Here is a 55,766-nt window from a genome sequence, read left to right on the forward strand (position 1 = left end):
CGGGCGTCCTGGCGATCTATTCCCGCGATGCCGGCCCCATGCTTGATTCGGCTGCGGAATCCGGCTTGATCCCGAAACGTGCGCTGCTGCTGGCCAATACGATGATGCGCAGCATTTCGGCCATGCCCATGCCGGGGGAAACCACGCATGACCCTGCCGAAGATCCCGCGGCCGGCACAGTCGTCGCCCCCGCGATCACCTATCCCAAACCGCAAGAGGGCGAGTTGCGCCTGCCCCTGATCTTTGCGGATGGCCGCATGAGCCTTGGCCCGATTCCCTTGGGTTCCGCGCCGCGCCTGTTGCCCTAAGACTTGGTGCCGCCGCGCCCGAAATCGGGGGCGGCGGTGTCCTGCCCCGCTTCGATGATGCCGCGACGAATGGCGCGGGTGCGGGTGAAATAATCATGCAGATGCGCCCCGTCGCCCATGCGGATGGCGCGTTGCAGCACGAACAACTCTTCGGTGAAGCGGCCAAGAATATCCAGCACGGCGTCCTTGTTTTGCAGGAAGACGTCGCGCCACATCGTCGGATCCGAGGCCGCGATACGGGTGAAATCCCGAAAACCAGCGGCGGAATATTGCACCACCTCGGATTCCGTCACGCGCTTCAGGTGATCGGCCACACCGACCATGGTATAGGCGATCAGGTGCGGCGTGTGGCTGGTGACGGCCAGCACCAGATCGTGGTGTTGCGGATCCATCCGCTCGGTCTTGGCGCCCATCGACTGCACCAGCGTTTCAAGCCGCGCGATGGCAGCCTCGTCGCAGCCCTCTGCGGGGGTGAACAGCCACCAGCGGTTCTGGTAAAGGCTGGCGAAACCCGCGCGCGGCCCGGAATGTTCGGTCCCGGCCAGCGGATGGCCCGGCACGAAATGCACGCCTGCGGGGATATGCGGCGCCACCGCCTGCACCACCGCCTGCTTGACCGAGCCGACATCCGTGACCGTCGCGCCCGGTTTCAGATGCGGCGCAATCTCGGCGGCAACGGCATCCATCGCACCCACGGGCACGGCCAGCACGATCAGATCCGCTCCGGCAGCCGCCTCGGCCGCACTGGCGAAGACCTGATCGACCAGCCCGATCTGCAATGCCGTCTCGCGCGTCTCAAGGCTGCGGGCATGACCCACGATCTCACGTGCCAGCCCTTGCTCGCGCATGGCCAGCGCCATGGATCCGGCGATCAACCCCAGCCCGATCAGCGCCACCCGTTCATAGATCACGCTCATGCAGTCGCCCCGGCCCGTTCGGCCATGAATTGCCCGATGACATGGGCGACCCGACGGCACGACGCCTCATCGCCCACGGTAATGCGCAGGCAATGCGGCAGGCCGTAACCCGCCACCAGCCGCACGATCAGCCCTTGCGCCTTCAGCGCCTCGTCGCAGGCCTTGGCGGTCCGCTCATCGGCAAAGCGCGCCAGAATGAAATTGGCGCAGGACGTGTCCGAGGGCACGCCCTTCTCGGCCAGCGCTTCGGCCAGCCAGGCGCGCATCCGGGCGTTTTCCGACTGGCAGCGGGCGATGTGGTCGCGGTCGCGCATTGCGGCTTCGGCCGCGTCCAGCGCCGGTTGCGACAGATTGAAGGGGCCGCGAATGCGGTTCAGCACATCGATGATTTCGCGCGGGCCGTAACCCCAGCCGACGCGCAACCCGCCAAGACCGTAGATCTTGGAAAATGTCCGCGTCATCACGACATTCGGCAACCGCGTCGCCAATTCGGCACCGCCGTCATAGCCTTCGACATATTCGGCATATGCCGCGTCAACGACCAAAATCGCCTGCGGCACGGCGCGGGCCAGCCGCTCCAACTCCGGCAGGCCGATCATCGTGCCGGTCGGATTGTTGGGGTTGGCGACAAAGATCAGCCGCGTGCGTTCCGTTGCCCCAGCAATCAGCGCATCTGTATCGGTCACGCGGTCGCGCTCGGCCACCTGAACCGGGGTCGCACCGGCAGCATGGGCACTGATGCGATACATCAGAAAGCCGTGTTCGGTAAACAGCACCTCGGTCCCCGGCCCGGCATAGGCCTGACAAAGGAAATGGATGATTTCATCAGACCCGACGCCGCAAATGATGCGCTCGGGGTCAAGCCCATGCACCTCGCCTATGGCGGTGCGCAGACTGGCATGGTCGGTATTGGGATAACGATGCAGCGAATGCGAGGCGCGTACGACAGCATCGCGCGCCTTGTCCGAAGGGCCGAACGGGTTTTCGTTCGACGACAGCTTGACGACGTTCTCGATGCCCGCGACCTTGGCGGCGCCACCCTGATACAGGGCGATCTCCATAATACCGGGTTGCGGGAGGATGGTCGGTTGGTTCTGCGACATTTCGGGCCTCTCTCAAGCCCGCATCTCTTAGCCGCCGCAACGAGGCTTGGAAAGATCATTCCAACCCATGCGCGAATGCCTGCGATTTCTCAGTTCTTCAAATACCCATGCGACGCTGCAACCGACACTGTGCGCGGGATCACTCGGCTGCCCGTGCCTTTTGCAGTTCGGGCATGAAGATATTGTCCAGATTGCCTTCGATCAGCGGGCCCGCAAAGCGGTAAAGCACCTTGCCGTCGCCGTCGATGATAAAGGTCTCGGGGGGCGCGGTCACACCCCAGTCGATCGCCGTGCGCCCTCGCGGATCTGTGGCTATCGCGCGGAACGGATCGCCATGCTCGGACAGGAAACGCACCGCACCCGCTTCGGGGTCTTTCAGGTCGATGCCATAGACCGGCATCTCCTTGGCGAATTCGGTCAGCGCCGGATGCTCGGCCCGACAGGGTGGGCACCAGCTTGCCCAGAAATTCACCAGCTTCACGCCCGGCTGGCGCAGCATCTCATCGGTCAGTTGCACCTTGCCGGGCAGCGTCGTCTGTCCCACGGGCGGCGCCTCGCGCCCCGTCATGGCCGATGGAATCGAAGACGGATCGTCGCGCATCAGCGCCCAGCCCGCCATGGCGGCGAAACCCGCGAAGATCGCCACGGGCAGCAGCATCAGGGGGGACAGCTTAGCCACGGTTCTCATGCTCCTGCAACGCGGCCCGTGCACGGGCATTGGCGCGGATGGTCTGCACCACGATGCCCAGCAGCAGCACCAGACTGACGCCATAAGCCTGCAGCACAGTGCCGGCATATTTGCCAAGTTCGATCATGCCCGGTTCTCCCGTGCCAACAGCGCGCTCAGTCGGCGGAGGCGGATCTCGGTCCGGGTGCGCACCAGAACCAGCGCCAGAAACAGCAGGAAAAAGCCCAGCATCGAGACGTAAAGCGGATATTTATAGACAGAGGACATCCGCTCACCCGGCGCGACCGAAAGCGATGCGCCCTGATGCAGCCCCTGATTCCAGAAATTCACCGCATAGCGCGACAACAGCGCAAAGACCGAACCCACAAGGCATAGCACGCTGGTCAGATCGGCGGCGCTATCGGCATCCTCGACCGAGGCCCAAAGCGCGATATAGCCCAGATAAAACAGGAACAGGATCAGGAACGAGGTCAGGCGCGGATCCCATTCCCACCACGTTCCCCACATCGGTTGCCCCCAGATGGCTCCGGTCACCAACGCGATCAGCGTCATCACCGCACCCACAGGCGCCGCAGCCTTGGCGACCAGCGCGCTGACATGGTGCCGCCGGATCAGCCAGATCAACGAGGCGACGAGCATCATCAGCCAGCCATTGATGGCCATCAGCGCCGAGGGCACATGCAGGAAGATGATCTTGACGGTCGCACCCTGCCGGTAATCCAGCGGCGTCAGAAAGCCCCAGACCACGCCGCCGATGCAGCAGACAGCCGCCCCCGCCGCGACCCAGGGCAGGATCGCGCCAGATATGCGCATGAACTTGACGGGGTTGGCATATTCCCAAATCGACATGATCGTTCCTTAGCTTGCCCCGGCGGCTTGCTCAACAAGACTTATGCCCTAATCACCGCAGGTTGACGCGCAGCGCGGCAGCGGCGGCAAAGGGCACCAGCGCCAGCACGGCCAGCGTGATCGCCGCAAGAAAGACAAGCGGCGGCGCCGGATCAGCGGCAATGGCACCGCGCCGTACCGCCTCGGCCCCGAAAATCAGCGTGGGGATGTAAAGCGGCAGCACCAGCAACGACAAAAGCAGCCCGCCCCGCCGCAGCCCGACCGTCATCGCCGCACCGAAAGCGCCCAGCATCGACAGCGCGGGCGTGCCCAAGATCAATGAGACGACCAGCCACGGAAAGGCCGGTCCCGGCAGATGCAGCATCAGCCCCAGCACCGGGGCAAAGATCACCAACGGCAACCCCGTCGTCAGCCAATGGGCCAAAGCTTTGATCGCGACCGCCCCCTCAAGCGGCAGGGGCGCGGTGGCCAGCAGATCAAGGCTGCCGTCTTCGTGATCCAGCGCAAAAATGCGGTCCAGCGACAAAAGACATGCCAGCAGCGCGCCGACCCACAGGATCCCCGGCGCGATGCGCGACAACTGCCCGCCCTCGGGACCGACGCCAAAGGGAACCAGTGTGCAAAGGATCAGAAAGAACGCCAGCGCCAGACCAAAGCCGCCACCCGCGCGAACAGCCAGCCGAAGATCCCGGATCAGCAGGGCCTTCACGCGAAAGCCTCGTTGAAGCCTGCCGGGCGCGAGGTCGGGGGGCGGATCGTCGCGCGGTATGGCGTCAGGTCCAGCACCTGCGCGTCCAGCCCAAGCTCGATATGCGTGGCAATCAGCGCCGCGCCGCCCTGCCCCAGATGGCCCCGCAGCATATCCGCAAAAAGCGCGACAGATGCGGCATCCAGCGACACGGTCGGTTCGTCCAGCAGCCAGACCTTGCGGCCGGTCACGATCAGTCGCGCAAGGCCAAGCCGCCGCTTTTGCCCTGCCGACAGCGCATGGGCGGGGCGGCGTGCCAGTTCGGTCAGGTTCATGGCAGAAAGCGCCGCATCAATCGGCGGCCCGCCAAAGATCGCGGACCAGAAATGAAGGTTCTCGGCCACGGTCAGCGCGGGTTTCAGCCCGTCGGCATGACCGGCATAGGCGATGTCATCGCCCGCGACCTCTCCGGCAACGGGGGCTTGCAGGCCCGCCAGCGTGCGCAGAAGCGTGGTCTTGCCGATGCCATTGGGGCCGCGCAGGATCAACGCCTGCCCGGCGTCCAGCGTGAAAGAAACCCCCTCGACCGCGCGCAATCCGCCACGGGCGACCGCAAGATCGCGGGCGGCAAGCAGGCTCATAGAGGCAAAAGCGCGCAGGCGACGCGCCTGCCTTCGGACAGCGTGACGTTATAGCTGCGGGCGGCTGAGGGCGAGTTCATCGGTTCGGCCATGATGCCCGCTGCCTCCAGCGCGTCGGTCAGATCGCGCGGCGGAAAAGCCACGTCCGCACCCATGCCGATGAACAGCACATCGACCACGCCCGACAGCGCCAGCAACGGCGCGGTGTCATCAAGCCCCTGCCACGGGGTCACGCCCGTTTCGGTCACGATGACCGCGCCGTGATGCACCTTGCCACCGACACGGAAGAAGCCGGGGCCGTAGCCGTCCACCGGCACGGCCCCGCCCAGGAATTCGGTGGGTGTCATCACCGACATCAGGGCGCATCCCTGAAGGCGGCGGGAATATCCTCACCGGGGGCCTTTTCCTTCTTCTCGCCCGGTTTGGTCCAGTCGCGTTTCACGCCCAGCCACAAGACGATGTTCTTGGCGACATAGATGGTCGAATAGCAGCCGACCAGCACGCCCCACAGCATTGCGACAACGAATTCGCGGATCACGTCGCCGCCGAAAATCAGCATGGCGGTCAGCGCGATGCCGGTGGTCACCGCGGTCATGATGGTGCGCGAAAGCGTTTCGTTGACGGTCAGGTTCATCACGTCGATCAGCGGCATGGTCTTGAACTTGATCAGGTTCTCGCGCAATCGGTCAAAGACCACGACCGTGTCGTTGACCGAAAAGCCCAGCGTGGTCAGCAGCGCCGCGATGGTGGTCAGGTCGAATTTCAGCTGGAACAGCGAGAATAGCCCGACCGTCAGCAACACGTCATGGACAATCGCGACCACACCACCCAAGGCGAATTGCCATTCGAAGCGCAGCCAGATGTAGAACATGATGCCCAGCGTCGCCGCGCCCACCGCATAGAATGCGGTCTGGATCAGCTCGCCCGAGACTTTGGGACCGACCGATTCCACGGCGGCGAAAGTGACGCCGGGATCGACTGTCTTCAGCGCGGCTTCAACCTGATTAAGCTGCTCGGGCGTGACCGAGCCGGTTTCCTCGGTCGTGCCGATGCGGATCATCGCGACATGGCGCGTTTCGCCGAAGCTGGGATCGAACACCTCGGTGATGGAGACGTCACCAAGGTTCAGCCCGTCCAGCGCCTGCCGATAGTCGCCAACCTCGAATGCGGTCGGGCTTTCGGTGCGGATGGTCGTGCCGCCCTTGAAGTCGATGCCGAAATTCAGGCCCATCATCAGCGTGATGATGACGGATGCCACCATCGCAAAAGCCGAGACGCCGAAGGTCAGCCATTGCCAGCGGAAGAAATTGAAATGCGTGACGTCGGGAACGAGTTTCAGACGATATGCCATGGTCCTGCTCCCTTACAGAATCAGTTCTTTGGGTTTGCGCAGATCCAGCCAGAATACGATCATCAACCGCGTAAAGAAGATGGCGGTGAAAACCGAAGTGACCAGACCGATGGTCAGCGTGACCGCGAAGCCCTTGACCGGGCCCGAGCCCAGGAAGAACATCACCATGGCCGCGATGAACGAGGTAACGTTGGCGTCGATGATCGCCGACATGGCTTCGTTGAAGCCGTCTTCGATCGCCCTGACCACACGCTTGCCCCGCCGCAATTCCTCGCGGATGCGTTCATAGATGATCACGTTGGCATCGACCGCCGTGCCCACCGTCAGCACGATCCCCGCGATGCCCGGCAAGGTCAACGTGGCGCCCATCATCGACATGACCGACAGGATCAGGATGACGTTGGTGACGACCGCGATGGATGCAAACACACCGAACAGGCCATAGCTTGCGATCATATAGGCCACGACCGCAGCGGTCGCGATGATCGAGGACAGGCGGCCTGCGTCGATTGAATCCTGCCCCAGTTCCGGGCCGATGGTCCGTTCCTCAAGGAAGGTCATTTCGGCGGGCAGCGCACCCGCACGCAGCAGAACTGCCAGACGGGTCGAGGCATCGACATCCATCGAGCCGGAAATCTGCCCCGAGCCGGTGGTGATAGCCTGCCGGATCACCGGGGCCGAGATCACCTGATTGTCCAGCACGATGGCGAAGGGTTGGCCGATATTGGCCGAGGTATAGGCGCCAAAGCGTTTCGCGCCCGTCGGACCGAAGCGGAAATCGACCGCCGCCTGTCCGTTCTGGTCAAAGCTGGGGCGCGCGTCGGTCAGATCCTCGCCGGTGACGACGGGGTTCTGTTCCAGCGTATAATACACCCCCGGCTCATCCATCGAGGGCAGAAGCACCTGCCCCTGACCCGGACGGGCATTGGCATCGGTCGTGCGACCCACCACGGGGTTGAAGGTCAGCTTGGCGGTGGTGCCGATCAGCTGCTTCAGCTCTTCGGCCGAGCCGATGCCGGGCACCTGAATCAGGATGCGGTCGGCGCCTTGACGCATGATCGTGGGTTCGCGGGTGCCCACCTCGTCGATACGGCGGCGGATGATCTCAAGCGATTGCTGGACGGTGCGGTCATCGGTCGCCGATTTCTCGGCATCCGACAATTGCACGGTCAGGCGGTTGCCACTGCCCACGATCGCCAGATCGCTTTGGCCTGCCCCAGTGATCGAGGTGACGGGCACGGCCAGGCCGCGGGCGATTTCCACTGCGCGGGCCATCTGGTCGGCATTGCCGATCTCGACGATCAGCTGGCCTTCCGGCGCGGTGACCCGACGGACCGAGCCGATGGTATCGCGCTGTGCGACAAGCTGGTCGCGCAATTCGGGCCAAAGCGCATCCATCCGCGCTTTGTAGACATCCGCGACATGGACCTCGCCCAGAAGATGCGCGCCGCCGCGCAGGTCAAGACCAAGGTTGACCAGCCCCGAAGGCAGCCAGTCCGGCCAGCCCGCGCGGGCGGCCACGTCCTCGGGCGTCTCGACGCCGCTGCGCTCCATCTGGGCGATGGCATCGTTATGCTGCTCGACCTTGTTGTAGAACAGGTTCGGCATTGCATAAAGCAGTCCCAGGGCGATCAGCCCCAGGATCAGCAAGCGTTTCCATGTCGGGATGTGAAGCATTGTCGGGCCGGCCCTTAGCTGTTGGCGGCGGCGGGCGCGGTGCGGTTCACGACACCGGTGATCGACGAACGGACGACGCGGGTTTTGACGCCGGGTGCGATCTCGACTTCCAGCTCGCCTTCACGGACGGCGGTGACCTTGCCGATCAGACCGCCCTGCGTGATGACCTCATCGCCTTTTTTCAGCGCCTCGACCATCGAGCGATGTTCTTTCATGCGCTTTTGCTGCGGGCGGATCATCAGGAAATACATGATGACAAAGATCAGGATCAGCGGAACGAACGAGGCGATGCTCGACATTCCAGAGGGCGCGGCGGCGGCCTGAGCATAGGCGGGGGTCACGAACATGGATTGATCCCTTGTGGGTATAGCTCCGGGCATCCCCCGGCGGAATTGGCGCGCACCCTAGCGGCGCGTCCCAAGGTTGGCAAGAAAGCGCGGGATGACGAATGCGCCAGCTTGGGCATGGCGTGGACATGGCCCCCCGGCTGTGGCAGTCGGGAACCGTGAACAGGAAAGGGGCCGCTTCATGGCACAGGACGCAATCCACCCCGCGCTGGCAGACCGCATCCCCGCATCGGATGAGACGGGCATTCCCCGCCTGCTGGCGATCATGGCCGCGCTGCGTGACAAGCATACGGGCTGCCCCTGGGACATCGAACAGACCTTCGCCACCATCGCCCCCTATACGATCGAGGAGGCGCATGAAGTCGCGGATGCCATTACCCGCGAAGCATGGGACGAACTGCCGGGCGAATTGGGCGATCTGCTGCTGCAAGTCGTCTTTCACGCCCAAATGGCCGATGAGGCGGGGCTTTTCGATTTCTCGGATGTGGTGGCCTCGGTCTCGGACAAGATGGTGACGCGCCATCCCCATATCTTTGGCGACGAATCGCGCGACAAATCCGCCGAACAGCAGGTCCGCGACTGGGAAGCGATCAAGGCCAAGGAACGCGCGGCCAAAGCCGAAAAAGGCGTGCTGGAAGGTGTGGCGCTTGGCCTGCCCGCGCTGATGCGGGCGGTCAAGCTGCAAAACCGCGCGGCCCGCGTGGGCTTCGACTGGCCCGGCCCCGAGCAGGTGCTGGAAAAAATTCAGGAAGAATGCACCGAACTGGTCGAGGCACGCGCCAGCACAGACCACGCCCATCTGACCGAGGAATTCGGCGACCTGCTATTCGTCATGGCCAATCTGGCACGGCATCTGGACATCGATCCCGAAGCGGCGCTGCGTGACGCCAATGCCAAATTCACCCGCCGCTTCCAGTCGATCGAGGCGGCCTTGGCCGCACAGGGCCGCCGCCCCGAAGACAGCGATCTGGCCGAAATGGACGCGCTTTGGGACGAGGCCAAAGCGGCCGAGCGGTCAGCCCCCTGACACCTCGGCCAGCGCGGCGTCATAGACCGCCAGCGCCTCGGCCCGGTCGTTGGCGCGCGACGCGCCCTCGGACAGCAGCCTGCGCCAGCCCCGCGCGCCGGGGCGACCATGAAACAGGCCCAGCATGTGACGGGTGAACTGATGCAGCCGCCCGCCCGACGCCAGATGCGCGTCGATCAGCGGGCGCATCGCCTGCGCCGCCTGCACGGGCGTCGCGAAATCGGGCGCGGCGTCCCAAAGCGTGTCCGCAGTTCCCAGAATATCCCAAGGCTGGTGATAGGCCGCGCGTCCGACCATCACGCCGTCCATGTGGTTCAGATGTGCGCGCACATCATCGAAAGTGGCGATGCCGCCGTTGATCGACAGGTGCAGATCGGGGAACTCGGTCTTCATCCGGTGGACCAGCGGATAATCCAGCGGAGGGATTTCGCGGTTTTCCTTGGGTGACAGGCCCTGCAGCCAGGCCTTGCGGGCGTGGATCGCGATTCGACGGATGCCGCTGTCGCGCATCAGGGCGACAAAGGCGGGCAGCACCTCCTCGGGGGTCTGGTCATCGACACCGATGCGGCATTTCACCGTCACCTCGACCGGGCTGACGGCCATCATTGCCTGAACGCTTTCGGCCACGACATGCGGCATCGTCATCAGGACGGCACCGAAACACCCCGATTGCACGCGGTCGCTGGGACAGCCCACGTTCAGGTTTATCTCATCATAGCCCCAATCCGAGGCGATTCGCGTGGCCTCGGCCAACAGCGTGGGGTCAGAGCCGCCAAGCTGCAAGGCAAGCGGGTGCTCGGTCGCGTCATAGTCCAGCAGACGGCCACGTTCGCCATGGATGACGGCTTGCGCCGTCACCATCTCGGTATAAAGCAGCGCGTGGCGCGACAGCAGCCGGTGAAACACCCGGCAGTTGCGGTCTGTCCAATCCATCATCGGCGCCACGGACAGCCGTGCCGCGCTGCGAATATCGGGCGAATGCGCCTTTCCGGCCTGTTCCAGCACGGGCTGTATATCCTTGTCCTGCGTGATCTGCGCCGGGGCGGGACAGGCCGTCATAAGAACGAAAACCTGCGGCACGCGAACGGCAGCGCGGCCCATATAGCCATTCCCGCCGCCGATTGCGAGCCTGCGGCTTGACGGACGATTTCGGGGCAAAATTTTTCCCGCCATGCGTGTGGCAAAATGAACAAATCTGCCAAATTTAAATTTAGTTGACCCGCATCGCGTAAACTTGCTCAAACTCAGTTTGCCACTGTGTGATTTTTCGCTATGGCAAGCGTCGGTGCGGGGTATGCTGCATACTCAAGCGCCTGTGGTTAAAGGATTTCTCAGGGAGAGGAAAAGCAGCAAATGACCCAGGAAGAACCACCGTCGCTAGGTGGCGACAACATACAGCTCGAAGAACTGAAAAATCGTGTCGCCGGGCTTGAGGATCTGGTTTTCACCCTCTCGATCTGGATGAAATCTTACGCGCTGTCCGTCGCATCCGAGGAGCCGGAAGACCCCAGACTGGTGGTGCTGCCATTCAGCCTGACGGCCAAACAGCGCGCGATCCTGAAATCGGTGATACCTGCGGAATCCATCGCGCGACGTTGATTTCGCAATGGAAATGGTGGGCGGTGAGGGACTCGAACCCCCGACATCTTCGGTGTAAACGAAGCGCTCTACCAACTGAGCTAACCGCCCGACCTTCGCGGCTCATAGCGCGAAGGCCGAGGGGTTTGCAAGACACCCTTAGCGGCGCAGGCGCGCAATCAGCGACGACGTATCCCAACGTCCGCCGCCCATCTGCTGAACTTCCTTGTAAAACTGATCAACCAGCGCGGTGACGGGCAGGCTTGCGCCGTTTTCTTCGGCTGTGGACAGGCAGATGTTCAGATCCTTGCGCATCCAGTCCACCGCAAAGCCGAAATCGAAGCGGTTTTCGGCCATGGTCTGGTGGCGGGCTTGCATCTGCCAGCTGCCTGCGGCGCCCTGACTGATCACCTCGACCACCTCTGGGATGGAAAGCCCGGCCTTCTCGGCAAAGTTGAGCGATTCGGAAAGCCCCTGCACCAGCCCGGCAATCGCGATCTGATTGCACATCTTGGTCAGCTGTCCCGCGCCGGACGGCCCCATCAGGCGGCAGATTTTGGCATAAGCCGCAATCACCGGCTCGGCCTTGGCGTATTGCGCCACATCGCCGCCGCACATTACGGAAAGCTGGCCGTTTTCGGCCCCAGCCTGCCCGCCCGAAACCGGCGCATCGACAAATCCCAGACCGAAATCGCTTGCCGCCTGTGCCAGTTCGCGCGTGACTGCGGCAGAGACAGTGGTGTGATCGACAAAGATCGCGCCTTTGGTCATGCCTGAAAACGCCCCCTGCGGCCCGGTGCAGACCTGCCGCAGATCGTCGTCATTGCCGACGCAGGCCATCACGAACTCTGCGCCATCGGCGGCTTCGGCGGCGGTGGTGGCCGCCCGGCCCTGATGCTTTTCGGCCCATGCGGTGGCTTTGGCGGCGGTCCGGTTCCAGACCGTCACCTCATGCCCGTTGGCAGCCAGATGACCCGCCATGGGGAAACCCATCACCCCAAGTCCCAGAAATGCAACGCGCGCCATCAAATTCTCCTTGAGCTTGTGAAAGGCGCGTTGATCCGGACCGCGCCCTGCCCTATTCAGCGGGCCTGATACCACCACGCGCCGCAGGGGCCGACAAGCCCCCGCGCCAAAAGCTCGGGACATCGCCCAATTCATGGTGACACTTTTCCGCTGGCTTGTGCGCCTGACAGTCGGACTTATCATTGCAAGCGTCGCGCTGCTGGTGCTGGCGTGGTATTTCGCCGTGCGATCTCTGCCCGATTACGGCGCGACCTATGACGTGGCGGGGATTTCCGCCCCGGTTGAGATCATCCGCTCGACCGAGGATGTGCCCCATATCTTCGGCAAATCCGATCGCGACGTGTTCTTTGCCCTTGGCATGGCCCATGCGCAGGACCGGCTGTTCCAGATGAACGTGCTGCGCCGCGCGGCGCAGGGGCGGCTGTCGGAAATCTATGGTCCTGCCGCCCTGCCCGCCGATGATCTGGCCCGCCGCCTTGGGCTTTACCGCAATGCCCGCGCGTCGCTGGATGCACAGGACGGGCCCACGCGAGATGCGCTGGCGGCTTATGCCGACGGGGTGAATGCGTGGATCCAGCAGATCAATCTGGGCGCGCGTGGACGCGGCGCGCCGGAATTCTTTCTGTTCCCCGATGAGATCGCCTATTGGGAGCCTGCGGATTCGCTGGCGATCCTGAAGCTTCTGGCCGCAAGCTCGACCGTTCAATTGCGGCGTGAAGTGCTGCGCGCCCGCCTGTCGCTGGCTGCCCCCGAACGCGGTCAGGAACTGGTCGCCACACCGGGCGAACCGCCTTTGCCCGCCTACGCCTCGCTTTTTCCGGGTGACCGCTTTGCCGGGGCGGAACGGCGCACCGCACAGCAGGACTGGACGCTGGGTCTGGCGGGCTATCTTGCGCCCTCGCTTGGGGCATCGGCGAATGGCTGGGCGGCAGCGGCGGGGCGCACGGCTGCGGGCGGCGCGCTTTTGGCCAACGATCCGCAATTCGCGCTGACAGCGCCGGGCCTGTGGTATCTGGCCCGGATCGAGCTTTCATCGGGCGGGGTCATCGGCGGCACCATCCCCGGCATCCCCGCCATCCTGTCGGGCCGCAACCCGCATCTGGCGTGGGGCATAACCCCGGCGCAGATCGACGATCAGGACCTGTTCATCGAAGAAGTGCAGCCCGGTGATGCCAACCGCTATCGCGGCGCGCAGGGCTGGACGGAATTCGCCACGCGCAAGGAAACGATCGCCATCGCCGGAGAGGAGCCGCGCACCATCACGCTGCGCGACACCGAAAACGGGCCAGTCCTGCCCGGCGGTCATCTGGATATAGAAACCATCCTGCCAGCGGGGCATGTGGCCGCGCTGGCATGGACCGGCGGACGCGGCGCCGACCCGTCGATGACCGCGCTGATGGGTCTGATGCGCGCGCAGGACCGCGCAGGCGCCGCTCAGGCGCTTGGCGGTATGGTCGCCCCCGCCTTGAACGTGACGCTGGCCGACGATCAGGGCGTGGGTCAGGTGCTGGCCGGGGCGCTGCCGGTTCGTGCACCCGGAAACCCGGCGCAGGGCCGCCTGCCCCTGCCCGGCTGGAATGCCGAAAACCGTTGGCAGGGTATCGCGCCCGCGCCCGCCGCCCTGACCGACCTGAACCCCGAAGGGGGCACCGTCGCGACCTCGGGCGCTGCGGGGGCCGAAGGCGCGGTGCTAGGCTATGACCGCGGCAACCAATACCGCCAGACCCGCCTGCGCTATCTGCTGGACCAGCGCGAGGTGCATTCGCGCGACAGCTTTATCGCCGCGCAGAACGATATCGTCAGCCCGGTCGCCCGCGCATTGCTGCCGCTGGTCGGCGCGGACCTGTGGTTCACCGACGAACCCGCCGCGCAGGGCACGCCCGAACGTCAGCGTCAGGACGCGCTGGCGCTGCTGGCCAACTGGGACGGCGCAATGAACGAACACCTGCCCGAGCCGCTGATCTATTCCGTATGGATGCGCGCCCTGCAAGAACGCATCGTGCGCGATGAGTTGGGCCCGCTGGCGGATGAGCTGACCGAGATATATCCCGATTTCATCGACCGGGTGTTTCGCAACACGAACGGCGCGGGCATCTGGTGCGACATTCGCCAGTCCGCCCCGGTCGAGACCTGCACCCAAATCGCGCGTCAGGCGCTGGACGCAGCCATCCTTGAACTGACGACCCGCTTTGGCCCCGATCTGGCAAGCTGGCGCTGGGGTGACCTGCACCGCGCCCGCCATGTTCATCCGGCCTTGGGCGAACTGCGCGGCTTGTCCTATATCGTCAACCTGATCCAGCCGACCTCGGGTGACGATTCCACGGTCGCGCGGGCGGGCGTGCTGGGATACGGCGCATATCCATGGCTGAATGTCGGGGGCGCGGCTTATCGCGCGGTCTATGACCTTGCCGATCCCGACAGTTCGGTCTTCATCATCTCGACCGGGCAATCGGGGCATCCGCTATCGCGCCATTACGACGATCTGGCCGAGTTGTGGCGGCGCGGCGAATATATCCGCATGTCGCTGGACCCGGCATTGGCGCGGGCGGCAGCGACGGGGATCACGCATCTGGAACCGGCATCGCAATAACAAAGGCTTGCATCCTCATGCCAGCCCGGCTTTCCTGCGCCAAAAATGGGGGACAGCAATGCCACGCAAGATCATCATCGACACCGATCCCGGTCAGGACGACGCCGTGGCCATCCTGCTGGCGCTGGCAAGCCCCGAACTTGAGGTGCTGGCCCTGACGGCGGTCGCGGGCAACGTGCCGCTGGACCTGACACAACGCAATGCGCGCATCATCAGCCAGATTGCGGGGCGCACCGATCTGCCGGTCTACGCAGGCTGCGACCGTCCGCTGGCACGTCCGCTGGTGACGGCGGAACATGTCCACGGCAAATCCGGTCTGGACGGGATCGAGCTTTTCGAACCCGAGATGCCGCTGGCCTCTGGCCATGCGGTCGATTTCATCATCGACACGCTGCGCCGCGAACCCGCCGGCACGGTAACACTGGTGCCGATCGGGCCGCTGACAAATATCGCCACCGCCTTCCAGCGCGCGCCGGACATCGTGCCGCGTGTGCAGGAAATCGTGCTGATGGGCGGCGCCTATTTCGAAGTGGGCAACATCACCCCCGCCGCCGAGTTCAACATCTATGTCGATCCCGAGGCGGCAAAGCTGGTTTTTGCCAGCGGTGCGCCTCTGACCGTCGTGCCGCTTGACGTGACCCACAAGGCGTTGACCAACCGCGACTGGATCGAGACGATGCGCGCAAGCGGTCCCATTGGCCGCGCGGTTGCAAGCTGGACCGATTTCTTCGAACGCTACGACCGCGAGAAATACGGCAGCCAGGGCGCGCCGCTGCATGACCCCTGCACCATCGGCTGGCTGCTGCGACCCGAGCTGTTCTCGGGCCGGCACATCAATGTCGAGATCGAGACGCAGGGTGAATTCACGCTTGGCATGACCGTCGCCGACTGGTGGCGCGTGACCGGACGCGAGGCGAATGCCATGTTCCTGCGCGACATCGACCGGGACGGACTTTTCGCGCTGCTGACCGAACGCATCACGGCACTGGACGCGCGGCTGCGCTAGGCGACCCGGATCAGGGCGCTGCGGGTGCGGGGGTTTCCCCCGTCGGTGCGGGTTCGGCCTTTTCCGGGCCTGCGCCGATTTCCGTATTCAGCCGCTCGATCATGATCTGCGTCACATCCGCCGACTGGGCCGAGACGAATATCGCCCGCTGATCCAGCACGACGACCGCCCCACGTTCTTGCATCAACTGCGCCAGAACGGGCAAGGCCGCGCGGAAAAACGCCGCGCGCTCGGCATCCGCGCCGCTTTGCAGATCGCGGGTGACGGCATCGCGTTCGCGCCGCACCTCGACCACGCGCTTGTCGAATTCATCGGCGCGCTGGCGAAACTCCTCGGGGGACAAGGCGCCGCGCAGATTGGTCAGCTCCTGCTCCTCGGCGGCGAACTGGCTGGCAAGACGGTCGTTCTCGGCGGCGACCTGACGGCCGCGCTGTTCCAAATCGGCCTGAACACGCTGCCCCCACGCCGAGCCCATGAACAGGCCTTCCTGATCAATCGTCATAATCTGGGGATAGGCTTGGCCCGACTGACCCGGTGTTTCGACCACCAAAGGCTGGTTCGCCCCACCGTTGCCCGAAGGCTGGCCCGTTTGCGGGGCGGGCTGCACCTGAATGCGGTCCGGCGACGGGGCGGCGGGCTGCTGTTCCTGCGCCGCCAGCGGCAAGGCTCCGGTCAGAAGCCCCGCCACCGCCCCGGCGATCCTGGCCCGACGCATCAGAACTGCGTCGAGATGGTCAGGTCAAAGGGTTGCTCTTCGTCGTAATCCTCTTTCTGGAGAGCTTTCGCGAAGTTGAAGCGCAGCGGCCCGATGGGCGTGGTCCAGAACAGCGACGCCCCGATCGAGGCGCGGACATGCATTCCCTGATCGACCTCGACACCATTGGCGCCCGCCGTATCGTCCAGCCCCCAGACCGAGCCGATATCGGCAAACAGACCGCCCTTGATGCCGTATTCCTCGGGCAGGCCCAGCGGGAATTGTGCTTCGGTGCGCAGCGCCCAGAAATAGTTGCCGCCAAGCGCATCTTCGTTCGGGGCTTCAAGATCGCGCGGGCCATAGCCGTTCGGTTCAAACCCGCGGATCTTGCCGTTGCCGGAATAGCGGTTCAGGAACCGGCTGTTCTGATCGTTCAGCATATGCACCGCGCCCGCCTCGAATTCGGCCAGCAAGGTGACGCTTTCGCGCCATGCACGGCTTTCAACGCCCGCATATAGGTTGCTGGTGACGGATTCGACATCACCGCCGACGCCCGCGAAATCCTGACCAAAGCGGAAACGATAGCTGGTCAGCGGATCAAGCCCGGCAACGCGGCTGTCATAGCTATAGGTATAGCCGATGGCCGAGGTGAAATAGCCACCCTGTTCGCGGTAAAGGATGGGCGACGAGCCGACGAGTTCGCTGCTTTCTTCATCCAGATGAATTTCTTCCACATCGAACAGCGTATCCTTGCTGAGCTTGTAGCGCAGCTCCAGACGGCCATTGTCCGAAATCGGGAATTCCATCGCGGTCAGCAGTCCGACCGAACGGGTGTTGTAATCCGAATTCAGCCGGTCGGTCGTGTTATACCAGACCTGCGCCCGTGCCTTCAGATCGCGGCCAAGGAAATAAGGTTCGATAAAGGTCAGGCCCGAGGATTGCGAACCCGAACCCGTGGCAAAGGACAGGTTCACTTCCTGCCCGCGACCAAGGAAGTTCTTTTCGTTCAGCGACAGGTTGAAACCCACGCCAGACGACACGCCGTAGCTGGCACCAAAGCTAAGGCTGCCGGTCGGCTGTTCTTCGACGTTCACGTCAACGACGACCTGATCGCCGGTCGTGCCGGGGCGGCTTTCGGCCTGCACATCGGCAAAGTAACCCAGCGCGCGCAGACGCTCGGCCGAGTTGCGGATTTCGCGCGGGTTGAAGGGGTCGCCTTCGACGGTCGCGAATTGGCGACGGATCACCTCGTCCAGCGTCGTGGTGTTGCCTTCGATGTCGATGCGTTCGACAAAGACGCGCTGGCCGCGCGTCAGGGCAAAGGTCAGATCCAGCGTCTGACCGCGCGGATTGCGGGTGACGCGCGGCTCGATATTGACGAAGTTCAGGCCCTTGCGGATCGCAAGCTGCTCCATCCGGCGGATGGTCGTGTCGATGGTGGCGGGGTTGTAGACCTGCCCCTGACGAACCCGGTTCTGCGCCTCGAAATCAGCCGCATCGACACCGGGAATTTCGCTGATCGTGCTGACATTGCCAAAGGTATAGCGCGGGCCTTCCTGGATCTGGAAGGTGATATAGAACGCATCGCGCGCCTGCGCGACTTCGGGTGCCACGGCCTGCACCTTGAAATCGGCATAGCCGCGCGACCGATAGAAATCGGTCAGCAGCTTTTCATCGACCGGCAGACGCTCGGGCGCGAAGGTGTCACGGCGGATGAAATTGCGCAGCAGACCCGCCTGCTTGGTCTGCAGGACGTTGCGCAGGCGCTGGTCGGAAAACGCACGGTTGCCGACGAAACCGATGCGCTCGATTTCGGTCAGATCGCCTTCGCGGATTTCAAAGACCAGATCGACGCGGTTGCCGCTGCGGCGGATGATCTTGGGATCGACGCGGGCGGCAAGGCGTCCCTGTCCGGCATATGCCTGACTGATCGCGGCGGCATCCGCCTCGGCCTGCGCGGGTGAATAGACGCGGCGCGGCTGGGATTTGACGATCTCGTTCAGGTTCTCGTCCTTGAGACGGCGGTTCCCTTCGAACGCGATGACGTTGACCGTGGGATATTCCGCCACGCGCACGACCAGCGTGCCCGCCGAGGGCACGACCTCGACCGTTTCGAACAGGCCCGAATTCTGCAGACGTTGCAGGGCAGCGTTCAGTTCGCCCCCCGACACGTCGCGCCCGCGCGGAATGTCCAGATAGGTCAGGATGGTCTGCGGTTCGATCCGCTGATTACCCTCGATCCGCACGTTGTTGAAGACATAGGCCGAAGCAGCGCCGGGGATCATGGCCGCAGGACCTGCAACTGCCAGCGCCGAGATCAGCGCAAGAGCGCCTTTGCCGAGTTTCCTGTTCGTCATCCGCCCCTCGCGCGTGTATTGCCTGTGCGCGGGTTGATCCCGCCCGAATTGCCGAATGGATACCGCGAAGCAGGCGGAACTGTCAAAAGGCAACGCCCTGTTATGGGCAGAAAAGATCGTTGGTGAGGCCAAAGACCATCAGCGAAAGCACCGCAGCCATTCCCAGCGCGGACAGGATGTCCAGCACGCGGTCCGACGGACGCCGCCCGGCCACCGCCTCATAGGCGTAAAACATCAGGTGTCCGCCATCCAGAACCGGGACCGGCAAAAGGTTCAGAAAGCCGATCGCCGCCGACAGAACCGCGATCCACCAGATGAAATCGCTGCCCCCTGCCGAGGCCGCCTGCCCCGTGCTTTCCGCGATGCTGATTGCCCCGCCCAGATTGCAAGTGCCGATCTGTCCGGTGATCATGGCCCAAAGCCCTGATACCGACGAGGCGATGATGTCCCATGTCCGGCCTGCGCCGATGCCGACCGCCTCGATCGGGCCGACGTTGCGGGTTGCGGGATCGAAGAACGTGCCGCCGCCGGTCACGCCGATCATCCAGCGCTTTTCATAGCCGGTCGCGGTCGGCAAATCCTGCTCGCGCGGCGCAAGGGTGTAATCGGCCTCGCCCTCGCCCTCGCGCCAGACGCGCAGGATGACCGGACGGCCTTCGGCTTTGGTGACCTGTTCGCGCAATTCGTCGAAGCGCGAAACCGGCTGGCCTTCGATTGCAGTGATCACATCGCCCGCGCGCAGACCTGCCGACGCCGCGGGGCTGCGCGGCGCAACCCCGGTGATCAGCGCGGGCATCGGGCCGGGGCCGGGCACCGTCAGCTCTGCCCCGTCGCGGCGGACGGTCCAGTCATGGACGGGTTTCGGCGGCAGCTTTTCTGCCGCAGCGCCCAGATCCTGCCATGTGGTCACAGGCGTGCCGTCGATGGCAAGGATGCGGTCGCCGGGTTGCAGCCCCATCTGCATCCCAGGCGGGATGGCGTGCAACGCGCCCACCTCGGGCTCATCAGCGGGCAGGCCTTGCCAGATTGCCATGCCGCCAAAGACCAGGATCGACAGGATGAAATTGAAGATCGGACCCGCGGCCACTGTGGCAAAGCGCGCCCACAGCGGCGCACCGGGCAGGCTGGCGCGGCTTTGCGCCGGATCGACCGCGACGCCCGAACCCGCGCTGGCCGCGTTCGCATCGCCCAGAAAGCGGACATAGCCGCCCAGCGGGATCGCAGCCAACTGCCAAAGCGTGCCGTGCCGGTCCCTGCGTGAAATCAGGCGCGGACCGAAGCCCAGCGAAAACACCTCGGCCTTGATGCCCGATAGGCGACCGATGATGTAATGGCCGTATTCATGCACGGTCACGATGATCGACAGCGCCAGCACAAAGGCGCAGATCGTCCACAGGAACCCACCGATTTCCGCGATCATCGCCATCACGCCGCCCCCGCCTTGCTGGCCGCGAGCCTGCGCGCAAGCCCGTCCCATTCCAGCACCGTCGCCAGATCGGCGGGGCTTTGACCAAAGCCCTCCTCACGCGAAGCGTCCGTCAGTGCGCGTTCGACCGCAGGTGCCATATCCATAAAACCGATGCGCCCGGCGATGAAATCGTCCAGCGCCTGTTCCTTGGCCGCGTTCAGAACGGCCCCCGCCGCGCCGCCTGCCAAGATCACATCGCGCGCAAGACGCAAGGCGGGCCAGCGAATTTCATCGGGCGCGAAAAATGTCAGGCTGCCAAGCGCGGCCAGATCCAGCGCGGGCACCGGCAAAGGCTGGCGTTGTGGCCAGTTCAACGCATAGCCAATGGCATGGCGCATGTCGGGCGCACCAAGATGTGCGATACTGCCGCCGTCGCGGTGGCTGACCATCGCGTGAATGATGGACTGCGGATGAACCAGCACCCTGATGCGGTTAACATCTATTCCAAAGAATTCATGCGTTTCAATGACTTCAAGCGCTTTATTGAACATGCTGGCGCTGTCGATGGTGATGCGTTGGCCCATGGCCCAGTTCGGATGCGACGACGCCTCGGCCACGGTGGCGCGCGCCAGCCGCTCCAGCGGCCAATCGCGGAACGCGCCGCCGGATGCCGTGATGGTTACCGCCTCGACACATTCCAGGTTTTCAGCTTGAAGTGATTGAAATATAGCGGAATGTTCAGAATCCACTGGCAGGATGGTGGCGCGGTTCGCCTGTGCCAGCCCCATGACCAGACGCCCTGCGGCGACAAGGCTTTCCTTGTTCGCCAGCGCCAGTGTTCCGCCGCGCTTCAGAACCTCGACCCCCGGCGGCAGGCCGGCCGCGCCGATGATCGCGGATAGCGTCCAGTCGGCAGGACGCGATGCGGCCTCGGCAATGGCCTCTGGCCCCGCTGCAGCTTCGATCCCGCTGCCAGCAAGGGCGGCGCGCAATTCGGGCAGCTTTTCCGGCAAGGCGGTGACGGCGATCTCCGCACGAAGCGCAATCGCCATCTGGGCAAGTCGGGCGACATTCGCCGCGCCCGTCAGCGCGACCGTGCGATAGGCACCGGGCCCACCCGCCCGCATCAGCAGGTCAAATGCACTTTCGCCGATAGAGCCAGTGGCCCCCAGCACGGATACGCTGCGCATGGTCACTCTAGCCTCCGATTACGGGCAACAGATGGACCAGCATCAGGATCAGCGCAAGCAGAAGCGCGCCGCACATCGCATCGAAACGGTCCATCGCGCCGCCATGACCGGGGATCAGCGCGGAACTGTCCTTGGCCCCGACCCGGCGTTTCAGCCAGCTTTCGGCGATGTCACCGAATTGGCCAGCAATCGCCAGCGCCGGACCGATCAGCAGGACACTCCACGGTGCTTCTCCGGTCAGCAGCAGCCCGACCGCAAGAAAAAAGGCACCGCCCCAACCGGCCAAGGTCCCGCTCCATGTCTTTTTCGGGCTGATCGAGGGCCAGAACTTGCGTCCGCCCAGCTTGCGCCCGACGAAATAGCCCAGAACATCCGATTGCACGACCGTCGCCACAATCCAGAACACGGTGGGCAGCCCCATCGCCTCGCGCATGGCAACCAGCGCATATGCGGCACCAAGGATCGACACGGTGAACAGCACATAGCCCACGCGTTCATGCGAATGCGTGCCGGATAGACCCGCGATGATCGGCACCAGCATAAGCAGCAGCGGCCAGTCGCCCGGCAGGACCAGCATCGCCAGCAGGACCAGACCCGAAAGCGTGCCGATCAGCACCGGATGGCGCGGGCTGTGAAATTCAGGATGCCGCCACGCGGTCAGCCGGGCCAGTTCCCACATCATCAACCCGGCAATCAACGATACACCAAGGCGCATCCACATGCCGGACGACAAAAGCAGGATAATCCCCAGCACCAGCAACAGGGCACCCCAACCGAACCGCTTGCGCAGATCGGCCCATTTGCCCGGTTTGAGCTTGTCGCGGAACCGCTTTCTTGGAAGCGCGGGGTCCGTCATGCGCCGCCGAACCGCCGTTCGCGCAGCCCGTATCGGTCAAGGATCTGCGCCATATGCTCGGGCGTGAAATCGGGCCAGAGCGTCGGCGTGAATTCATATTCCGAATAGGCTGCCTGAAACGGCAGAAAGTTCGATGTCCGCGTCTCGCCCGAGGTGCGGATCACCAGATCGGGGTCGGGATGGCCCGCAGTATCAAGGCAGCTTGCAAAGTCTGCCTCGGTCGGGACGGTGATCTCGCCCTTGGTGACGCGTTCGGCCAGACGGCGCGCGGCGCGGGCGATTTCATCGCGACCGCCATAGTTGATGGCGACGGTCAGATTTAGCCGGGTATTGCCTGCCGTCCGCGCCTCGATCCCCGCCATCAGGCGTTGCAGGCGGTCATCCAGACGCTCACGCGCACCGATGAAGCGCATCCGCACGCCTTCGGCGGCCATGCCATCGGCCTCCCGCTCGATATAGCGGGCAAAGATCGCCATGAGGCCAAGCACTTCCTCGGTCGTGCGCTTCCAGTTCTCGGTCGAGAAGGCGTAAAGGGTCAGCCAGTTCACGCCCATATCGGGACAGGCGCGAACGATTTGCTTGACGCGCTCGGCACCCTTGCGGTGCCCGACAAGCCGCGGCCAGCCCTTGTTGACGGCCCAGCGACCGTTGCCATCCATGATGATGGCAACGTGCCGTGGCCTTGAATCCGGCGCGCCGGAACGGGAAAGGCTGGCTGCGGGATCGGCCATGTGCATTCAGACCTGCATGATCTCGGCTTGTTTCGATTCTAGCGCCTGATCCACGGCAGCGATCGACTTGTCGGTCAATTCCTGCACCGAGCTTTCCCAGAATTTCTGGTCGTCTTCGGACATGCCGGCGGATTTGGCTTTTTTGATCTGGTCCATGCCGTCGCGGCGCACGTTGCGGATCGCAACGCGGGCGTGTTCGGCATATTGCGCGGCGACGCGGGTCAGATCGCGGCGGCGCTCTTCGTTCAGTTCGGGAATCGGCAGCATGATGATGGTGCCGTTCAGCTGCGGGTTGATGCCCAGCCCCGAATCGCGGATGGCTTTTTCTGCCTTGCCGACCAACGCCTTGTCCCAGACGTTGATCGTGACCATACGGGGTTCGGGCACGTTCACCGTGCCGATCTGGTTGATCGGCGTGGGCGAGCCATAGGCATCGACCATGATCGGCTCGACCATGCTGGCCGAGGCGCGGCCCGTCCGCAGCGACGCGAATTCATGGCGCAGGGATTCCATTGCGCCTTTCATGCGGCGTTCCAGGTCGTCGGTGTCGATCTCGATCTCGTCGGACATGCTCGATCATGGCCTCTATGCTGTGGTTTTCTGCGCTTTTAGCCGAGAGACACCGACAAGGCAAAGCCTATGCGGGGATTTTAGCCATGCACCCGCGTATAAGTGCCCTGCCCGGCCAGAATCCCACGGAAACCACCCGGTTCGTCCAGCGAAAACACGATGATCGGCAGATCGTTATCGCGCGCCAGCGCAATGGCCGAGGCATCCATGACACCCAGATGCTTTTGCAGCACCTCATCATAGGTCACGGTGTCATAGCGCTTCGCGTCATCGTGTTTTTTGGGGTCTTTGTCATAGACGCCATCGACCTTGGTGCCTTTGAAGATCGCTTCGCAATTCATCTCATTGGCGCGCAGCGTTGCTGCGGTGTCGGTGGTGAAATACGGGTTGCCGGTGCCCGCTGCGAAAATGCAGACGCGCTTTTTCTCAAGGTGGCGGACGGCGCGGCGGCGGATATAGGGTTCGGCCACTTCGTCCATGCGGATCGCGCTGATGACGCGAGTGTGGATGCCCAGCTGTTCCAGCGCGGCCTGCATCCCCAGCGCGTTCATCACGGTCGCCAGCATCCCCATATAGTCGGCCGTCGCCCGCTCCATCCCCTGCGCGCTGCCCTGCAAGCCGCGGAAAATATTGCCGCCGCCGATGACCATGCAGATCTCGACGCCCATGTCGTGGACAGACTTCACCTCATTGGCGATGCGCGAGACGGTCGGCGGATGCAGGCCATAGCCTTGATCCCCCATCAGGGCCTCGCCCGAAATCTTCAGCAGCACGCGCGAGTATTTTCCGGCTTGCGGGTTTAGTTCGGACATCCAGGGGAACCTTTCACAGGGGTTTTCATCGCGGGGCAAAATGTCGCAAATACTGACCATGTTCAACAGCCGCAGAATGCACGCAAATTGAGGCAAGGTCACGACATAGCTGCGACAGTTCCACAAGATCGGCATGTGCTGATCGCGGGACCGACCGCAAGCGGAAAATCCGCACTGGCCCTTAGGCTTGCACAAAGTCAGGGCGGCGTGATCGTCAATGCCGACGCCTTGCAGGTCTGGTCCTGCTGGCGCGTCATTTCCGCCCGCCCCCCGACCGAGGAGGAGGCGCTGGCCCCGCATCGGCTATACGGCCATCTGCCGCCCGGCACGCCTTATTCCGTGGGGGCATGGCTGGCCGAGGTCCAGGAATTGCTGGCCACGGGCGCACGGCTGATCGTCGTCGGCGGCACCGGCCTTTACCTGCACGCCCTGTCAAACGGGCTGGCCGTGATTCCACCGACCCCTGATGCGATCCGCGCCGAGGGGAACGCCTTTCTTGCATCGGAAAACGGGCTTGAGCGGATGGTCGCCGAGCTGGACGCCGCCACCCGTGATCGCATCGATCTGCGAAATCCCGCCCGCGTCCAGCGCGCGTGGGAGGTGCTGCGCACCACCGGACGCGGCATCACCGCATGGCAGGCAGATACCCCGCCGCCGCTGATTCCCCCGCAGGCCAGTGAACGGATCGTGCTGACCAGCGACCGCGACTGGCTGGCCGAACGGATCGAACGGCGCTTCGGGCTGATGATGGAACAGGGCGCGCTTGACGAAGTGCGCGCCATGTTGCCGCAATGGGATCCGCAGGCGCTGTGGGCACGGGCGATCGGCGCGCCCGAACTGATCGCGCATCTGCGCGGGGAATGCAAATTGGACGAGGCCGTCGAACGCGCGATCATCGCCACGCGGCAATACGCCAAGTCGCAGCGCATCTTCTTTCGGGGCCGAATGCGCGACTGGCGACAAGAGCGCGTGGATCTTGCTGCGTGAAAGCAACATATTAATCCTTTTGCAACTTTAGCGCGTTAACAGCGTTCGGTAACCAACCAATGGTGAGCTACCCTTGGCTTACCCGAACGTGAGAATCGCGGTATGAGTGAGAACCTGCGCCACCTGCACCAACTTCGTCCACGGCATGACGATGATGCCGTGCGGGAACGGTTGGCACAGGCGTCGATTACGGCGGGTGTGATTCTTGAACCCTCGGAACAGGATCCGCGCCGGTTCACGGCGCCGGGAACGACGGATCGTGTGGCGGATGAAGCGCAGGTAACGATGGCCCCGCCCACGACGCCATCCCGCCTGCCACGCTCGGCTCCGGGGGATGGGCTGCGGCTGGTGCCGCTAGCCGCATTCCATTGGGGCGGTGCGCCGCGTGGCAGGTTTGGCGGACGCAGCGCCACCATCGCGCCAAGGGTGCGCGGCGATCACATCCTGATCTATGTGGCACAAGGCACACTGGGCGTGGACCTGCCCGGCCTGCGACATCCGGTATCCGACGGGCGTATCGCCTTTATCCCAGCAGGCACGGCATTTTCCATGCAACCGCCCGAGGAAGTGCAGGGCTGCGCGCTGATGATACCGCCACATCTTGCGCACGGTCTGCCCGTGGAACTGCCGCACAGCTTCCAATCTGGCCTGCCCGACCCCGCAGATCACGCATTGCTGGACCCGGCGCTGCGTGCATTGGGTGCAGGCAGTCCGCGCAACGCAGTCGAAGCCAGCGCCACCAGCTTTCAGCTTGGCCTGCTGGCGGTCGCGCTGTCGCGGTTGGTCCACGGCTCGGCGGCGCAACAGGCGCTAAGTCATCGCATCACCGAAGCCCGCCCACTGACCGAACGATTTCTGGCGCTGGCGGGGGCAAATCTGGCGCAGGAACACACCATGTCAGAGCTTGCCCGCGATCTGGGCTGCACATTGGCGCATCTGGACCGAGCCTGCCTGCAAAGCCGGGGTAAAACCGCGCTGGAACTGCTTTACCGGCTGCGGCTGGAACGGGCGGTGGGCCTGCTACGCGACACGACGACGCCCATCGAACAGATTGCCCGCAGCCTTGGCTTCAGCAGCGTCGGCCATTTCATGCGTGCATTCGCCTCGGCCACCGGCCGCTCTCCCGAAGCATTCCGAGAGATCGGTCGGGGCGGCGAAGAACAGATTTAGATGTCGTCTTCGGCTTCGGGCTCCGCCGCGTCGTCACGGCCACGGAAGCCCTGCGCCACCACGAATTTTTCCGACGAATCCGAGCGGCTGGCAGGCGGCTTCACATTCGCAACCTTGCGGAAATTGCGTTTCAGCATCGCCTGCATCTCGCTCTCGGCCCCGCCTGCCAGAACCTTGGCAACGAAGGTGCCGCCTGGTTCCAGCACGTCAAAGGCAAAGTCCAATGCCGCCTCGATCAGGGCTACGATGCGCAGGTGATCCGTGCCCTTGTGCCCCGACGACGCGGCAGCCATGTCGGACATCACCACATCGGCGCGACCGCCCAGCCATGCCTTGACCTGATCGTCCGCACCCTCGGACAGGAAATCAAGCTGATGCAACTCGGCCCCGGCGATCGGATCGATTTCCTGCAGATCGACGCCCAGCACACGACCGACTTTCTTGCCGGACTTTTCACCCAAGGCGTTGACGCGGCCCACGGCGACCTGACACCAGCCGCCCGGTGCACAACCCAGATCGACCACCCGCGCCCCCGGCACCAGAAAGCGGTATTTGTCATCCAGTTCAAGGATCTTGAAAGCCGCGCGCCCACGATAGCCTTCGCGCTTGGCCCGCGCGACATAGGGGTCGTTCAATTGCCGTTCCAACCATAGCGTGCTGGAAAGCCTGCGCCCCTTGGCCGATTTCACGCGCACCCGCAGATCGCGCTGCCCGCGGCCAGAACTCTTACGCTCGCCGCCCGGTTTCTTGCCGTCACTCATCTTATGCTACCCCGTTCAATCCGTCGGGCGCCAGCACCCCATCTTTGACCATCTGCGCATATAGCAGCCCTTCGCGCAGACCGCGATCCGCAACCGACAACCGCGTCGTGGGCCAGACCCGCATCAATGTTTGCAGGATCGCTGCCCCCGACATGATCAGCGCATGGCGTTCGCGCCCGATGCGCGGATCGCTGCGCCGACCTTCCGGGCCCAGCGACAGATAATCCCGGATCACCCGGTCGATCTGGGCCGAGGTCATGGTCAAGCCGTCCACCTTGGTCCGGTCATAGCGGCGCAGGCCCAGATGGCTGGCAGCCACCGTGGTCACCGTGCCCGATGTGCCGATGACCTGAAAATTCTCGGGCATGTTCTGGGCCAGCGCATAGGGGCTGAAATCCGAGAGCATCTCCTCGAAATGCCACGACATCAGCGCGAAGCGGCCCTGATCGTCCTCGACATCCTCGAACTGGTCGCGCAGCGTGGCGACGCCCAAAGGCACGCTGATCCAATCGACAACCCGCGCCCCACCGGGCTGCGGCGTGCGGAACCCATCGGCCAGCCGCATGATCGCGCGGGGCCGTTCGGCGGGCTCCACATCCTCAAGGTCGATCCAGACAAGCTCAGTCGAGCCGCCGCCGATGTCGACGACAAGCAACTGTTCCGTGCGCAGACTGACCAGCGGCGCACAGGAGATCACGGCAAGCCGCGCTTCTTCCTCGGCGTCGATGATTTCGACCGGCAGACCTGTTTCGCGACGGATCAACCGCAGGAAATCGCGGCTGTTGCGCGCACGCCTGCAGGCCTCGGTTGCGACAAGGCGCATCCGCGTGACCTTATGCGCCTCAAGCTTGCGCCGGCACACTTGCAGAGCATGAACCGTCCGCGCCATGGAAGGACGCGACAGCCTGCCTGATGCTTCCAACCCCTGCCCCAACTGGACAGGTTTCGAAAAGCTATCGACCACCTGAAACTGGCTGCCCATCGGTCGGGCAATCAGCATCCGGCAGCTGTTGGTGCCAAGATCCAGCGCCGCATAAAGCGGCCCGTCCTCGGCCGGGCGGGTGACGAAAGGCTCGACCGTTTTTTTCGGGAACGCGTCCGCACCCGCGGGACGCCTGGGCGCCATTTCACGCCCTCCGATACCTAGTTGCAACCAAGTTAACCCGCGCCCTTAGCCGGTTCAAGGGGTTGCCTGTGGACAGCGGCGGATCGGACGGCTAATCGAATAGACATGATCGTGATCGCAGCACTTCTGATTGGCGCAGTCATCGGCTGGTTCCGCGCCGCCCGCATGGGCGGAGGCCGGTCCGACAAGCTGCAATATGCCGCAGCCCACGCGATGGGACTGGCGGTTCTGGGCCTGTTCCTGACCGTATTTCTGACCCGGATGGGCTGATGTTTCGCCCCTTTCTTGACAGTCTGCGCAGGCATGGGGTGCCCGCCAGCCTGCGGGAATATCTGGACCTGCTGGCCGGGTTGCAGGCGGGCCTGTCGGATTGGTCGCCCGAGGGGTTCTATCACCTTTCCCGCGCCACGCTGGTCAAGAATGAGGCACATATCGACCGCTTCGATCGTGCCTTTGCCGAGGCTTTCTCTGGCCTTGACGAAATCCCCATCGAGGCGCTGGTCGATCAGGTCACCATCCCACGCGAATGGCTGGAGAAGCTGGCCGAAAAGCTGCTGACCCCCGAAGAACGCGCGGCCATCCAAGGCCCCGGCAGTTTCGATGAGCTGATGCGCCGCCTGCGCGAACGGCTGGCCGAACAAAAGGGCCGTCATCAGGGTGGCAGCAAATGGGTCGGCACGGCGGGCACCTCGCCCTTTGGCGCTTACGGCTATAACCCCGAAGGTGTGCGGATCGGACAGGCGGAAAGCCGGCATCGCCGCGCAGTCAAGGTCTGGGACAAGCGCGAATTCCGCGATTTCGACGATTCGGTGGAACTGGGCACGCGCAATATCAAGGTGGCGCTGAAACGCCTGCGCCAATGGGCGCGCCACGGCGCGGCCGAGGAACTGGACCTGCCCGGCACCATCCGCGCCAGTGCCGAGCATGGCTATATCGACGTGCAGACCCGGCCCGAGCGCCATAATGCCGTTAAGGTGCTGCTGTTTCTGGATGTCGGCGGCAGCATGGACGACCACGCCCGCCGCGTGGATGAGCTGTTCTCGGCGGCGCGGGGAGAGTTCAAGCATCTGGAACATTTCTATTTCCACAACTGCATCTATGAAGGTCTGTGGCGCGACAACCGCCGCCGCTGGACCGAAACCGTGCCGACATGGGATGTGCTGAACCGCTTTGGTCGCGACTATAAGGTGATCTTGGTGGGCGATGCTGCGATGTCGCCCTATGAAATCGCGGTGCCGGGGGGCGCGAACGAACATTGGAACCCCGAGGCGGGCGAGGTCTGGCTAAGACGCCTGCGCGAGACATGGCCGGATCACGTCTGGCTGAATCCCGTCGCGGAAAAGGACTGGAGCCATACCCGTTCGATCCAGATGATTGGCGAAATCTTTGACGGGCGGATGCAGCCCCTGACGTTGCAAGGTCTGACGCAGGCGATGCGGCTGCTTGGCTAACGCCACCCGGCACGCCATATTCGGGGGATGCTGAAATACACACCCATTATTCTGATCCTGCTTTACGCCGCCGCGATGTGGTATTTCTCGCTTTGGCGGCTCAAGGCAGAACTCAGGGAACGCTCGACCCCGCTCAAGGATCCGCGCCTGCAACCTGTGCTGGAACAGCTGGGCCGCGCGATGGACCTGCCCCCGATCCGGGCGCATGTCTATGAAATCGCGCCCGTGAACGGGTTGGCGGCGCCGGATGGACGCATCTTCCTGACGCGGGGTTTTCTGGACAAGCTGGATCAGGGCCACGTGACCGAGGCCGAGCTGGCATCCGTCATCGCGCATGAACTGGGCCATGTGGCGCATGGCCATTCGCGCAGGCGCATGATCGACTTTGCGGGCCAGAATGTGCTGCGTCTGGTGCTGGCGGGCGTGCTGGGCCGCTTTCTGCCCGGCATCGGCGGATGGATCGCGGGGCTGGCGGCAGGTGCGGTGTCGGCCCGCCTGTCGCGACAGGACGAGTTCGAGGCGGACGCCTTTGCCAGCGCGCTGATGATCAAGGCGGGTCTTGGGACCGCACCGCAGAAAAGCCTGTTTCGCAAGCTGGACCGGCTGGCTGGCGGGCGCTCCAGCACCCCCGCTTGGCTGATGTCGCATCCCAAAACCGAAACCCGGATAGCAGCAATCGAGAAACTTGAGGCGCGCTGGAACATTCGCTGACTTGTCCGCGCCGGGGTTTAGGTTATGCTGCGGTTGCATAATCACTGAGATCAGATGACCCGTCCCTTTCGCCGCCGCGTCCTCTATATCCCCGGATACGACCCGATACCGCCGCGCCGCTATCGTGAGCTTTACAAGCGCGAGGGGGCCGATCAGGCGCGCATCAGCGGGTATGAACTGACCTTTGGCGCGCGTCGCGACCGCACGGGTTTTGGCTGGGGCGTTAGCAGCGACATCAAGGGCTTGCAGGCGGAATCCGAGATCGAAGTTCTTGTCTGGGCCGACATCGTCGCAGGCTCGATGGGGCAGTCGATCCTTGCCACTTACGGCCAGCTTGCCCGCACCGCCTGGGCCTATATCGGAACGGGGGCGCTGTTTCGACTGATGCGGCTGCGGCGCGGCCCGGTCCTTGCGGCGCTTTACCCTGTGGTTGTATTGCTGGCACAACTGGCGCTGGCCTTGGCGGCGGGCGCGATGCTGGGCTGGCTGCTGGCTTGGGTGACAGGGTTCGGCCTGTGGATCGCCCTGCCCGTGCTGGTCGCGGTCACTTGGACCGGGCTGCATCTGTGGCGGCGCATCGACGGCAGGATCTTCGCCTATTATCTGATGCACGACTATGCCTTCACCGCCCGCGATAAGGGTGCCTATCCCCCTGCGCTTGAGACGCGCCTCGCCCAGTTCTCGGACCGTATAGCCACGGTTCTGGCCGCCGACTGGGACGAGGTGCTGGTCGTCGGCCACAGTTCCGGCGCTTATCTCGGCGTTTCCGTGCTTGCCGATCTGATCCGGTCTGGACGTGTGCCGCAGGCGGGGCCAAGACTGGCCTTCCTGTCGCTGGGTCAGGTCGTGCCGATGGCGTCCTACCTGCCCCGCGCGAACCGCCTGCGTGCCGATCTGCGCTACCTGTCCACGCGGGATGAACTTGACTGGATCGACGTGACTGCACCGGGGGATGCCTGTTCGTTCGGGCTGTGCGACCCGGTGGCGGTTTCGGGCGTGGCGCCTGCCCAACAGCGCCATCCGCTGATCCTCTCCGCCGCTTTCACGCAGACGCTTTCGCCGCAAAAGCAGCGGGAATTGCGGGGGCGGTGGTTCAGGCTGCACTTTCAGTATCTTTGTGCATTCGACCGGCCCGGCGACTATGATTACTTCGCAATCACCGCCGGACCACTGCCGCTGGGCGAGCGCTTTGCAGGACGCCAGCATTCCCCCGCCCGCATCACCCGCGCGGCCAACAGTTTTATTGCGACATGATCCCGCCCAAACCCGCACCGCGCGAAGGCAAAGGCTCGGTCTGGCGCTTTATCCGCGACTTTCGCCGCGACATCCTGTCGGCGCAATCCGACAAGCTTTACCGCGCATGGATGGCGGAATTTCGCGGCCCCTTCATCCACAGCTTCACCTGCAACGATCCAAAGCTGGTCGAACTGATCCTGAAGCGCCGTCCGATGGATTTCCCGAAAAGCCCGCGCATGGCTGCGGGGCTTGAACCGCTTTTGGGCAATTCCAGCTTTATCTCGAACGGAGCGACGTGGCTGCGGCAGCGGCGGATCATAGATCTGGCATTCGAAGGCGGACGGCTGCGGCAGGCATACCCATCAATGTGGGACGCATCGCAGGCATTGGTCGCGCGGCTCGAGCCGCTGGCCGACGGTCGCGAGATCGACATTGAACCGCAAACCAGCCATGTCGCGGCGGATGTGATCTTCCGGTCTCTGTTCTCGATCCCGATCGAGGATCAGGCGGCCAGCCAGGTCTTCGAAGCTTTCCGCGAACATCAGGACGCCCAACCGATGGTCAATCTGGCAGGGCTGATGGCGCTGCCGAAATGGGCGCGGTTTCATTCGCGCAAGGTCCGCCACAGTGCCCGCCGCATCCGTAGCCTGATCCACGACCTTGTTGCCGCCCGCGCCGCCGAAATCGCCGCTGGAACCGCGCCGGAAGATCTGGCGACCAAGATCATGACCACGCCGGATCCCGTGACCAAGACGCAATTCGACGACCGAGAAATGATCGATGAGGTCGCAACATTCTTTCTGGCCGGACATGAGACGGGCGCCTCGGCTCTGGCATGGGCGCTTTACCTGCTGGCCGAGAATCCCGAATGGCAGGACAAGCTGGCCCGAGAGGCCGAGAAGCATCTTTCAGACAAATTCGGCTCGATCAAGCATCTGACCGTCGCGCGCGCTGTCTTCCGCGAGGCCCTGCGGCTATATCCCCCCGTCGCGATGACAGTGCGCGAATGTCGCCACAGCGTAACCCTTCGCGACCGCCGCGCGCCCAAAGGGTCACAGCTTGTCCTGTCCCCATGGCATCTGCATCGCCACCAGCGGCTATGGAACAACCCCGACGGCTTCGACCCCGCAAGGTGGGAAACCGAGAACGGCAAGACCTGCATGCGTGAAGCCTTCATCCCCTTTTCGGCGGGTGCGCGTGCCTGCCCCGGCGCAGGCTTCGCGATGATCGAGGGTCCATTGATCCTTGCCGCATTGATGCGCGATTATCGTGTCGCTCCGGGCAGCGAACGTGCTGTCCCGATCATGCGGCTGACACTGCGCGGCAAGAACGGCATCTGGTTGCGCCTGTCGAAGCGTTGAATGGGTATTTGAAGAACTAAGAAGTTCAAGAGCGCCGCGCTCAGACTTCTTAGTTCCTTAAATACCCATTCGGCATTTACAACCGATAGATCGCGCCGAATTTCTCTTCCAGATAGTCGAGCAACGGCAATTCGCTGACATCTGCACCGGTGGCCCGTTCGATCAGCTCGCGCGGCGGATACAGGCCGCCGTGGCGCTGCATATTCTCACGCAGCCATTCGACGGCGGGACCGGCGTCGCCAGCCGCAAGGAATCGGTCCAGGTCGGGAACTGCTGCGCGCAATGCCGCGTGCAGGCAGCCCGCATAGACATTGCCCAGGGCATAGGTCGGAAAATAACCGAACAATCCCACAGACCAATGCACGTCCTGCAGAACGCCATTCGCCGGACGGTCCACCGCCACGCCGAAATCCTTGAGGAAGCGGGTGTTCCACGCTTCGACCAGATCATCGGTGTCAAGGCGGCCCGCGATCAGGTCACGTTCCAGATCGAAGCGCAGCATGATGTGCAGGTTGTATTGCACCTCATCAGCCTCGGTGCGGATATAGCCGGGGGTAACGCGGTTCACCGTGGCGTAGAATGCATCCGCATCAGGCACCGACAGGCCGTCGAACGCATCGGACATGCGCTGATACAGCCAGCCTGAAAACGCCCGGCCGCGCCCTATCTGGTTTTCATAGATCCGGCTTTGGCTTTCATGCGCGCCCATCGAGACGCCGCGACCCAAGGGTGTAAAGGCGTAATCGCTGTCGATGCCCAATTCATAGCTGGAATGGCCGACTTCGTGGATCGTCGAATAGATACAGTTGAAGGGATCCGTTTCCACCACCCGCGTCGTGATGCGGCTGTCTTGCCAGCGCCCCGAGCTGAAGGGATGCACCGCGATGTCCATGCGGCCGCGCGTCCAGTCATAGCCGTATGCCGTGGCGCAGGCGCGGGCCAGACGCAATTGGGTTTCCTGTGGGAAATCGCCCTTCAGCGCCTGGGGCTGGTATTCGGCGCCCAACACGTCCTCGCGCAGCGCAACAAGGCGCGGGCGCATGGCATCGAACAAGGCCGCGATTTCGGCTTGCGTCGTGCCGGGCTCATAATCGTCCAGCAGCGCGTCATACAGATCACCGCCATCCGCCAATGCTGCGGCTTCCTCGCGCTTGAGCATCAGGATGTCATTCAGCGTGGGCAGGAAATCCTGCGGTGCTTCATTCGCGCGGGCATCGGCCCAGATCCCCTGAGCAAGCGAGGTCTGGCGGGCCAATTCCATGGCCAGCCGCGCCGGAATACGCGCGGCGCGGTGAAAGTCGCGGGCGATAAGGTCAAGGATACGCTGATCCTCGTCATCCTCGGCCTGGGCCTGATCCAGCCATTCGCCGATGCGAGGATCTGTGCGGCGTTCATGCAGGACCGATTCCATTGCCGCCATCTCCTCGCTGCGCTGTTCGACAGCACCGCGCGGCATGACGGTTTCCTGATCCCAACCCAGCCGTTCGGCGACCGAGGACAGCGCCTCGGTCTGGCGCTGAAAGGCAAGCAGATCGTCGAATGCGCTCATCTGATGGTTCCCCGGACCGAGGTTTCATAAGGATATCGGGCGTGGTGGCGCGCCCGCAGGATCAGCGTGAACAGCGCCACCGCCCCCAACTGGTGCCCCAGCGCAAGCGGCAACGGCGAGGCGTGCAGGACATTCATAATGCCCAGAAGCACCTGAACCGCAACCGCCGCGATCATTACGACATAGGCACCGCGTGTCACCGGATGCGGCGACCGCCGCGCGCGAAGGAAGACGACGACGGCAAAGATCGTCAGCAGATAGGCCACCATGCGGTGGATGAACTGCACCAGTGCCGGGTTCTCGAAAAAATTGCGCCAGCCCAGCGTCACGTCCCAGATCGCCGAAGGAACCCATTCGCCGCCCATGGTGGGCCAGCCGGTATACATCCGGCCCGCGTCGATCCCGGCCACCAGCGCGCCCAAAAGGATCTGCACAAAGGCAAGATGCATCAGTCCCGTTGTCATGGAAAACAGCTTCGGCTCGCCCGCGCGACGGGCGCGCATCATCTCGGCCTCGGGACGGGCAAGCGACAGGAACGACCATGCGATCAGGCCCAAAATAGCGAAGGCAAGGCCAAGATGCGTCGCCAGTCGATAGGATGCCACGCGCACCATCTCGCCCGAAAGGCCGGAATGCACCATCCACCAGCCGATCGCACCTTGTGCCCCGCCCATGGCACCCAAAAGCAGCAGGCGCGGCGTCCAGCCGGTCGGGATGCGTTTGGTGACAAGCAAGAACACGAAGCCGAGCGCCCATACCAGCCCGACCAGACGACCCAGCAGGCGGTGCGACCATTCCCACCAATAGATCTGCTTGAAGCCCGCCAGATCCATATCCGGGTTCACCAGCTGAAACTGTGGGATCAGCTTGTATTTGTCGAACTCGGCCTGCCACGTCGCCGAATCCATCGGCGGCAGTGCCCCGGTCACGGGCTTCCATTCGGTGATCGACAGGCCCGATCCGGTCAGCCGTGTGGCACCACCAAGCGCGATCATCGCAGCGACCAGCACGAACAGTACGATCAGCCAGACCCGGATCGCACCGCGCCCGCCGCGGTGATGGCCTGCGTCGATCATGCCGCCCGCCGGGGTTTTGCGTTCGGTCGTTTCGGTGACTTCCTGAAAGACGGGACGTCTTGCCATGTCAGCTTCCTATGCCTTTGGGCCCGGACCTTGGAGGGACATGGCCCGGAAATCAATCAGTCGCGGCGGACGAGTTGTCGCAGCATACCGTGAAAGATGCGTGTATCCGCACGGGTCAGCGGCAGGCGCGACCAAAGATTGCGCAGCGTCAGCTTCATCGCCGGGGCCTTTTCCGCCGGAAAGAAGAACCCGGCTTCGGACAGGCGCTCCTCCCAGTGATCGGCCAGCTTCTCGATCTCGATCCGGGTGGCCGGAACCTCGCCATCAGGACGGCGGCCATGCGGCGCAGGCTCGGGCGGCAGGCTTTCGCGCGACCATTCATAGCCGGTCAGCAGCACCGCCTGCGCCAGGTTCAACGACGGGAAATCGGGATTCACCGGCACGGTAATGATCGCGTTTGCGCGCGCCACGTCGTCGTTTTCCAGACCCGCGCGTTCGGGGCCAAAGATCACGGCGGTGCGCCCACCCTGCGCCGTTCGCATCCGCGCATCAGTCATGGCGGTCGCGGGCGTCAGCACGGGCTTGGTCAGCTCGCGTCCCCGCGCCGTGGTAGCATAGGCATAGTCGATGTCGGCCATCGCCTCGGCCAGCGTGGGAAACACACGGGCGCGGTCCAGCACCTGCCCGGCAGCGCCCGAAGCCATGGCGATTGCCTTGGGATTGGGCCAGCCGTCCCGAGGCGCCACCAGACGCATATCGGTCAAGCCGAAATTCAGCATGGCGCGCGCAGCCGCACCGATGTTTTCGCCCATTTGCGGGCGACAAAGAATGATCGCGGGTTCCATGCCAGCGGCCATATCCTTACGCTGAGGCACTGGCAAGGCGCGCCTGCCTGCGCTATCTGCTTCGCGAAGCCTCAGGATGACAATGCCATGACAGACGACCAGCCCAATACGCCGCAACTTTATCTGATCACCCCGGTCGGGGCGGCGGCCTCGACGGTGGGGCCGCTGCTGGCAGATGTGCTGGACCGCTTCCCGGTCGCCTGCCTTCGCATTCCCGGTGCCGGCACCGAGGAAGATCTGGGCCGCCTTGCTGATCTGGCGCGAGAGATCGCACATGCCCGCGACGTGGCTGTCGTGATCGACGACCATATCGAGCTGGCAAAGCGCCATGGGCTCGACGGCGTGCATCTGACCGATGGCGCGCGCACCGTGCGTTATGCCCGCAAGGAACTGGGCCCGGACGCCATCGTCGGTGCATTCTGCGGCACATCGCGCCATGACGGCATGAATGCGGGCGAAGCCGGTGCGGATTACGTAAGCTTCGGTCCCTGCCGCACCACGGCGCTGGGACATGGTGAGGCGGTTGATCTTGAACTGTTCCAATGGTGGTCCGAAACGATCGAGGTTCCGGTTGTCGCCGAAGGTGCGCTGACCCCCGCCCTGATCGGCCAGCTCGCACCCATCAGCGATTTCATCGCACTTGGCCCAGAAATCTGGTCCGAGGACGATCCGGTCGAGGCGCTCGGGAATCTTTGGCGCTGATCGCGCCGCTTGCACCGCCTTTGGGTATTTGAAGAACTGAGAAATCCACGGGCGCGCTTCTTAGTTCTACAAATACCCATACAAGGTTGACGCGGTGCCAAGGCTGCCTCTTGCGAACTGGCATGGCGCGGCCTAAAGGCTTGCCATGACCCAGCATCAGCGCCTTCTCATCATCGACTTCGGCTCTCAGGTCACGCAGCTCATCGCGCGTCGCCTGCGTGAACTGAACGTCTATTGCGAAATCCATCCGTTCAACACGGTCGATGACGCCTTCTTGCAAAACTTCGCCCCGCAGGCCGTGATCCTGTCGGGCGGTCCCGCTTCGGTTACCGAGGCGAATTCGCCCCGCTGTCCGCAAAGCCTGTTCGACATGCAGATCCCGGTTTTCGGCATCTGCTACGGCCAGCAGGTCATGATGGAGCAACTGGGCGGCCGCGTCGAATCGGGCCACCATGCCGAGTACGGCCGCGCCTTCATCACCCCTGCCGAGGGGCATACGCGCGACGGCATCTTCTCGGGCCTGTTCGGGACGGGCCGCGAAGAGGTTTGGATGAGCCATGGCGACCGTGTCACCAGCCTTGCGCCGGGTTTTGAGGTCATCGGAACCTCGCCCAACGCGCCTTATGCGATGATCGCGGACGAAGCGCGCAAGTTCTTTGCCGTGCAGTTCCACCCCGAGGTGCATCACACACCGAACGGCCGCATCATGCTGGAAAACTTTGTCCGCATGGCGGGTCTGACCGGCGACTGGACCATGGCCAGCTATCGGCAGGAAGCCATTCGCAAGATCCGCGAACAAGTCGGCGACAGGAAAGTGATCTGCGGGCTGTCGGGCGGCGTCGACAGCTCGGTCGCGGCGGTGCTGATCCATGAAGCGATCGGCGATCAGCTTACCTGCGTCTTCGTCGATCACGGGTTGCTGCGTCTGAACGAGGCCGACGAAGTCGTCACCATGTTCCGCGACAATTACAACATCCCGCTGATCCATGCCGATGAGGCCGATCTGTTCATCGGTGCGCTGGAAGGTGTCTCCGACCCCGAGGTCAAGCGCAAGACCATCGGCAAGCTGTTCATCGATGTGTTCCAGAAATATGCGAAGCAGATCGACGGCGCGGATTTTCTGGCACAGGGCACGCTTTACCCCGATGTCATCGAAAGCGTCAGCTTCAGCGGTGGCCCTTCGGTCACCATCAAGTCGCATCACAACGTCGGCGGCCTGCCCGAGAAGATGGGTCTGAAGCTGGTCGAACCCTTGCGCGAGCTGTTCAAGGACGAGGTGCGCGCGCTGGGTCGTGAACTGGGCCTGCCCGAGAAATTCATCGGCCGCCACCCCTTCCCCGGCCCCGGCCTTGCCATCCGCTGCCCCGGCGAGATCACCCGCGAAAAGCTGGAGATCCTGCGCAAGGCGGACGCGGTCTTTATAGACCAGATCCGCAAGCACGGGCTTTATGACGACATCTGGCAAGCCTTCGTCGCGATCCTGCCGGTCCGGACTGTCGGCGTAATGGGCGACGGGCGCACCTATGACTTTGCCTGCGCGCTGCGGGCGGTCACCTCGGTCGATGGGATGACGGCGGATTACTATCCGTTTTCCCATGAGTTCCTTGGGGAGACGGCAACGCGGATCATCAACGAGGTCAAGGGCATCAACCGCTGCACCTATGACATCACCTCGAAGCCGCCCGGCACGATCGAGTGGGAGTGATCTGACCGGATCGTTTCTTTAAGCACACCCCATCCCCGTTTTGGGATGGGGCGACAGGCCGGGTTGCACGGAGTTCATTCCCGCATTTACCATCCCGCCCTTGTTCCCGCGGTCGTTCTATATGACAAGGCCCGGATCATGGACGGAGCCCGGAACAGATGAAGCAGCTTAGACGGATTGGCGTGGACGGCTATATGCTGCTGTTGATCGGCACGGCCATACTGGGCCTTGTGCTGCCCGCTAAGGGGATCGCCGCCGAAATCCTGAGCCATGTCACCTTTTGGGCGGTGACGCTGCTGTTCTTTATCTATGGCGCAAAGCTGGATCCGGCAGCGGTCAAGGCAGGGCTTTTGAACCTGCGGCTGCAATCCCTGACCTTCCTTGCGACCTATCTGCTGTTTCCCGTATTGGGCGTGCTGCTGGCGGCGATCTTTGGGCCGTTGCTGGGAACGGCGATGACGATGGGTGTGCTGTTTTTGGCAGTGCTGCCTTCGACGGTGCAATCATCCATCGCGTTCACCTCGATGTCGGGCGGCAATATTCCGGCGGCGATCTGCGCCGCGTCGCTGTCCAATATCGTGGGGGTCGTGCTGACCCCGCTTTTGGTCGCAAAGCTTTTGCATGTCGAGGGGGGCGGCGTCAGTCTGGACGCCATCGAAAAGATCGGTCTGCAGATCCTTTTGCCCTTCGTCGTTGGACAGATCGTGCGGCCGTGGATCGGAGAGTTCGTCAAGAAACACAAGCTGCTGACGATGGTTGTTGATCGGGGTTCGATCCTGCTGATCGTCTATGCGGCCTTCAGCGCGGGCACGGTTTCCGGGCTGTGGTCGCAAATCCCGGCACAAAGCATGGTGCTAAGCTTCGTCGTCATCTCAATTTTTCTGGCGTTGGCGATGGGCATCATGGTCGCGGTAGGTCGGCTGTTCCGCCTTCCGCAAGCCGATCAGGCGGTGCTGTTTTTCTGCGGATCGACCAAAAGCCTTGCCAGCGGCCTGCCCATCGCGAGCGCGATTTTCCCCGCCGCAACCGTGGGCGCAACGGTGCTGCCGGTGATGATGTATCACATGCTGCAACTACTGGTCTGTTCTTTCATCGCCCAGCGTCTGGCCCGGAAAATCGCCCTGAACGCCTGACCTGACACGAACCTGACGAAACAGCCAACTTCCTTGCGCCGGACCGGGATGATAATTGATTGGTCAGTCAAGAGTGATTTGTTTAGTTGGCTGCCTAAAACGCCCGGACCTTGGTCCGGGCTTTTCTTTTTAAATCAAATCATTAGAAAAACCTCTGGACGTTGCATTGCCGAAAACCGCAACGCCGCAGGATTGCACCGATACTCGCCCTTAGATTTTCCAGAAGCCTAAGGAGCAAGACATGCCCAGCAAAGCCATAGTCAGGGGCGTTCTGATGGACGCTACCCTCGCTCCGATTTCGGAGGGCAAGATCGTCGCAACCCTGACCGGATCGGATATTTTCGACGGCGGCGTTCGCATCGTGACCCAAAAGGTCGAGGCGACGACGAACGCCCAAGGCGAATGGACAATGGCGCTGATCGTGAATGGCGAAGGCGACACCGCATCGACCAGTTGGACGATCGAGGGTTACAACCAGTTCGTGGCTAAGGTTTTCGAAGTCAAAGCCCTGTTCATCGCGACTGCCCTGCCCATTACGCTGGGCGATCTGGAAAAGACCAGTGCGCAGAACCTGAAGGCCACGCGCGATTCCGGCCTGTCGCGCCTGATCGTCGTGGATGCTTTCGCGGAATACGAGGAATTGCCCCTGATCCAGCGGCGCGAGAACGACATCGTTCTGGTGCGGGGGGCGTAAGATGGCGCTGACGATTCTTGATGGGTTGGGCAAGGCGCTTTTCGACAACATCGCAGCCACCTATATCGGCGCGCAGCCGGTCCGGATGCTGGATTCCAGCGGCGATCCCTTGACGCAGGATCAGGGCGCGGTGCTGCCCGCGATCACCCGATCCCCGACGATTCTGCCCGCCGCCCCGGCCATCGGGCAAAGCATCACGCTGGATCTGGGCCATGCCAACGGGACGCCGGAACCCGTTGCGGAATGGGACTTCACGTTGGACGGCATCTCGATCCGGGACATGCTGGACGCGGGTGAGCTGACGATGGAGCTGACCTCGCCCGGCGTCTACGCGCTGACCCTGCGCTGGACGAATAGCGCAGGCAGCGTCGAGGCCGAGACGCAAGGCTTTACCGTCGTGGCCGTCCCGGTTCCCGTGATCGACTATGACCGGCAGGCGCTTTGCTATTTCGATGCCCATACGACCCATGCGGGCACGGCTGGAGAAGTCGCATCGGTCACGGCGCGGGGCACGGGGGCATACGTCTTTGCCGCGACAGGCAGTGGCGCCGCGATCCAGCACGACGCGACAGGCTTCGGCTTTGGCGACGGCGCGTATCTGCAATGCCAGACGCTTTCCAACCAGCCGACGACGGATGGGCTTTTCGCGGTCGTGGACGTGACGCTGACCGCCTATGGCTCAAACGCGGCGCAGATGATCGACGGCACGGGCGGACATGTGAAGATCCGCAACAGTGCGGGCAGCTTGCAGGCGACCGGCAGTGATGACAGCGCGCTGACCCAGCCTTTGGGGTCGGTCGAATATGGCCGGCGCATGGTGCTGGCGGCCCAGATCGACGATGTGCTGGATTTGCTGAGCGGGCATGACGCGGCTGGCAATCTGGTGTCGCTTGCGCATCCCGGCCTGACCGACCCGACGCCGAACCGCTTTTCCTGCGGACGTTTCATGATCGGGACGATCCACCGTCTTGCGATTGTGGGCCGCCCCGAAGGCCAGCCCTGGCCCGTCACCATGCAGGAGGTGGTCGCGGATTTTCGGCGGGGGGCGTGACGGCCCCCAGACCAACCGTCACCTCGTTGGAAATCATGCCGGTTTATGGCCAAAGCGAAAATCGCGCGATCCCAGACGCGCTGGCCGGCGCGCTGGATGCCGCCGCCACGGATCAGGTCTATTTCACCTTTGGAATGCGCGACCTGAACGGCACGGCTGTCGGCCCGAACGGTGCGGGGCTTGCAGCAATCGACCAAAGCCACGCCGCCAGCGGCTTTGAAGCGGCGGCAGGTCTGGGGCGCGTCTCGCCCGCCTTTGCATTGCAGCATTTGCGGGCGGCGCGGTGGCGCGACGCGGGCCAGTCGGATCGCGGTCTGGTGATCGCGGATCACGGCTTTGGCGGGCGCTTGATCGGTGAATGGATGACCGACAGCGCAAGCCCGCTTGGGCGCAACCAGCTTTATTGGATGCGGGAAAGCGCGCGGTTGGCGCAGGCGCAGCAAGTGCCCCTGCACTGTCCCTATGCGCTGCTGTTCCAAGGCACCAGCGCCAAGGACCAGCCCGGAGAAATCTACCGCACCGAATTCGAGGCGGCGCATGGCGCGACAGTGGCGCAGGCGCAGGCGCTGTTTGGCATCGCGCCAAGGATCGTGGTCGTCGTCAATGGCGCCGATGTGAACACGATCGGGGATCTATACGCGACGCCCGGCGTGCAATACCGCATCGCCCTGGAACATGGCGGCATCGTGGCGACATGGCAGCGCATCTTCCCGATCCGAGACCAGAACATCCACCCCAGCGGACAAACGCAGGTCCTGATCGGCGAGACATGCGAATGGGCCATCGCCGAGATCGAGGCGGGCAATCCGTGGAACATCACCTATGACGTGGTGAAACGTGGCACGACCGTAGCCGTCCATTTCGCCCTGCGCCCCGGAGAGACGCTGCTGCAGCGGCCTGAAATTTACGACCCCTTTGGCGGCGGCGAAACCTGCCCAAATCTGGGTTTCGAGGCCGAGGGCGGCATTCTGTCCGCCATTCCCGATCTGGCCGGCAATGTCGTGACGCTGACACTGGCCGATGCGCAGGCGGGATGGTTGCGCTTTGCCCATCAGGTGCAGGACTGTCAGGCGATGACCGATGCAAACGGCGTCACCATGTCGGCGCATCGCAGCACCTTGTTTGCCAGCCATTCACGGCCCAGCCGCATCGTGGCGGGCGAAACGCTTTGGCGCGCATTACCCGGATTTCGGGGGCGTTTCAGCGATGAGGTCTTCACCCCCGAATATTGACACTCGGATAACGCAAAAGGCCGCAGATCTGCTCTGCGGCCTTTCCAGTTTGGGGACCCGATGACCTGTGGTCAGTTGACCAGCGCGCTGGGGCGCTGTGCGTGACGCACGGCCAGTTTGCGCGAACGGCGACCTGCCGGGATCGGACGTGCCGGAACCGGGATAAAGTCGGCCTTCAGGATTTCGGGGAACAGCGCGCAGATTTCGGCGCGGGCTTCGCGGCCCACGGATTTCAGCGCCTCGGGGCCAGTGAACAGCGACTCGGTCGCCGCCCCGTTCGAGTTCACCACCTCATGCTGGTCGAACAGGAAGTGGAAATACTCGACCTCGGCCATGTCATGGGCGATGTCGATGCCGTCGATCTGCAGCAGTTGCTTGGCCGCGACCAGAACCTCCATCGCGCCGAACATCTTCATCGCGACTTTGGAACGGACCAGAACGCGGTGCTGCGGCGAGACCAGCAGGTCGGCCGAGGGCATGTTGTCACCCAGCGCACCGGCGCGGATGCGGATCGGGCGCAGTTTCGGTTGCGCCATCAGCGCGCCCTTGCCCAGCTTGATCGCACCAAGCCACAGGATCGGCTTCAGCCCGTTGTCGCGGGTCATCACCAGATCGCCGACGGCCAGATCCTCGACCGCGACCATGCCGCGATCGGTTTCGATCAGCGTACCGGTGACGAAGCAGAACACGTCATCGGCATCCAGCGTCAGCGAGCCGCTGGTGTTGTTGTTCATCGTCACGATAGCCGTGTTGGCCGTGGACTGAAGCAGGTTGCCCGTGGCGTTGACCGTGGTGGCCAAAGTTGGCCCGACGACCGGCACACCCGTCGAAATCGCGCTGGCAAGCGAGCCGGTGATGTTCGAGATCGGCGCGGTCACGCTGATCGGAACGCCAAGCACCGTCGCATTGGCTGTGACGTTGATATGCGCATCATCCAGCGGGTTTTCACTGATAAAGTAATAGTTGCCGCCCGCTTGCATGATGTGACCGCTGATCGGGTTCACCTGCAAGCCGATCTGCGCAACGCCGGGGATGTTGACGCCGGCGGCCGCGTTCGACACGGTGGCCGAACCGACATAGGTGCCGTCCGCCGTGACTGGATTGCCACTGGAATCGACCAGCTGCATCTGCGAGCCATTGGTCAGCGTCGTCGGGCCGATATTGGACGCGACGTCATATTGGGCAAATTCTTGCGAGTTGCCAAAAGCATTCAGCAAATTGGTGTTGGGAACAAAGGCCACACCGCCATCTACACCGATGGTCAGCAGGTTGGACGGAATCTGTGTGTAATAGGGCATCGAACTTAACCTTATGGCAGACCAGGGACGACCCCGGATCGAAGGGTTGAAGAACGAATCGACGCGAGCTTGCGGCGATCAGTGCCACGCCCATTGGTTGTTTTATGGGCGAGCAATCCCCTTATGCGCGATTCTTTGCTAAAAATAAATAAAATTTGAATCGACCTTGACAGATTTCTGACAGCGCAAAGTCTAATCATGCAAATGCGCAAGCGCCGCAAAGTTCGATGAACCTGCGGAGACAAAGGAAATTCAAGATAAATAATTGATTATACTGGCGGACCCGGAAGGGCTCGAACCCTCAACCTTGGACTTAGAAGGTCCCTGCTCTATCCAGTTGAGCTACGGGTCCGCAGTGGCGCAGTCATGGCAAAGCTGCGCGGTTGAAGCAACCGCTTAAACGGATCGATCCAGCTTCAACGTCATATAGACGCTGTTCGGATCCAGCCGGTAGTCGCCGAAAGGTCCGCATTCGACAAAGCCCGCGCGTTCGTAAAGCCGCCGTGCGGGCAGGAACATGTCCTGCGATCCGGTCTCAAGGCTAAGTTGCGACAGGCCCGCCTGGCGCGCATGGTCGATCAGCCCGGCCAGCAGGCGCACGGACAGACCGCGACCGCGTTCTTCGGACAGGACGTGCATAGACTTCACCTCGCCCAGATCGGCGGACAGGCGCTTGATCGCGCCCATGCCCACCGGGCGCGTTCCGTCCCGCAGCACGAAAAAGCCGATATCGGGATGTTCCAGTTCCTCGCGCGGCATCATGTGGATCGACTCGGGCGGGGTGTCGGCGTGCATGTCGCGCGTATGTCGCTGGAACAGTTCGGCCAGATCCGCGGTCAGCGGGCTTTCCTGTGCCAGAACCAGATCGCTTGCGTCAGCCATTGCCGTCCCCTTCGATATCAGATCGCGGTGCGGACAGTAGCAAGCCCGCCCGGAAAAGCGAAGGGGGCGGCACGTCGAAACCATGGTGAAATAAGGACAATCCCGCCACAGCGGCGTCGGGGCAGAAACTTCCTTCCTGCGCGCCGCATAAGGGCGGGAACACTGGTCCGCTGCGCCGGGTCTGCAGGAACATCCTTCGCGCTGATCGGAGGTGTCGGATCGCAAGACCGCTTGCCGCAGAGACGTGCCGCCGCTACCTCATCACGGAAACGTGGAGGCGCACATGTCCATCGTCATCGACAACATGACCAAAAGCTTTGGCGGCACCTCGGTGCTGCGCGGCATCGATCTGACGGTCCAGACGGGCGAGCTGGTGGCGCTGCTGGGGCCATCGGGTTCGGGCAAGACGACGCTTTTGAAGATCATCGCCGGGTTGGAATGGCCCAATTCGGGCGGGCTGCGCGTCAATGAACAGGATTGGCTGGGCCTTGCCGCGCAGGACCGTCGCATCGGTTTCGTCTTTCAGCACTACGCGCTGTTCCCGCATATGTCGGTGCGCGACAATATCGCATTCGGCCTGACGGTGCGCCCGCGCGCGGAACGTCCGGGCAAGTCGGTCATCGCCGCCAAGGTCGAGGAACTGCTGCATTTCCTGCAGATCGCGCATCTGGGCGACCGTTATCCGGCGCAGCTTTCGGGCGGTCAGCGTCAGCGCGTGGCTTTGGGGCGTGCGCTGGCGATTCAGCCCACAGTGCTGTTGCTGGACGAACCCTTTGGCGCGCTGGACGCCGCTGTGCGCCGCGATCTGCGGGCATGGCTGCGTTCCGTGCATCAAGAAACCGGCTCGACCACGATCTTCGTGACGCATGATCAGGAAGAGGCGTTCGAACTGGCCGACCGGGTTGTCGTCATGGGCGACGGGCGGATCGAACAGATCGGCAATGCCGACCAGATCCACGATCACCCCGCCAGCCCGTTTGTCGCACGTTTCATGGGCGCGACCATCGAACTGCCCGTAACGATCCGCGCGGGCCGGGTCGAGGCTTTGGGGCTGGACGCCAGCCGCCTGCCGCGCCGCGCGCTGCCCGACGGTCCCGCAACGCTGTTCCTGCGCCCCGATGACGTGACGCCCGTAGCCGATGCATCGGGCCGGTTCCAGATCAGCCGCGCGGCCAGCAATGGCGCGATCCTGCGGCTGGAGCTGACCGATGGCACGCTGTCGCTGCCCGTCGATCTGCCCCGCCGCGCCCCCGAGGCGCAGGGACTGACCAGCGGCACCCGCGTGACGCTGCGCCCCGAGGCGGGCGCGATCTTTTCCGGCGGGCGCGACGCCCCGGCCCCCCGCACCGTCACCGAATTCCCCCGCAAGGAGCAAAGCCTATGATCCCGAAACTTCGCATTGCCGCGCTGGCGCTTCTTCTGGGGACCACCCCGGCCTTGGCTCAGGACAAGGTGCTGAACGTCAGCTATGACATCGCGCGCGAATTGTTCGAGGCGCTGAACCCCGAATTCCAGACCTATTGGAAGGACAAGACCGGGCGTGACGTGACCATCGACCAAAGCCATGCCGGTTCGTCGAAACAGGCCCGCGCGATCCTTGAAGGGCTGCCCGCCGATGTGGTGACCTTCAATCAGGAAACCGATGTGGACGTGCTGGCCAAGAACGGCTTCGTCGCCGAAAACTGGCGCGAGGCTTTCCCGAACGGCGCATCGCCCTATTACTCGTTGCCCGCGTTCCTTGTGCGCAAGGACAATCCCAAGGGCATCAAGGACTGGAACGATCTGGCGCGCGCGGATGTGAAATCCGTGTTCCCGAATCCCAAGACCAGCGGCAACGGGCGCTATACCTATCTGGCCGCCTATGCCTATGCGCTGCAACAGCCCGGCGCGACGCAGGACAGCGCCAAGGAATTCGTCTCGGCCATCTTTGCCAATGTCCCGGTTTTCGACACCGGCGGACGTGCCGCGACCCAGACCTTTGCCGAGCGCAATATCGGCGACGTGCTGATCACCTTCGAGGCCGAGACGCAGGCCATCGCCCAGCAATATGCCGATCAGGGGCTGATCTCGATCACGCCGCCGACCAGCCTGTTTGCCGCCTTCCCGGTGGCCGTGGTCAGCGAAAACGCCGAGCGTAACGGCACGACCGAGGTTTCGACCGAATACCTGAACTGGCTGTATTCGCCGCAAGCGCAGGAGACGCTGGCCGCAAACCATTTCCGCACCACCGATAAGGACGTCTCGGCCAAGCACGCCGCCGATTTCCCCGAGGTGAAACTGCTGAACGTCGATGACGTCTTCGGCGGCTGGGACAAGATCCAGTCCGAGCATCTGGCCGATGGCGGCATCCTTGACACGGTCTTCGTAAACCGATGACCGCCGCGGCCATCAAGCCGAAACGCGTGCTGCCGGGGTTCTCACTCAGCCTTGGCGTCACGCTGCTTTATGTCGCGCTGATCATCCTGATCCCGGTGATTGCGCTTGTGCTGAAGGGTGCCGAGATCGGTCCCGCCCGGTTCTGGGAAATCATCAGTGCGCCCCGCACGCTGGCCGCGATCCGGGTGACGGTGACGGCGGCGGCGGTCGCGACGGTCTTCAACGCCTTTTACGGGCTGCTGATGGCATGGGTGCTGACGCGCTATGACTTTCCGGGCCGCCGCATTCTGGACGCCCTGATGGACGTGCCGTTTGCCCTGCCCACCGCCGTCGCTGGCATCGCGCTGACCGCGCTTTATTCCGCGAACGGCTGGTTCGGGGCGCCGCTTGGCTTGGCCGGCGTCGAACTGGTCTATACGCTGGGGGGCGTTATCCTGGCGATGACCTTCACCTCGATCCCCTTCGTCGTTCGCGCTATTCAGCCGGTGCTGGAGGATCTGGACCCGGCGCTGGAGCAGGCGGCGATGACGCTGGGCGCGCGCCCCTGGGCGATCTTTCGGCGCGTCGTGCTGCCCGCGATCCTGCCCGCCTGGCTGTCGGGATCGACTATCGCATTCGCCCGCAGCCTGGGGGAATTCGGCGCGGTGGTCTTTATCGCGGGCAACCTGCCCTTCAAGACCGAGATCGCCGCGCTGCTGGCCTTTATCCGGCTTGAGGAATACGACTATCAGGGTGCCGCCGCCATCGCGCTGGTGCTGCTGATCTTTGCCCTGATCCTGCTGGCCCTATCGAACTGGCTGCAATTCCGCGCCGCCCGCCATCTGGAGGCGAAGTCATGAGCAGCGTCACCGCCCTGACCCATGCCCCCGGCCAAAGCCGCGCCGTGCCACGTTTGCTGATCGGGCTGGCCTTCTTTCTGACCGCAATCTTTGTCGTGGCGCCGATGGCCTTCATCTTCTGGCGGGCCATGGCCGAGGGTTGGGGCGCATATGTCGGCAATATCCTTGATCCGCTGACGCTGCACGCAACCGCGCTGACGGTGCTGGTCGCGGTGATCGTCGTGCCGATCAACATCGCCTTCGGCATCGCCGCCGCATGGGCCATTGCCCGCTTCCGCTTTCCGGGTCGCAAGCTGCTGGTGACGATGATCGAAATCCCGTTTTCGATCTCTCCGATCATCGCGGGCATCTGCTATCTGCTGCTTTACGGGCGTCAAGGCCTGCTGGGACCGCTGCTGGCGGATGCGAATCTGAAAGTCATGTTCGCCCTGCCCGGCATCGTGCTGGTGACGATGTTCGTGACCGCGCCCTTTGTCGCGCGCGAGGTCCTGCCGCTGATGCAGGCCCAAGGCTCAGAGCAGGAGGAAGCCGCCGTCACGCTGGGCGCACGCGGCTGGCAGATCTTCAGCCGTGTCACCCTGCCCAATATCCGCTGGGCCTTGCTATACGGCGCGGTGCTTTGCACGGCCCGCGCGGTGGGCGAATTCGGCGGGGTGTCGGTCGTCTCGGGCTCGATCCGGGGCCAGACGAACACGCTGCCATTGCAGATCGAACTGATGTTCAATGACCTGAATACCACGGGCGCGTTCGCCGCCGCATCGACGCTTACGGTGATTGCGCTGGTGGTGCTGGTCGTCAAGGCTGCGCTGGAAAGTCGCAGATAGCGCAAACATACCCGCGGGATTGTTAGTGGACTTAACATCGCGCCGCACCTAATCTTTGGATCATGGACACAGCGTTCAAGGAACAGCAGGCCGCCTGCCCCGAATTGCCAAAGCCACGCAGCTTTTGGCAACGCATCGCCGACCGTCTGGCGGCGATCGTGGGTGCGCAGCGTCCGGCCACGCCGCCGGAAAAATCGGTGGCCTTCACCATCGCCGTCATCGCGCTTGGCGCAAAGCTTGCCAAGGCAGATGGCGCGGTCGCCCGGTCCGAGGTCGCGGCATTCCGCCGGGTGTTCATCATCCCCCGATCCGAGGAAAAGAACGCCGCCCGCGTCTTTGATCTGGCGCGGCAGGACGTTGCTGGCTTCGACGCATGGGCGCGACGTATTGCGGGCATGTTCCCGCCGGGCGATCCCGTGCTGGCCGACGTGATCGAAGGGCTGTTCATCATCGCCGTCGCCGATACCGACCTGCATGATGCCGAGATCATCTTTATCGACGAGGTGGCGCGCATCTTTGGCCTGTCACCCGCACTGGTCGCGACGATCCGCGCGCGCCATGACCGCCGTGACGGCTGCCCGTCCTGCGAAGTGCTGGGTATTCCGCCCGAAACGCCGCTGGCGGATGCGCGCAAACGCTGGCGCGACCTGATCCGCGAAAGCCATCCCGACCGCGCCATCGCCCGTGGCCTGCCGCCCGAGGCCATCCGTCTGGCCGAAGCCCGCACCCGCGCGCTGAATGAGGCATGGGACAGTTTCCGCGCGATGCACGGCGCAGCCTGAAAACCGGGAACCCGCAACGGGCGATGTCGGTTGATCCAGCAAACATCCGGGGACAGAAACCGATGCCCAGAATTGCCGCCGCCCTTTTCCTTGCGCTGCCCTTGGCCGGGCCTGCATTTGCCATGGGCGATGCACCGCCCGCGCCTGCTGAACAGCCCGTTCCCGCGCAGGAACCGCCGCCGGTTCCCGCCCCTAATACCCCGGCGCCCGCTGCGCCCCAACCTCCCGCCCCTGGCGATGATCTTGAGGCGGGGATCGAGAATTTCATGCGCAACCTGCTCAACGAAGCGCAGCCGCATCTGAACGATCTGGGCAATGATCTGGGCGGAATGGTCGGCTCGCTTGGGCCGGTGCTGTCGGATCTTGGCACGATGATCGACGACGTGCGCAACTATCAGGCGCCCAAGCGGCTTGAGAATGGCGACATCATCATTCGCCGCCGCGCCGATGCGCCACCGCCCCCGCCGATGGGACCAGCCTTGCGCGACATGATGCGCCCGGCGCCGGATGACAGCCCGGAAAGCACACCCGATGCGCCGCAACCGCTGCCCGACCGCGATCCGGCCAGCGAGATCGAGCTTTAAGGCGCGAAGCTTTCGACCCATTCAACCAGTCGCGGCAGGCTTTGCCGCTTCAGGTCATAGCCGTCCAGAATGGTCTGACGCGCGGCGGCCCCCAACCGGGCCGCCTCGGGGTCGCCCGCCAGCGCGCGGATCAGTGCGGCCTCCAACGCGGGCTGGTCGAAGAACGGCACCAGCCGCCCATTCTCTCCGTCACGGATCAGTTCGCGTACCGGCTCGGTATCCGATGCGATGATCTGGCAGCCCGCCGCCATCGCCTCGGTCAGTGACCAACTGAGGACAAAGGGATAGGTCAGATAGCAATGCACCCGCGCGATCTGCAAAAGCGACAGATATTGCGAATAAGGCACGCGGCCAAGAAAATGGATGCGCGAAAGGTCAAGCTGGCCGTCCAGTTCGGCCAGCATCTTGGCCTTCCAGTTCGGCGCATCGACGGGGTTGCTGCCATAGCTGACGCCATCGCCGCCGATCAGCACAACCTGCGCATTGGGCCGCGCCCGCATCACCTGCGGCAAAGCGCGCATGAAGCGATGAAAACCGCGATATGGCTCAAGCGAGCGTGAGACGTAGCTGACCACCTCATCCTGCGCGGTCAGCACCCGCCCATCGGGCAGTTGCAGCCGGGCCTGCGGATCGGGGCGCACGACATCGGTGTCGATGCCGTCATGGATCACGGTCAGCTTCTGGCGCAATTCGGGCGGAAAGCTGTCGGCCTGATAGCGCGTCGGTGAAAGCCCCGCATCGGCCTGCACCAGCCCTTGGATCAGATGCGCCGAACGGGCCAGCGTGGTGACGCGGCCTTCGTCGCTATCGGCATTCACCTCGGGGTCAAAGCCCACATCCTGACCGCGCGTGCGATACATCAGTTCGGCATAGACCAGCAGCTTGGCCTCGGGCCAGATTTCGCGCAGAAACAAAGTCTCGCCCCAGCCGGAATGGCCAAAGATCAGGTCCGGCGTGTAACCGTGCTGGTTGCGCAGCGCACGGCAACCGCGCGCCGCCATCCAGCCGCGTTCCGAATGTTCGGCATAGGACCGGGCCAGACCGCGGATCTGCTGCTCCTCGGGCGCTTTATAGCGGACCGTGCGGACCGGGGACGGGCGCTGGTTCTTTTCGTCCGTCAGCCCCATCACCTCATGGCCACGCGCGGCAAGCGCGGGTGCCAGATGCAGGAACTGGCCGGGGAAGTTCTGATGGACGAACAGGATTTTCATGCCAGCTTCTTCAGGAAGGCCGCGTCGATCAGGCGGCGGGTATAGTCGCTTTTCGGCGCGTCGAATACCGCATCCGTCGCGCCATGCTCGACCACTTCGCCGGCCCGCATGACCATGATCTGATGCGACATGGCACGCACCACGCGCAGGTCGTGGCTGATGAACAGGAAAGCAAGCCCGTGCTTTCTTTGCAAGCGCCGCAGCAATTCGACGATCTGAACCTGCACCGTCATGTCCAGCGCGCTGGTCGGTTCGTCCAGCACCACCAGCTTGGGCTTCAGGATCATCGCGCGGGCAATCGCGATGCGCTGGCGCTGACCGCCGCTGAATTCATGCGGATAGCGGTGCATGCTGGCGGGGTCGAGGCCGACCTCGCGCATGATTTCATCGACCAGTTCGCGGCGGTTGCGGCCCGGCTCAACGCCGTGGACGCCCAAGCCCTCGGCAATGATCTGTTCGACCGTCATCCGCGGCGACAGGCTGCCGAAGGGGTCTTGGAACACGATCTGCATGTCGCGGCGCAGCGCGCGCAATCCCCGCGACGACAGGCCCGAGATGTCGCGCCCCATATACAGGATCGGGCCTTCGCTTTCGATCAAGCGCATGATCGCCAAAGCCAGCGTGGTCTTGCCCGAGCCGGATTCGCCTACGATGCCCAGCGTTTCCCCCGCACGGACCGACAGCGTGGCACCGTTCACCGCCTTGATATGGCCGACCGTGCGGCGCAGCATCCCGCGCTTGATCGGGAACCAGATCTTCAGGTCGCGGGTCGCCACCACCTCGGGCGCGCCCTCGGGCAACGGATCGGCGCGGCCCTGCGGCTCGGCGGCCAAAAGCATCCGGGTGTATTCGTGCTGCGGATCGGCAAAGATCGTTTCGGTCGGGCCTTGTTCGACGATCTCGCCGTTTTTCATCACGCAAACCCGGTCCGCGATGCGGCGCACAAGGCCAAGGTCGTGGCTGATGAACAGCATCGACAGCCCCTCGGAGGATTTGAGTTCCGCGAGCAGTTCCATGATCTGCGCCTGGATGGTCACGTCCAGCGCCGTCGTCGGCTCGTCCGCGATCAGCAGTTCGGGACCGTTCGCCAAGGCCATGGCGATCATCACGCGCTGACGTTGACCGCCGGAAAGCTGGTGCGGATAATCGTCCAGCCGCGTTTCCGGGTCGCGAATGCCCACGCGGGTCAAAAGCTCGATGATCCGCGCCCGCGCCTTGTCGCCGCGCAGCCCCTGATGCAGCGACAGGCTTTCCGCCAATTGCCGCTCAAGCGTATGCAGCGGGTTCAGCGAGGTCATCGGTTCCTGGAAGATGAAGCTGATGTCGTTGCCTCGCACACCGCGCAGCATACGTTCCGGCGCGCCCACCAACTCGCGCCCCGCATATTTGACCGAGCCTTGCAACTCGGCCGCATCGCCCAGCAGTCCCACGGTGGACAATGCCGTGACAGACTTGCCGGAACCGGATTCGCCCACCAGCGCCACGGTTTCCCCCTTACCCACGGCAAAGCTGACGCCTTTGACGGCGGGGCTGATCCCAGCCTCGGTGCGAAAGCCGATGCGCAGGTCTTTGACTTCCAGAACCGGCGTCATCGGAAGGTCTTTCTTGGGTCGAAGGCGTCGCGGATGCCTTCGAAGACGAAGACCAGCAGCGACAGCATGATGGCAAAGCTGAAGAAGGCGGTGAAGGCCAGCCACGGCGCCTGCAGGTTTTGCTTCGCCTGTAAGGCGAGTTCCCCCAGCGACGGCGCGGATGTTGGCAGGCCATAGCCGAGGTAATCCAGCGCCGCGAGCGAACTGATCGTGCCCGTTACGACGAATGGCAGCATGGTCAGCGTCGCGACCATCGCATTGGGCAGAATGTGGCGGAACATGATGGTGCGGTCGCTGACCCCAAGCGCACGCGCCGCGCGGACATATTCAAAGTTGCGCGCCCGCAGGAACTCCGCCCGGACCACGCCCACCAGCGCGGGCCAGCCGAACAGGATGGACACCCCCACCAGCAGCCAGAAGCTGCGCCCCAAAATCGCGAAAAGAATAATAATCACGTACAATGAAGGCGTTGACGACCATATCTCAAGCAATCTCTGAAGCGTCAGATCGGTGCGTCCACCGAAATAGCCCTGGATTGCCCCCGCAGCGATCCCGATGACCGAGCTGACGACGGTGACGATCAACGTGAACATAATCGACAGCCGGAAGCCATAGATCACGCGGGCCAGCACATCGCGCGAGGTATCGTCCGTGCCCAGCAGGTGCGATCCATCCGGCGCGCTGGGGGCCGTCCCCACGTTGTTGATCGTGCGATAGTGATAGGGGATCGGCGGCCAGATCATCCAGCCCTTGTCCACCGCCTGCCCACCGACCATGCCGGTCTGCGCGGCCTCAAGGCTGATGGCTTCGGGATCGTCCCAGCATTCCGGACGCCCGCCGGTGCGGATCAGACATTGCACGCCGGGATCGGTATAGATCGCCTCGGTCCCGAAATCGCCGCCGAAATCCGTTTCGGGATAGAACTTGTAGGCCGGGAAATACCAGCCACCTTTGTAGTTCACCACGATCGGCCGATCATTGGCGATCAGTTCGGCGAACAGGGACGCCACGAACAGCACCGAAAAGATCACCAGCGACCAGAAGGCACGCTTGTTGCGGCGGAAATTGCGCAGGCGGCGGCGGTTGAGTTCGGTCATCGCCATCAGCCGGCCCTTTTTTCAAAGTCGATGCGCGGATCGACAAGGACATACATGATGTCCGACAGGATACCGACCAGCAGCCCCAGCAGGCCAAAGACGTAAAGCGTGCCGAAGATCACCGGATAGTCGCGCTGCACCGCCGCTTCGAACCCCAGCCGCCCCAGACCGTCGAGTGAGAAGATGGTTTCGATCAGGATGCTGGCGCCAAAGAACACGCCCAGAAACATCGCCGGAAAGCCCGCGATGACGATCAGCATGGCGTTGCGGAAGACGTGGCCGTAAAGCACCCGACGTTCGGTCAGGCCCTTGGCGCGGGCGGTCATCACGTATTGCTTGTTGATTTCGTCCAGAAAACTGTTCTTGGTCAGCAACGTCAGCGTGGCAAAGCTGGAAATCGTGGTGGCCACCACAGGCAGCGTGATGTGCCACAGATAATCCTTGATCTTGCCCCACAGGCTGAGGTCGGCGAAATTGTCGCTGGTCAGGCCGCGCAGCGGGAAAATCTGCCAATATGACCCGCCCGCGAACAGCACCATCAGCAGCACCGCGAACAGGAAAGCCGGGATCGCATAACCCACGATGATCGCGCCGCTGGTCCATGTGTCAAAGGGCGTGCCGTTCCTTACCGCCTTGCGGATGCCCAATGGGATCGAGATGAGATAGGCGATGATCGTGGACCACAGCCCCAGCGTGATCGACACCGGCATCTTTTCCAGCACCAGATCCACCACCGAGATCGAGCGGAAGAAGCTGGTCCCGAAATCGAAGCGCAGATAGTTGCCCAGCATGATGCCGAAGCGTTCGACCGCGCCGATCTTTTCCTTGCGGCACTGATCGCTGGACAGGCTGGGTTCGCCTTGATGGGCCGGATCGCAGACGATCTTGGCAAAGCCCATCTGCACCTCAAGCTGGTCCAGAAGCTCGGGCGGGATGCCACGCGCGCCGGCATATTCGGTGTTTTGCGGCACCTGCGCATCGCCCGCGCCCGCGATGTTGCGAAACGCATCGCCTTCGCCCTGAACGCGGGCAATCACCTGCTCGATCGGGCCGCCGGGGACGAACTGGGTC

56 protein-coding genes and 2 tRNA genes (2 of these 58 cut by a window edge) are annotated in these 55,766 nt (G+C 63.4%); 24 read left to right on the top strand and 34 right to left on the bottom strand.

The features are described from left to right. Positions 1 to 308 carry the end of a DUF2125 domain-containing protein gene (locus FN835_RS04915; RefSeq protein WP_142662082.1) on the top strand. It extends 766 nt beyond the left edge of the window, so 308 of the gene's 1,074 nt are visible here — the last part of the coding sequence; its start codon lies off the left edge, out of view; the stop codon is at positions 306 to 308. Here FN835_RS04915 and FN835_RS04920 read toward each other — a convergent pair. The 11 genes from FN835_RS04920 to yajC form a co-directional block, all read right to left on the bottom strand. Further along, a complete protein-coding gene (locus FN835_RS04920) occupies positions 305 to 1,225 on the bottom strand; it encodes a prephenate/arogenate dehydrogenase family protein (RefSeq protein ID WP_142662083.1) in 921 nt (306 codons plus the stop codon). The two genes, FN835_RS04915 and FN835_RS04920, sit on opposite strands and share 4 nt — an antisense overlap. Next, positions 1,222 to 2,328, bottom strand: a complete 1,107-nt coding sequence (gene hisC, locus FN835_RS04925) for a histidinol-phosphate transaminase (protein WP_142662084.1) — start codon at positions 2,326 to 2,328, stop codon at positions 1,222 to 1,224. Before hisC ends, FN835_RS04920 begins: the two co-directional genes overlap by 4 nt. A gap of 139 nt (positions 2,329 to 2,467) precedes the next feature. Continuing rightward, a complete protein-coding gene (locus FN835_RS04930; protein ID WP_142662217.1) occupies positions 2,468 to 2,986 on the bottom strand; it encodes a DsbE family thiol:disulfide interchange protein in 519 nt (172 codons plus the stop codon). A gap of 13 nt (positions 2,987 to 2,999) precedes the next feature. Next, a complete protein-coding gene (gene ccmD, locus FN835_RS04935; protein ID WP_142662085.1) occupies positions 3,000 to 3,143 on the bottom strand; it encodes a heme exporter protein CcmD in 144 nt (47 codons plus the stop codon). Then, positions 3,140 to 3,865: a heme ABC transporter permease gene (locus FN835_RS04940; protein ID WP_142662086.1), complete on the bottom strand. Its 726-nt coding sequence runs from the start codon at positions 3,863 to 3,865 to the stop codon at positions 3,140 to 3,142. Before FN835_RS04940 ends, ccmD begins: the two co-directional genes overlap by 4 nt. Positions 3,866 to 3,917: 52 nt before the next feature. Further along, on the bottom strand, positions 3,918 to 4,574 hold the full coding sequence (gene ccmB / locus FN835_RS04945; RefSeq protein ID WP_142662087.1) for a heme exporter protein CcmB: 657 nt from the start codon (positions 4,572 to 4,574) through the stop codon (positions 3,918 to 3,920). After that, complete coding sequence (gene ccmA / locus FN835_RS04950; protein WP_142662088.1) at positions 4,571 to 5,194, bottom strand: heme ABC exporter ATP-binding protein CcmA; 624 nt, start codon at positions 5,192 to 5,194, stop codon at positions 4,571 to 4,573. The genes ccmB and ccmA overlap by 4 nt, the downstream gene beginning before the upstream one ends. Further along, positions 5,191 to 5,550 (bottom strand): Mth938-like domain-containing protein, encoded by a 360-nt coding sequence (locus FN835_RS04955; protein ID WP_142662089.1) that lies wholly within the window; start codon positions 5,548 to 5,550, stop codon positions 5,191 to 5,193. The genes ccmA and FN835_RS04955 overlap by 4 nt, the downstream gene beginning before the upstream one ends. Next, entirely contained in the window at positions 5,550 to 6,545 is a 996-nt protein-coding gene (gene secF / locus FN835_RS04960) for a protein translocase subunit SecF (RefSeq protein ID WP_142662090.1), read from the bottom strand. The genes FN835_RS04955 and secF overlap by 1 nt, the downstream gene beginning before the upstream one ends. A 12-nt stretch (positions 6,546 to 6,557) precedes the next feature. After that, positions 6,558 to 8,222: a protein translocase subunit SecD gene (gene secD, locus FN835_RS04965; RefSeq protein WP_142662091.1), complete on the bottom strand. Its 1,665-nt coding sequence runs from the start codon at positions 8,220 to 8,222 to the stop codon at positions 6,558 to 6,560. A 14-nt stretch (positions 8,223 to 8,236) separates the two neighbouring features. Next, positions 8,237 to 8,569 carry a preprotein translocase subunit YajC gene (yajC, locus tag FN835_RS04970; protein ID WP_142662092.1) on the bottom strand — a complete coding sequence of 111 codons (333 nt, stop codon included), beginning with the start codon at positions 8,567 to 8,569 and terminating at the stop codon, positions 8,237 to 8,239. Positions 8,570 to 8,750: 181 nt separating this feature from the next. On the opposite strand from yajC, the gene mazG reads away from it, so the two are divergent. After that, positions 8,751 to 9,596, top strand: a complete 846-nt coding sequence (gene mazG / locus FN835_RS04975) for a nucleoside triphosphate pyrophosphohydrolase (protein ID WP_142662093.1) — start codon at positions 8,751 to 8,753, stop codon at positions 9,594 to 9,596. Here mazG and dusA read toward each other — a convergent pair. Continuing rightward, positions 9,585 to 10,532, bottom strand: a complete 948-nt coding sequence (gene dusA / locus FN835_RS04980) for a tRNA dihydrouridine(20/20a) synthase DusA (protein WP_246098658.1) — start codon at positions 10,530 to 10,532, stop codon at positions 9,585 to 9,587. The two genes, mazG and dusA, sit on opposite strands and share 12 nt — an antisense overlap. Positions 10,533 to 10,949: 417 nt before the next feature. Here dusA and FN835_RS04985 point away from each other — a divergent pair, with 417 nt between their 5' ends. After that, positions 10,950 to 11,195 carry a hypothetical protein gene (locus FN835_RS04985; RefSeq protein ID WP_142662094.1) on the top strand — a complete coding sequence of 82 codons (246 nt, stop codon included), beginning with the start codon at positions 10,950 to 10,952 and terminating at the stop codon, positions 11,193 to 11,195. Between the two features lie 14 nt (positions 11,196 to 11,209). Here FN835_RS04985 and FN835_RS04990 read toward each other — a convergent pair. After that, positions 11,210 to 11,285 (bottom strand) — tRNA-Val (locus FN835_RS04990). A gap of 48 nt (positions 11,286 to 11,333) precedes the next feature. After that, on the bottom strand, positions 11,334 to 12,203 hold the full coding sequence (locus FN835_RS04995; RefSeq protein WP_281285394.1) for an NAD(P)-dependent oxidoreductase: 870 nt from the start codon (positions 12,201 to 12,203) through the stop codon (positions 11,334 to 11,336). Between the two features lie 130 nt (positions 12,204 to 12,333). On the opposite strand from FN835_RS04995, the gene FN835_RS05000 reads away from it, so the two are divergent. Both FN835_RS05000 and FN835_RS05005 read left to right on the top strand, forming a co-directional pair. Then, a complete protein-coding gene (locus FN835_RS05000) occupies positions 12,334 to 14,790 on the top strand; it encodes a penicillin acylase family protein (RefSeq protein WP_142662096.1) in 2,457 nt (818 codons plus the stop codon). 58 nt (positions 14,791 to 14,848) lie between these two features. Further along, positions 14,849 to 15,796: a nucleoside hydrolase gene (locus FN835_RS05005; protein ID WP_142662097.1), complete on the top strand. Its 948-nt coding sequence runs from the start codon at positions 14,849 to 14,851 to the stop codon at positions 15,794 to 15,796. A gap of 10 nt (positions 15,797 to 15,806) precedes the next feature. On the opposite strand, the gene FN835_RS05010 is transcribed toward FN835_RS05005, so the two are convergent. The 8 genes from FN835_RS05010 to pyrH form a co-directional block, all read right to left on the bottom strand. Further along, a complete protein-coding gene (locus FN835_RS05010; protein ID WP_142662098.1) occupies positions 15,807 to 16,511 on the bottom strand; it encodes an OmpH/Skp family outer membrane protein in 705 nt (234 codons plus the stop codon). Continuing rightward, a complete protein-coding gene (gene bamA / locus FN835_RS05015; protein ID WP_142662099.1) occupies positions 16,511 to 18,847 on the bottom strand; it encodes an outer membrane protein assembly factor BamA in 2,337 nt (778 codons plus the stop codon). Before bamA ends, FN835_RS05010 begins: the two co-directional genes overlap by 1 nt. Before the next feature lie 100 nt (positions 18,848 to 18,947). Continuing rightward, positions 18,948 to 20,273: an RIP metalloprotease RseP gene (gene rseP, locus FN835_RS05020; protein ID WP_142662100.1), complete on the bottom strand. Its 1,326-nt coding sequence runs from the start codon at positions 20,271 to 20,273 to the stop codon at positions 18,948 to 18,950. Continuing rightward, entirely contained in the window at positions 20,273 to 21,445 is a 1,173-nt protein-coding gene (gene dxr, locus FN835_RS05025; RefSeq protein ID WP_142662219.1) for a 1-deoxy-D-xylulose-5-phosphate reductoisomerase, read from the bottom strand. Before dxr ends, rseP begins: the two co-directional genes overlap by 1 nt. Positions 21,446 to 21,452: 7 nt before the next feature. Further along, positions 21,453 to 22,301, bottom strand: a complete 849-nt coding sequence (locus FN835_RS05030) for a phosphatidate cytidylyltransferase (protein WP_142662101.1) — start codon at positions 22,299 to 22,301, stop codon at positions 21,453 to 21,455. Continuing rightward, entirely contained in the window at positions 22,298 to 23,032 is a 735-nt protein-coding gene (gene uppS / locus FN835_RS05035) for a polyprenyl diphosphate synthase (protein ID WP_142662102.1), read from the bottom strand. Before uppS ends, FN835_RS05030 begins: the two co-directional genes overlap by 4 nt. A 6-nt stretch (positions 23,033 to 23,038) precedes the next feature. After that, positions 23,039 to 23,602 carry a ribosome recycling factor gene (frr, locus tag FN835_RS05040; RefSeq protein WP_142662103.1) on the bottom strand — a complete coding sequence of 188 codons (564 nt, stop codon included), beginning with the start codon at positions 23,600 to 23,602 and terminating at the stop codon, positions 23,039 to 23,041. Positions 23,603 to 23,682: 80 nt separating this feature from the next. Further along, positions 23,683 to 24,414, bottom strand: a complete 732-nt coding sequence (gene pyrH, locus FN835_RS05045; RefSeq protein ID WP_142662104.1) for a UMP kinase — start codon at positions 24,412 to 24,414, stop codon at positions 23,683 to 23,685. Positions 24,415 to 24,501: 87 nt separating this feature from the next. Here pyrH and miaA point away from each other — a divergent pair, with 87 nt between their 5' ends. Together miaA and FN835_RS05055 are read left to right on the top strand one after the other, a co-directional pair. Further along, positions 24,502 to 25,401, top strand: a complete 900-nt coding sequence (miaA, locus tag FN835_RS05050; RefSeq protein WP_142662105.1) for a tRNA (adenosine(37)-N6)-dimethylallyltransferase MiaA — start codon at positions 24,502 to 24,504, stop codon at positions 25,399 to 25,401. Positions 25,402 to 25,503: 102 nt separating this feature from the next. Beyond that, entirely contained in the window at positions 25,504 to 26,571 is a 1,068-nt protein-coding gene (locus FN835_RS05055; RefSeq protein ID WP_142662106.1) for a helix-turn-helix domain-containing protein, read from the top strand. Here the strand turns inward: FN835_RS05055 and FN835_RS05060 are convergent. Together FN835_RS05060 and FN835_RS05065 are read right to left on the bottom strand one after the other, a co-directional pair. Continuing rightward, entirely contained in the window at positions 26,568 to 27,332 is a 765-nt protein-coding gene (locus FN835_RS05060) for an RlmE family RNA methyltransferase (RefSeq protein WP_142662107.1), read from the bottom strand. The two genes, FN835_RS05055 and FN835_RS05060, sit on opposite strands and share 4 nt — an antisense overlap. A gap of 1 nt (position 27,333) precedes the next feature. Further along, the gene (locus FN835_RS05065) at positions 27,334 to 28,458 is read right to left on the bottom strand and encodes a Ppx/GppA phosphatase family protein (RefSeq protein ID WP_142662108.1); all 1,125 of its coding nucleotides are present in this window, start codon (positions 28,456 to 28,458) and stop codon (positions 27,334 to 27,336) included. Between the two features lie 105 nt (positions 28,459 to 28,563). On the opposite strand from FN835_RS05065, the gene FN835_RS21170 reads away from it, so the two are divergent. From FN835_RS21170 to FN835_RS05085, 5 genes are read left to right on the top strand one after another with little or no spacing between them, the layout of a single operon-like run. Next, positions 28,564 to 28,728, top strand: a complete 165-nt coding sequence (locus FN835_RS21170; protein WP_185958585.1) for a hypothetical protein — start codon at positions 28,564 to 28,566, stop codon at positions 28,726 to 28,728. Next, positions 28,728 to 29,909, top strand: coding sequence for a vWA domain-containing protein (locus FN835_RS05070; RefSeq protein ID WP_142662109.1), 1,182 nt, complete (start codon positions 28,728 to 28,730; stop codon positions 29,907 to 29,909). Before FN835_RS21170 ends, FN835_RS05070 begins: the two co-directional genes overlap by 1 nt. Positions 29,910 to 29,936: 27 nt before the next feature. Further along, complete coding sequence (locus tag FN835_RS05075) at positions 29,937 to 30,620, top strand: M48 family metallopeptidase (protein ID WP_142662110.1); 684 nt, start codon at positions 29,937 to 29,939, stop codon at positions 30,618 to 30,620. Positions 30,621 to 30,674: 54 nt separating this feature from the next. Further along, positions 30,675 to 31,874 carry a hypothetical protein gene (locus FN835_RS05080; RefSeq protein ID WP_142662111.1) on the top strand — a complete coding sequence of 400 codons (1,200 nt, stop codon included), beginning with the start codon at positions 30,675 to 30,677 and terminating at the stop codon, positions 31,872 to 31,874. Continuing rightward, on the top strand, positions 31,871 to 33,217 hold the full coding sequence (locus FN835_RS05085; protein WP_142662112.1) for a cytochrome P450: 1,347 nt from the start codon (positions 31,871 to 31,873) through the stop codon (positions 33,215 to 33,217). The genes FN835_RS05080 and FN835_RS05085 overlap by 4 nt, the downstream gene beginning before the upstream one ends. A gap of 76 nt (positions 33,218 to 33,293) precedes the next feature. Here the strand turns inward: FN835_RS05085 and FN835_RS05090 are convergent, their stop codons facing one another. From FN835_RS05090 to FN835_RS05100, 3 genes are read right to left on the bottom strand one after another with little or no spacing between them, the layout of a single operon-like run. Next, entirely contained in the window at positions 33,294 to 34,766 is a 1,473-nt protein-coding gene (locus FN835_RS05090; RefSeq protein WP_142662113.1) for a carboxypeptidase M32, read from the bottom strand. Further along, on the bottom strand, positions 34,763 to 35,908 hold the full coding sequence (ctaA, locus tag FN835_RS05095; RefSeq protein WP_142662114.1) for a heme A synthase: 1,146 nt from the start codon (positions 35,906 to 35,908) through the stop codon (positions 34,763 to 34,765). The genes FN835_RS05090 and ctaA overlap by 4 nt, the downstream gene beginning before the upstream one ends. A gap of 56 nt (positions 35,909 to 35,964) precedes the next feature. Further along, positions 35,965 to 36,705, bottom strand: coding sequence for an RNA methyltransferase (locus FN835_RS05100; protein ID WP_142662115.1), 741 nt, complete (start codon positions 36,703 to 36,705; stop codon positions 35,965 to 35,967). A 75-nt stretch (positions 36,706 to 36,780) separates the two neighbouring features. Here FN835_RS05100 and FN835_RS05105 point away from each other — a divergent pair, with 75 nt between their 5' ends. The 6 genes from FN835_RS05105 (at position 36,781) to FN835_RS05130 (ending at position 43,210) form a co-directional block, all read left to right on the top strand. Next, a complete protein-coding gene (locus FN835_RS05105) occupies positions 36,781 to 37,395 on the top strand; it encodes a thiamine phosphate synthase (protein ID WP_142662116.1) in 615 nt (204 codons plus the stop codon). Positions 37,396 to 37,540: 145 nt separating this feature from the next. Then, positions 37,541 to 39,100 (top strand): glutamine-hydrolyzing GMP synthase, encoded by a 1,560-nt coding sequence (gene guaA, locus FN835_RS05110; RefSeq protein WP_142662117.1) that lies wholly within the window; start codon positions 37,541 to 37,543, stop codon positions 39,098 to 39,100. Between the two features lie 158 nt (positions 39,101 to 39,258). Beyond that, positions 39,259 to 40,233 carry a bile acid:sodium symporter family protein gene (locus tag FN835_RS05115; RefSeq protein WP_142662118.1) on the top strand — a complete coding sequence of 325 codons (975 nt, stop codon included), beginning with the start codon at positions 39,259 to 39,261 and terminating at the stop codon, positions 40,231 to 40,233. A 274-nt stretch (positions 40,234 to 40,507) separates the two neighbouring features. Next, a complete protein-coding gene (locus tag FN835_RS05120; protein WP_246098653.1) occupies positions 40,508 to 40,927 on the top strand; it encodes a hypothetical protein in 420 nt (139 codons plus the stop codon). A 1-nt stretch (position 40,928) separates the two neighbouring features. Next, positions 40,929 to 41,978, top strand: coding sequence for a hypothetical protein (locus FN835_RS05125; protein WP_142662120.1), 1,050 nt, complete (start codon positions 40,929 to 40,931; stop codon positions 41,976 to 41,978). Beyond that, entirely contained in the window at positions 41,975 to 43,210 is a 1,236-nt protein-coding gene (locus FN835_RS05130) for a hypothetical protein (RefSeq protein ID WP_142662121.1), read from the top strand. Before FN835_RS05125 ends, FN835_RS05130 begins: the two co-directional genes overlap by 4 nt. A gap of 71 nt (positions 43,211 to 43,281) precedes the next feature. Here the strand turns inward: FN835_RS05130 and FN835_RS21530 are convergent, their stop codons facing one another. The 3 genes from FN835_RS21530 to FN835_RS05145 form a co-directional block, all read right to left on the bottom strand. Further along, positions 43,282 to 44,508 (bottom strand): Hint domain-containing protein, encoded by a 1,227-nt coding sequence (locus FN835_RS21530; RefSeq protein WP_246098654.1) that lies wholly within the window; start codon positions 44,506 to 44,508, stop codon positions 43,282 to 43,284. A gap of 275 nt (positions 44,509 to 44,783) precedes the next feature. Beyond that, positions 44,784 to 44,860: transfer RNA gene (locus FN835_RS05140), tRNA-Arg, on the bottom strand. A gap of 44 nt (positions 44,861 to 44,904) precedes the next feature. Then, complete coding sequence (locus FN835_RS05145) at positions 44,905 to 45,390, bottom strand: GNAT family N-acetyltransferase (protein ID WP_142662122.1); 486 nt, start codon at positions 45,388 to 45,390, stop codon at positions 44,905 to 44,907. Between the two features lie 283 nt (positions 45,391 to 45,673). Here FN835_RS05145 and FN835_RS05150 point away from each other — a divergent pair, with 283 nt between their 5' ends. The 6 genes from FN835_RS05150 to FN835_RS05175 all read left to right on the top strand — a co-directional run bounded on the left by FN835_RS05150 (position 45,674) and on the right by FN835_RS05175 (position 50,795). Next, positions 45,674 to 46,774 carry a sulfate/molybdate ABC transporter ATP-binding protein gene (locus tag FN835_RS05150; protein WP_142662123.1) on the top strand — a complete coding sequence of 367 codons (1,101 nt, stop codon included), beginning with the start codon at positions 45,674 to 45,676 and terminating at the stop codon, positions 46,772 to 46,774. Next, on the top strand, positions 46,771 to 47,766 hold the full coding sequence (locus FN835_RS05155; protein ID WP_142662124.1) for a sulfate ABC transporter substrate-binding protein: 996 nt from the start codon (positions 46,771 to 46,773) through the stop codon (positions 47,764 to 47,766). Before FN835_RS05150 ends, FN835_RS05155 begins: the two co-directional genes overlap by 4 nt. Then, positions 47,763 to 48,605, top strand: a complete 843-nt coding sequence (gene cysT, locus FN835_RS05160; RefSeq protein WP_142662125.1) for a sulfate ABC transporter permease subunit CysT — start codon at positions 47,763 to 47,765, stop codon at positions 48,603 to 48,605. The genes FN835_RS05155 and cysT overlap by 4 nt, the downstream gene beginning before the upstream one ends. Further along, positions 48,602 to 49,429 carry a sulfate ABC transporter permease subunit CysW gene (cysW, locus tag FN835_RS05165; protein ID WP_142662126.1) on the top strand — a complete coding sequence of 276 codons (828 nt, stop codon included), beginning with the start codon at positions 48,602 to 48,604 and terminating at the stop codon, positions 49,427 to 49,429. Before cysT ends, cysW begins: the two co-directional genes overlap by 4 nt. Positions 49,430 to 49,491: 62 nt before the next feature. After that, complete coding sequence (locus FN835_RS05170) at positions 49,492 to 50,211, top strand: molecular chaperone DjiA (protein ID WP_142662127.1); 720 nt, start codon at positions 49,492 to 49,494, stop codon at positions 50,209 to 50,211. 62 nt (positions 50,212 to 50,273) lie between these two features. Next, positions 50,274 to 50,795 (top strand): hypothetical protein, encoded by a 522-nt coding sequence (locus tag FN835_RS05175; protein WP_185958586.1) that lies wholly within the window; start codon positions 50,274 to 50,276, stop codon positions 50,793 to 50,795. Here the strand turns inward: FN835_RS05175 and FN835_RS05180 are convergent. The 4 genes in view from FN835_RS05180 to FN835_RS05195 are tightly spaced (each overlapping or abutting the next) and all read right to left on the bottom strand, a layout consistent with a single transcriptional unit that may run on beyond the window. Beyond that, on the bottom strand, positions 50,792 to 52,006 hold the full coding sequence (locus FN835_RS05180) for a glycosyltransferase family 4 protein (protein ID WP_142662128.1): 1,215 nt from the start codon (positions 52,004 to 52,006) through the stop codon (positions 50,792 to 50,794). The two genes, FN835_RS05175 and FN835_RS05180, sit on opposite strands and share 4 nt — an antisense overlap. Continuing rightward, entirely contained in the window at positions 52,003 to 53,598 is a 1,596-nt protein-coding gene (locus FN835_RS05185; protein ID WP_142662129.1) for an ABC transporter ATP-binding protein, read from the bottom strand. The genes FN835_RS05180 and FN835_RS05185 overlap by 4 nt, the downstream gene beginning before the upstream one ends. Next, entirely contained in the window at positions 53,595 to 54,701 is a 1,107-nt protein-coding gene (locus tag FN835_RS05190; protein WP_142662130.1) for an ABC transporter permease, read from the bottom strand. The genes FN835_RS05185 and FN835_RS05190 overlap by 4 nt, the downstream gene beginning before the upstream one ends. Next, on the bottom strand, positions 54,701 to 55,766 hold the 3' portion of the coding sequence (locus tag FN835_RS05195; RefSeq protein ID WP_142662131.1) for a microcin C ABC transporter permease YejB. Its footprint extends 77 nt past the window's final position; the window shows 1,066 of its 1,143 coding nt (coding positions 78-1,143); the start codon falls outside the window, past its right edge — the gene reads right to left on this strand; its stop codon occupies positions 54,701 to 54,703. The genes FN835_RS05190 and FN835_RS05195 overlap by 1 nt, the downstream gene beginning before the upstream one ends.

Origin of the sequence: Paracoccus laeviglucosivorans (genome assembly GCF_900182695.1) — a bacterium.
In the GTDB taxonomy this organism is placed as follows: domain Bacteria; phylum Pseudomonadota; class Alphaproteobacteria; order Rhodobacterales; family Rhodobacteraceae; genus Paracoccus; species Paracoccus laeviglucosivorans.

Bases quoted from the DNA above. Each gene is read 5' to 3' on its own strand.
- FN835_RS04920 (WP_142662083.1), bottom strand. From the start codon at position 1,225: ATGAGCGTGATCTATGAACGGGTGGCGCTGATCGGGCTGGGGTTGATC.
- hisC (WP_142662084.1), bottom strand. From the start codon at position 2,328: ATGTCGCAGAACCAACCGACCATCCTCCCGCAACCCGGTATTATGGAG.
- FN835_RS04930 (WP_142662217.1), bottom strand. From the start codon at position 2,986: ATGCTGCTGCCCGTGGCGATCTTCGCGGGTTTCGCCGCCATGGCGGGC.
- ccmD (WP_142662085.1), bottom strand. From the start codon at position 3,143: ATGATCGAACTTGGCAAATATGCCGGCACTGTGCTGCAGGCTTATGGC.
- FN835_RS04940 (WP_142662086.1), bottom strand. From the start codon at position 3,865: ATGTCGATTTGGGAATATGCCAACCCCGTCAAGTTCATGCGCATATCT.
- ccmA (WP_142662088.1), bottom strand. From the start codon at position 5,194: ATGAGCCTGCTTGCCGCCCGCGATCTTGCGGTCGCCCGTGGCGGATTG.
- FN835_RS04955 (WP_142662089.1), bottom strand. From the start codon at position 5,550: ATGTCGGTGATGACACCCACCGAATTCCTGGGCGGGGCCGTGCCGGTG.
- secF (WP_142662090.1), bottom strand. From the start codon at position 6,545: ATGGCATATCGTCTGAAACTCGTTCCCGACGTCACGCATTTCAATTTC.
- secD (WP_142662091.1), bottom strand. From the start codon at position 8,222: ATGCTTCACATCCCGACATGGAAACGCTTGCTGATCCTGGGGCTGATC.
- yajC (WP_142662092.1), bottom strand. From the start codon at position 8,569: ATGTTCGTGACCCCCGCCTATGCTCAGGCCGCCGCCGCGCCCTCTGGA.
- mazG (WP_142662093.1), top strand. From the start codon at position 8,751: ATGGCACAGGACGCAATCCACCCCGCGCTGGCAGACCGCATCCCCGCA.
- dusA (WP_246098658.1), bottom strand. From the start codon at position 10,532: ATGATGGATTGGACAGACCGCAACTGCCGGGTGTTTCACCGGCTGCTG.
- FN835_RS04985 (WP_142662094.1), top strand. From the start codon at position 10,950: ATGACCCAGGAAGAACCACCGTCGCTAGGTGGCGACAACATACAGCTC.
- FN835_RS05000 (WP_142662096.1), top strand. From the start codon at position 12,334: ATGGTGACACTTTTCCGCTGGCTTGTGCGCCTGACAGTCGGACTTATC.
- FN835_RS05005 (WP_142662097.1), top strand. From the start codon at position 14,849: ATGCCACGCAAGATCATCATCGACACCGATCCCGGTCAGGACGACGCC.
- FN835_RS05010 (WP_142662098.1), bottom strand. From the start codon at position 16,511: ATGCGTCGGGCCAGGATCGCCGGGGCGGTGGCGGGGCTTCTGACCGGA.
- bamA (WP_142662099.1), bottom strand. From the start codon at position 18,847: ATGACGAACAGGAAACTCGGCAAAGGCGCTCTTGCGCTGATCTCGGCG.
- rseP (WP_142662100.1), bottom strand. From the start codon at position 20,273: ATGGCGATGATCGCGGAAATCGGTGGGTTCCTGTGGACGATCTGCGCC.
- dxr (WP_142662219.1), bottom strand. From the start codon at position 21,445: ATGCGCAGCGTATCCGTGCTGGGGGCCACTGGCTCTATCGGCGAAAGT.
- FN835_RS05030 (WP_142662101.1), bottom strand. From the start codon at position 22,301: ATGACGGACCCCGCGCTTCCAAGAAAGCGGTTCCGCGACAAGCTCAAA.
- uppS (WP_142662102.1), bottom strand. From the start codon at position 23,032: ATGGCCGATCCCGCAGCCAGCCTTTCCCGTTCCGGCGCGCCGGATTCA.
- frr (WP_142662103.1), bottom strand. From the start codon at position 23,602: ATGTCCGACGAGATCGAGATCGACACCGACGACCTGGAACGCCGCATG.
- pyrH (WP_142662104.1), bottom strand. From the start codon at position 24,414: ATGTCCGAACTAAACCCGCAAGCCGGAAAATACTCGCGCGTGCTGCTG.
- FN835_RS05055 (WP_142662106.1), top strand. From the start codon at position 25,504: ATGAGTGAGAACCTGCGCCACCTGCACCAACTTCGTCCACGGCATGAC.
- FN835_RS05060 (WP_142662107.1), bottom strand. From the start codon at position 27,332: ATGAGTGACGGCAAGAAACCGGGCGGCGAGCGTAAGAGTTCTGGCCGC.
- FN835_RS05065 (WP_142662108.1), bottom strand. From the start codon at position 28,458: ATGGCGCCCAGGCGTCCCGCGGGTGCGGACGCGTTCCCGAAAAAAACG.
- FN835_RS21170 (WP_185958585.1), top strand. From the start codon at position 28,564: ATGATCGTGATCGCAGCACTTCTGATTGGCGCAGTCATCGGCTGGTTC.
- FN835_RS05070 (WP_142662109.1), top strand. From the start codon at position 28,728: ATGTTTCGCCCCTTTCTTGACAGTCTGCGCAGGCATGGGGTGCCCGCC.
- FN835_RS05075 (WP_142662110.1), top strand. From the start codon at position 29,937: ATGCTGAAATACACACCCATTATTCTGATCCTGCTTTACGCCGCCGCG.
- FN835_RS05080 (WP_142662111.1), top strand. From the start codon at position 30,675: ATGACCCGTCCCTTTCGCCGCCGCGTCCTCTATATCCCCGGATACGAC.
- FN835_RS05085 (WP_142662112.1), top strand. From the start codon at position 31,871: ATGATCCCGCCCAAACCCGCACCGCGCGAAGGCAAAGGCTCGGTCTGG.
- FN835_RS05090 (WP_142662113.1), bottom strand. From the start codon at position 34,766: ATGAGCGCATTCGACGATCTGCTTGCCTTTCAGCGCCAGACCGAGGCG.
- ctaA (WP_142662114.1), bottom strand. From the start codon at position 35,908: ATGGCAAGACGTCCCGTCTTTCAGGAAGTCACCGAAACGACCGAACGC.
- FN835_RS05100 (WP_142662115.1), bottom strand. From the start codon at position 36,705: ATGGCCGCTGGCATGGAACCCGCGATCATTCTTTGTCGCCCGCAAATG.
- FN835_RS05105 (WP_142662116.1), top strand. From the start codon at position 36,781: ATGACAGACGACCAGCCCAATACGCCGCAACTTTATCTGATCACCCCG.
- guaA (WP_142662117.1), top strand. From the start codon at position 37,541: ATGACCCAGCATCAGCGCCTTCTCATCATCGACTTCGGCTCTCAGGTC.
- FN835_RS05115 (WP_142662118.1), top strand. From the start codon at position 39,259: ATGAAGCAGCTTAGACGGATTGGCGTGGACGGCTATATGCTGCTGTTG.
- FN835_RS05120 (WP_246098653.1), top strand. From the start codon at position 40,508: ATGGACGCTACCCTCGCTCCGATTTCGGAGGGCAAGATCGTCGCAACC.
- FN835_RS05125 (WP_142662120.1), top strand. From the start codon at position 40,929: ATGGCGCTGACGATTCTTGATGGGTTGGGCAAGGCGCTTTTCGACAAC.
- FN835_RS21530 (WP_246098654.1), bottom strand. From the start codon at position 44,508: ATGCCCTATTACACACAGATTCCGTCCAACCTGCTGACCATCGGTGTA.
- FN835_RS05145 (WP_142662122.1), bottom strand. From the start codon at position 45,390: ATGGCTGACGCAAGCGATCTGGTTCTGGCACAGGAAAGCCCGCTGACC.
- FN835_RS05150 (WP_142662123.1), top strand. From the start codon at position 45,674: ATGTCCATCGTCATCGACAACATGACCAAAAGCTTTGGCGGCACCTCG.
- FN835_RS05155 (WP_142662124.1), top strand. From the start codon at position 46,771: ATGATCCCGAAACTTCGCATTGCCGCGCTGGCGCTTCTTCTGGGGACC.
- cysT (WP_142662125.1), top strand. From the start codon at position 47,763: ATGACCGCCGCGGCCATCAAGCCGAAACGCGTGCTGCCGGGGTTCTCA.
- cysW (WP_142662126.1), top strand. From the start codon at position 48,602: ATGAGCAGCGTCACCGCCCTGACCCATGCCCCCGGCCAAAGCCGCGCC.
- FN835_RS05170 (WP_142662127.1), top strand. From the start codon at position 49,492: ATGGACACAGCGTTCAAGGAACAGCAGGCCGCCTGCCCCGAATTGCCA.
- FN835_RS05175 (WP_185958586.1), top strand. From the start codon at position 50,274: ATGCCCAGAATTGCCGCCGCCCTTTTCCTTGCGCTGCCCTTGGCCGGG.
- FN835_RS05180 (WP_142662128.1), bottom strand. From the start codon at position 52,006: ATGAAAATCCTGTTCGTCCATCAGAACTTCCCCGGCCAGTTCCTGCAT.
- FN835_RS05185 (WP_142662129.1), bottom strand. From the start codon at position 53,598: ATGACGCCGGTTCTGGAAGTCAAAGACCTGCGCATCGGCTTTCGCACC.
- FN835_RS05190 (WP_142662130.1), bottom strand. From the start codon at position 54,701: ATGGCGATGACCGAACTCAACCGCCGCCGCCTGCGCAATTTCCGCCGC.